60 protein-coding genes and 4 tRNA genes (2 of these 64 running past the window's edge) are annotated in these 55,430 nt (G+C 60.3%); 53 read left to right on the plus strand and 11 right to left on the minus strand.

The window, feature by feature from the left end; translation table 11 throughout:
• On the plus strand, positions 1-1,084 hold the 3' portion of the coding sequence (locus GFM02_RS12655; protein ID WP_028741374.1) for an acyl-CoA dehydrogenase family protein. It extends 575 nt beyond the left edge of the window; only the last 1,084 of its 1,659 coding nucleotides appear in the window; its start codon lies beyond the left edge, outside the window; its stop codon occupies positions 1,082-1,084.
• Between the two features lie 67 nt (positions 1,085-1,151).
• On the opposite strand, the gene GFM02_RS12660 is transcribed toward GFM02_RS12655, so the two are convergent.
• Both GFM02_RS12660 and GFM02_RS12665 read right to left on the minus strand, forming a co-directional pair.
• On the minus strand, positions 1,152-1,316 hold the full coding sequence (locus tag GFM02_RS12660) for a type II toxin-antitoxin system VapB family antitoxin (protein ID WP_432444447.1): 165 nt from the start codon (positions 1,314-1,316) through the stop codon (positions 1,152-1,154).
• Positions 1,317-1,504: 188 nt separating this feature from the next.
• On the minus strand, positions 1,505-4,378 hold the full coding sequence (locus tag GFM02_RS12665; RefSeq protein WP_168321818.1) for an Rne/Rng family ribonuclease: 2,874 nt from the start codon (positions 4,376-4,378) through the stop codon (positions 1,505-1,507).
• 622 nt (positions 4,379-5,000) lie between these two features.
• Between GFM02_RS12665 and GFM02_RS12670 the strand changes: the two genes are divergently transcribed.
• The 3 genes from GFM02_RS12670 to prfB all read left to right on the plus strand — a co-directional run bounded on the left by GFM02_RS12670 (position 5,001) and on the right by prfB (position 10,325).
• A complete protein-coding gene (locus GFM02_RS12670; RefSeq protein ID WP_168321819.1) occupies positions 5,001-6,257 on the plus strand; it encodes an N-acetylmuramoyl-L-alanine amidase in 1,257 nt (418 codons plus the stop codon).
• A gap of 374 nt (positions 6,258-6,631) precedes the next feature.
• Positions 6,632-9,091, plus strand: a complete 2,460-nt coding sequence (locus GFM02_RS12675) for a penicillin-binding protein 1A (RefSeq protein WP_168321820.1) — start codon at positions 6,632-6,634, stop codon at positions 9,089-9,091.
• Between the two features lie 102 nt (positions 9,092-9,193).
• Positions 9,194-10,325, plus strand: a protein-coding gene (gene prfB, locus GFM02_RS12680) for a peptide chain release factor 2 (protein ID WP_131664202.1) whose coding sequence is annotated in 2 segments (ribosomal slippage) — positions 9,194-9,262 and positions 9,264-10,325 — 1,131 coding nt in all. Because the reading frame shifts where the segments join, the coding sequence is not laid out codon by codon here.
• A gap of 84 nt (positions 10,326-10,409) precedes the next feature.
• On the opposite strand, the gene GFM02_RS12685 is transcribed toward prfB, so the two are convergent.
• The 3 genes from GFM02_RS12685 to GFM02_RS12695 are packed head-to-tail and all read right to left on the minus strand — an operon-like array spanning position 10,410 to position 12,780.
• Complete coding sequence (locus tag GFM02_RS12685; protein ID WP_168321821.1) at positions 10,410-11,453, minus strand: alpha/beta hydrolase family protein; 1,044 nt, start codon at positions 11,451-11,453, stop codon at positions 10,410-10,412.
• A gap of 33 nt (positions 11,454-11,486) precedes the next feature.
• The gene (locus GFM02_RS12690) at positions 11,487-12,002 is read right to left on the minus strand and encodes a hypothetical protein (RefSeq protein ID WP_168321822.1); all 516 of its coding nucleotides are present in this window, start codon (positions 12,000-12,002) and stop codon (positions 11,487-11,489) included.
• Positions 12,003-12,006: 4 nt separating this feature from the next.
• The gene (locus tag GFM02_RS12695) at positions 12,007-12,780 is read right to left on the minus strand and encodes an NAD kinase (RefSeq protein ID WP_017959976.1); all 774 of its coding nucleotides are present in this window, start codon (positions 12,778-12,780) and stop codon (positions 12,007-12,009) included.
• 159 nt (positions 12,781-12,939) lie between these two features.
• On the opposite strand from GFM02_RS12695, the gene GFM02_RS12700 reads away from it, so the two are divergent.
• Positions 12,940-13,015: transfer RNA gene (locus GFM02_RS12700), tRNA-Thr, on the plus strand.
• A 232-nt stretch (positions 13,016-13,247) separates the two neighbouring features.
• Positions 13,248-13,676, plus strand: a complete 429-nt coding sequence (locus tag GFM02_RS12705; RefSeq protein ID WP_020049528.1) for a hypothetical protein — start codon at positions 13,248-13,250, stop codon at positions 13,674-13,676.
• Between the two features lie 97 nt (positions 13,677-13,773).
• Here the strand turns inward: GFM02_RS12705 and GFM02_RS12710 are convergent, their stop codons facing one another.
• The 3 genes from GFM02_RS12710 to rlmB all read right to left on the minus strand — a co-directional run bounded on the left by GFM02_RS12710 (position 13,774) and on the right by rlmB (position 15,108).
• Positions 13,774-13,932 (minus strand): hypothetical protein, encoded by a 159-nt coding sequence (locus GFM02_RS12710; RefSeq protein ID WP_020049529.1) that lies wholly within the window; start codon positions 13,930-13,932, stop codon positions 13,774-13,776.
• Between the two features lie 46 nt (positions 13,933-13,978).
• Positions 13,979-14,125, minus strand: coding sequence for a hypothetical protein (locus GFM02_RS12715; RefSeq protein WP_168321823.1), 147 nt, complete (start codon positions 14,123-14,125; stop codon positions 13,979-13,981).
• Between the two features lie 92 nt (positions 14,126-14,217).
• A complete protein-coding gene (gene rlmB / locus GFM02_RS12720) occupies positions 14,218-15,108 on the minus strand; it encodes a 23S rRNA (guanosine(2251)-2'-O)-methyltransferase RlmB (RefSeq protein ID WP_168254907.1) in 891 nt (296 codons plus the stop codon).
• A 200-nt stretch (positions 15,109-15,308) separates the two neighbouring features.
• Here rlmB and GFM02_RS12725 point away from each other — a divergent pair.
• The 14 genes from GFM02_RS12725 to rpoC all read left to right on the plus strand — a co-directional run bounded on the left by GFM02_RS12725 (position 15,309) and on the right by rpoC (position 31,006).
• Positions 15,309-15,393: transfer RNA gene (locus GFM02_RS12725), tRNA-Tyr, on the plus strand.
• 24 nt (positions 15,394-15,417) lie between these two features.
• Positions 15,418-15,491: transfer RNA gene (locus GFM02_RS12730), tRNA-Gly, on the plus strand.
• A gap of 348 nt (positions 15,492-15,839) precedes the next feature.
• Positions 15,840-17,015, plus strand: coding sequence for an elongation factor Tu (gene tuf, locus GFM02_RS12735; protein ID WP_020049533.1), 1,176 nt, complete (start codon positions 15,840-15,842; stop codon positions 17,013-17,015).
• 202 nt (positions 17,016-17,217) lie between these two features.
• Positions 17,218-17,352 (plus strand): hypothetical protein, encoded by a 135-nt coding sequence (locus GFM02_RS35460; protein ID WP_003547509.1) that lies wholly within the window; start codon positions 17,218-17,220, stop codon positions 17,350-17,352.
• Positions 17,353-17,523: 171 nt separating this feature from the next.
• Positions 17,524-18,417, plus strand: coding sequence for an NAD-dependent epimerase/dehydratase family protein (locus tag GFM02_RS12740; RefSeq protein ID WP_168321824.1), 894 nt, complete (start codon positions 17,524-17,526; stop codon positions 18,415-18,417).
• A 169-nt stretch (positions 18,418-18,586) separates the two neighbouring features.
• Positions 18,587-18,662: transfer RNA gene (locus GFM02_RS12745), tRNA-Trp, on the plus strand.
• A gap of 195 nt (positions 18,663-18,857) precedes the next feature.
• The gene (secE, locus tag GFM02_RS12750) at positions 18,858-19,058 is read left to right on the plus strand and encodes a preprotein translocase subunit SecE (protein ID WP_003547514.1); all 201 of its coding nucleotides are present in this window, start codon (positions 18,858-18,860) and stop codon (positions 19,056-19,058) included.
• A gap of 17 nt (positions 19,059-19,075) precedes the next feature.
• Positions 19,076-19,606 (plus strand): transcription termination/antitermination protein NusG, encoded by a 531-nt coding sequence (nusG, locus tag GFM02_RS12755; protein WP_003547516.1) that lies wholly within the window; start codon positions 19,076-19,078, stop codon positions 19,604-19,606.
• A 176-nt stretch (positions 19,607-19,782) separates the two neighbouring features.
• The gene (gene rplK / locus GFM02_RS12760; RefSeq protein ID WP_003547518.1) at positions 19,783-20,214 is read left to right on the plus strand and encodes a 50S ribosomal protein L11; all 432 of its coding nucleotides are present in this window, start codon (positions 19,783-19,785) and stop codon (positions 20,212-20,214) included.
• A 4-nt stretch (positions 20,215-20,218) separates the two neighbouring features.
• The gene (gene rplA, locus GFM02_RS12765; RefSeq protein ID WP_003547520.1) at positions 20,219-20,920 is read left to right on the plus strand and encodes a 50S ribosomal protein L1; all 702 of its coding nucleotides are present in this window, start codon (positions 20,219-20,221) and stop codon (positions 20,918-20,920) included.
• A 329-nt stretch (positions 20,921-21,249) separates the two neighbouring features.
• On the plus strand, positions 21,250-21,768 hold the full coding sequence (gene rplJ / locus GFM02_RS12770) for a 50S ribosomal protein L10 (RefSeq protein ID WP_168321825.1): 519 nt from the start codon (positions 21,250-21,252) through the stop codon (positions 21,766-21,768).
• Positions 21,769-21,826: 58 nt separating this feature from the next.
• Positions 21,827-22,204, plus strand: a complete 378-nt coding sequence (gene rplL / locus GFM02_RS12775; RefSeq protein ID WP_003547523.1) for a 50S ribosomal protein L7/L12 — start codon at positions 21,827-21,829, stop codon at positions 22,202-22,204.
• 263 nt (positions 22,205-22,467) lie between these two features.
• Positions 22,468-26,607 (plus strand): DNA-directed RNA polymerase subunit beta, encoded by a 4,140-nt coding sequence (rpoB, locus tag GFM02_RS12780; protein ID WP_012757017.1) that lies wholly within the window; start codon positions 22,468-22,470, stop codon positions 26,605-26,607.
• A 190-nt stretch (positions 26,608-26,797) separates the two neighbouring features.
• A complete protein-coding gene (gene rpoC / locus GFM02_RS12785) occupies positions 26,798-31,006 on the plus strand; it encodes a DNA-directed RNA polymerase subunit beta' (RefSeq protein WP_026158635.1) in 4,209 nt (1,402 codons plus the stop codon).
• Positions 31,007-31,140: 134 nt separating this feature from the next.
• Here the strand turns inward: rpoC and GFM02_RS12790 are convergent, their stop codons facing one another.
• A complete protein-coding gene (locus GFM02_RS12790; protein ID WP_003547528.1) occupies positions 31,141-31,434 on the minus strand; it encodes a hypothetical protein in 294 nt (97 codons plus the stop codon).
• A 497-nt stretch (positions 31,435-31,931) separates the two neighbouring features.
• Between GFM02_RS12790 and rpsL the strand changes: the two genes are divergently transcribed.
• From rpsL to GFM02_RS12950, 32 genes are all read left to right on the plus strand, one after another.
• Positions 31,932-32,303, plus strand: coding sequence for a 30S ribosomal protein S12 (gene rpsL, locus GFM02_RS12795; RefSeq protein WP_003547537.1), 372 nt, complete (start codon positions 31,932-31,934; stop codon positions 32,301-32,303).
• A gap of 76 nt (positions 32,304-32,379) precedes the next feature.
• Complete coding sequence (gene rpsG / locus GFM02_RS12800) at positions 32,380-32,850, plus strand: 30S ribosomal protein S7 (RefSeq protein ID WP_011651422.1); 471 nt, start codon at positions 32,380-32,382, stop codon at positions 32,848-32,850.
• 29 nt (positions 32,851-32,879) lie between these two features.
• Positions 32,880-34,979: an elongation factor G gene (gene fusA, locus GFM02_RS12805; protein ID WP_018068032.1), complete on the plus strand. Its 2,100-nt coding sequence runs from the start codon at positions 32,880-32,882 to the stop codon at positions 34,977-34,979.
• Between the two features lie 68 nt (positions 34,980-35,047).
• Positions 35,048-36,223, plus strand: a complete 1,176-nt coding sequence (gene tuf, locus GFM02_RS12810) for an elongation factor Tu (RefSeq protein ID WP_020049533.1) — start codon at positions 35,048-35,050, stop codon at positions 36,221-36,223.
• A gap of 154 nt (positions 36,224-36,377) precedes the next feature.
• Positions 36,378-36,686: a 30S ribosomal protein S10 gene (rpsJ, locus tag GFM02_RS12815; protein WP_003547547.1), complete on the plus strand. Its 309-nt coding sequence runs from the start codon at positions 36,378-36,380 to the stop codon at positions 36,684-36,686.
• 39 nt (positions 36,687-36,725) lie between these two features.
• The gene (gene rplC / locus GFM02_RS12820; RefSeq protein ID WP_003547548.1) at positions 36,726-37,367 is read left to right on the plus strand and encodes a 50S ribosomal protein L3; all 642 of its coding nucleotides are present in this window, start codon (positions 36,726-36,728) and stop codon (positions 37,365-37,367) included.
• Between the two features lie 13 nt (positions 37,368-37,380).
• The gene (rplD, locus tag GFM02_RS12825; RefSeq protein ID WP_003547549.1) at positions 37,381-38,001 is read left to right on the plus strand and encodes a 50S ribosomal protein L4; all 621 of its coding nucleotides are present in this window, start codon (positions 37,381-37,383) and stop codon (positions 37,999-38,001) included.
• Positions 37,998-38,291, plus strand: coding sequence for a 50S ribosomal protein L23 (locus GFM02_RS12830; protein WP_003547550.1), 294 nt, complete (start codon positions 37,998-38,000; stop codon positions 38,289-38,291). Before rplD ends, GFM02_RS12830 begins: the two co-directional genes overlap by 4 nt.
• Positions 38,292-38,302: 11 nt before the next feature.
• Positions 38,303-39,139 (plus strand): 50S ribosomal protein L2, encoded by an 837-nt coding sequence (gene rplB / locus GFM02_RS12835; RefSeq protein WP_003547551.1) that lies wholly within the window; start codon positions 38,303-38,305, stop codon positions 39,137-39,139.
• Positions 39,140-39,154: 15 nt separating this feature from the next.
• Positions 39,155-39,433 carry a 30S ribosomal protein S19 gene (rpsS, locus tag GFM02_RS12840; protein ID WP_003547552.1) on the plus strand — a complete coding sequence of 93 codons (279 nt, stop codon included), beginning with the start codon at positions 39,155-39,157 and terminating at the stop codon, positions 39,431-39,433.
• A gap of 2 nt (positions 39,434-39,435) precedes the next feature.
• Entirely contained in the window at positions 39,436-39,825 is a 390-nt protein-coding gene (gene rplV / locus GFM02_RS12845; RefSeq protein ID WP_003547553.1) for a 50S ribosomal protein L22, read from the plus strand.
• Positions 39,825-40,556, plus strand: a complete 732-nt coding sequence (gene rpsC / locus GFM02_RS12850; RefSeq protein WP_003547554.1) for a 30S ribosomal protein S3 — start codon at positions 39,825-39,827, stop codon at positions 40,554-40,556. Before rplV ends, rpsC begins: the two co-directional genes overlap by 1 nt.
• A 36-nt stretch (positions 40,557-40,592) precedes the next feature.
• The gene (rplP, locus tag GFM02_RS12855) at positions 40,593-41,006 is read left to right on the plus strand and encodes a 50S ribosomal protein L16 (RefSeq protein WP_003547555.1); all 414 of its coding nucleotides are present in this window, start codon (positions 40,593-40,595) and stop codon (positions 41,004-41,006) included.
• 12 nt (positions 41,007-41,018) lie between these two features.
• Positions 41,019-41,219, plus strand: coding sequence for a 50S ribosomal protein L29 (gene rpmC / locus GFM02_RS12860; RefSeq protein WP_003547556.1), 201 nt, complete (start codon positions 41,019-41,021; stop codon positions 41,217-41,219).
• 12 nt (positions 41,220-41,231) lie between these two features.
• Positions 41,232-41,471, plus strand: a complete 240-nt coding sequence (gene rpsQ, locus GFM02_RS12865) for a 30S ribosomal protein S17 (RefSeq protein WP_003547557.1) — start codon at positions 41,232-41,234, stop codon at positions 41,469-41,471.
• A gap of 259 nt (positions 41,472-41,730) precedes the next feature.
• A complete protein-coding gene (gene rplN, locus GFM02_RS12870) occupies positions 41,731-42,099 on the plus strand; it encodes a 50S ribosomal protein L14 (protein WP_003547558.1) in 369 nt (122 codons plus the stop codon).
• An 11-nt stretch (positions 42,100-42,110) separates the two neighbouring features.
• Positions 42,111-42,419 (plus strand): 50S ribosomal protein L24, encoded by a 309-nt coding sequence (gene rplX, locus GFM02_RS12875; RefSeq protein ID WP_003547559.1) that lies wholly within the window; start codon positions 42,111-42,113, stop codon positions 42,417-42,419.
• Positions 42,412-42,969, plus strand: coding sequence for a 50S ribosomal protein L5 (gene rplE / locus GFM02_RS12880; protein ID WP_020049537.1), 558 nt, complete (start codon positions 42,412-42,414; stop codon positions 42,967-42,969). Before rplX ends, rplE begins: the two co-directional genes overlap by 8 nt.
• A 32-nt stretch (positions 42,970-43,001) precedes the next feature.
• A complete protein-coding gene (rpsN, locus tag GFM02_RS12885) occupies positions 43,002-43,307 on the plus strand; it encodes a 30S ribosomal protein S14 (protein ID WP_003547561.1) in 306 nt (101 codons plus the stop codon).
• Between the two features lie 12 nt (positions 43,308-43,319).
• Positions 43,320-43,718 carry a 30S ribosomal protein S8 gene (gene rpsH / locus GFM02_RS12890; RefSeq protein ID WP_003547562.1) on the plus strand — a complete coding sequence of 133 codons (399 nt, stop codon included), beginning with the start codon at positions 43,320-43,322 and terminating at the stop codon, positions 43,716-43,718.
• Between the two features lie 42 nt (positions 43,719-43,760).
• Positions 43,761-44,294: a 50S ribosomal protein L6 gene (gene rplF / locus GFM02_RS12895; protein WP_017963907.1), complete on the plus strand. Its 534-nt coding sequence runs from the start codon at positions 43,761-43,763 to the stop codon at positions 44,292-44,294.
• Positions 44,295-44,306: 12 nt separating this feature from the next.
• Positions 44,307-44,669, plus strand: coding sequence for a 50S ribosomal protein L18 (gene rplR / locus GFM02_RS12900; protein ID WP_003547564.1), 363 nt, complete (start codon positions 44,307-44,309; stop codon positions 44,667-44,669).
• Positions 44,670-44,800: 131 nt separating this feature from the next.
• Complete coding sequence (gene rpsE, locus GFM02_RS12905) at positions 44,801-45,370, plus strand: 30S ribosomal protein S5 (protein WP_003547565.1); 570 nt, start codon at positions 44,801-44,803, stop codon at positions 45,368-45,370.
• Between the two features lie 14 nt (positions 45,371-45,384).
• Positions 45,385-45,594, plus strand: coding sequence for a 50S ribosomal protein L30 (gene rpmD, locus GFM02_RS12910; RefSeq protein WP_003547566.1), 210 nt, complete (start codon positions 45,385-45,387; stop codon positions 45,592-45,594).
• A 16-nt stretch (positions 45,595-45,610) separates the two neighbouring features.
• Positions 45,611-46,087: a 50S ribosomal protein L15 gene (gene rplO / locus GFM02_RS12915; protein WP_003547567.1), complete on the plus strand. Its 477-nt coding sequence runs from the start codon at positions 45,611-45,613 to the stop codon at positions 46,085-46,087.
• 234 nt (positions 46,088-46,321) lie between these two features.
• A complete protein-coding gene (gene secY, locus GFM02_RS12920; RefSeq protein ID WP_131664196.1) occupies positions 46,322-47,662 on the plus strand; it encodes a preprotein translocase subunit SecY in 1,341 nt (446 codons plus the stop codon).
• Positions 47,659-48,309, plus strand: coding sequence for an adenylate kinase (locus tag GFM02_RS12925; protein WP_011651424.1), 651 nt, complete (start codon positions 47,659-47,661; stop codon positions 48,307-48,309). Before secY ends, GFM02_RS12925 begins: the two co-directional genes overlap by 4 nt.
• A gap of 222 nt (positions 48,310-48,531) precedes the next feature.
• Positions 48,532-48,900 (plus strand): 30S ribosomal protein S13, encoded by a 369-nt coding sequence (gene rpsM / locus GFM02_RS12930; RefSeq protein WP_003573772.1) that lies wholly within the window; start codon positions 48,532-48,534, stop codon positions 48,898-48,900.
• Positions 48,901-49,033: 133 nt separating this feature from the next.
• On the plus strand, positions 49,034-49,423 hold the full coding sequence (rpsK, locus tag GFM02_RS12935) for a 30S ribosomal protein S11 (protein ID WP_003547577.1): 390 nt from the start codon (positions 49,034-49,036) through the stop codon (positions 49,421-49,423).
• 97 nt (positions 49,424-49,520) lie between these two features.
• Complete coding sequence (locus GFM02_RS12940) at positions 49,521-50,531, plus strand: DNA-directed RNA polymerase subunit alpha (RefSeq protein WP_003547579.1); 1,011 nt, start codon at positions 49,521-49,523, stop codon at positions 50,529-50,531.
• Between the two features lie 177 nt (positions 50,532-50,708).
• Positions 50,709-51,131 (plus strand): 50S ribosomal protein L17, encoded by a 423-nt coding sequence (gene rplQ, locus GFM02_RS12945; protein WP_003558556.1) that lies wholly within the window; start codon positions 50,709-50,711, stop codon positions 51,129-51,131.
• Positions 51,132-51,216: 85 nt separating this feature from the next.
• Positions 51,217-51,651: a DUF2809 domain-containing protein gene (locus GFM02_RS12950; RefSeq protein WP_168321826.1), complete on the plus strand. Its 435-nt coding sequence runs from the start codon at positions 51,217-51,219 to the stop codon at positions 51,649-51,651.
• Between the two features lie 84 nt (positions 51,652-51,735).
• Here GFM02_RS12950 and msrQ read toward each other — a convergent pair whose 3' ends face one another.
• Both msrQ and msrP read right to left on the minus strand, forming a co-directional pair.
• Positions 51,736-52,392: a protein-methionine-sulfoxide reductase heme-binding subunit MsrQ gene (gene msrQ / locus GFM02_RS12955; RefSeq protein WP_168321827.1), complete on the minus strand. Its 657-nt coding sequence runs from the start codon at positions 52,390-52,392 to the stop codon at positions 51,736-51,738.
• On the minus strand, positions 52,392-53,339 hold the full coding sequence (msrP, locus tag GFM02_RS12960; protein WP_168321828.1) for a protein-methionine-sulfoxide reductase catalytic subunit MsrP: 948 nt from the start codon (positions 53,337-53,339) through the stop codon (positions 52,392-52,394). Before msrP ends, msrQ begins: the two co-directional genes overlap by 1 nt.
• Positions 53,340-53,669: 330 nt before the next feature.
• On the opposite strand from msrP, the gene ilvD reads away from it, so the two are divergent.
• Positions 53,670-55,430: the 5' portion of a dihydroxy-acid dehydratase gene (ilvD, locus tag GFM02_RS12965; RefSeq protein ID WP_168321829.1), read on the plus strand. 78 nt of this gene lie beyond the right edge of the window; 1,761 of the gene's 1,839 nt are visible here — the first part of the coding sequence; the start codon lies at positions 53,670-53,672; its stop codon lies off the right edge, out of view.

Below are 55,430 nucleotides of genomic sequence, written 5' to 3' on the forward strand. Positions count from 1 at the left end.
GGAAAAGCAGGGCGGCACGGATGTGCGCGCCAACAGGAGCGCTGCCGAAAAGGTCAGCGAGGGCATCTACCGGCTGTCCGGGCACAAATGGTTCATGTCGGCGCCGATGAGCGATGCCTTCATTATGTTGGCGCAGACGAAGGAGGGCATGGGCTGCTTTCTCGTGCCGCGCCTTCTGGAGGATGGTTCCGCCAACGGCCTGCAATTCCAGCGGCTGAAGGACAAGGTCGGCAACCGCTCCAACGCCTCTTCCGAGGTCGAGTTTACAGACACCTTCGGTTTCCTGCTCGGTGGTCCGGATGCCGGCATCCGCACCATCCTCGACATGGTGACGCTGACCCGGCTCGACTGCGCCCTGGCCTCGTCAGGCATGATGCGCGCCTCGCTCGCCGAAGCCGTGCACCACACCCGCGGCCGCAGCGTCTTCGGCAAGATGCTCGTCAACCAGCCGATCATGACGCGCGTGCTCGCCGACATGGCGCTCGATGTTGCCGCCGCGACGGCACTGTCCTTCCGTCTTGCCGACGCCTTCGACAAGGCGCGCGGCAATGCCGAGGAAGCGGCCTATGCCCGTGTCATGACGCCGGTCGCCAAATACTGGTGCTGCAAGATCGCGCCCGCGCTGATCTACGAGGCTATGGAATGCATCGGCGGCAATGGCTACATCGAAGAGCGCCCGATCGCCCGCCATTACCGCGAGGCTCCCGTCAACGCCATCTGGGAAGGCTCCGGCAACGTCATGGCGCTCGACGTGCTGCGCGTGCTCAACCGCGGCAAGGATCTGTTCGAAACGGTCTTTGCCGGCCTTGCCCGCGATCTCGGCCCGGCCGGCAAGAAGACGATCGACGTGCTGCGCGCCGCAATCGCGCTTTGCGAACAGGATGAGGGCGCCGCGCGCCTTCTCGTCGAGCAGCTGGCGCTCGCCGCCGGTGCCGCCGAGCTCTATCGGCTGGGGGCAGGGCGCATTGCCGATGCCTTCATCGAGACGCGTCTTGCCGGCGGCTGGCGCTCCACCTACGGCATGCTCGATTCCCGCTTCGACGCCAGCTACATCGTCGACCTGCTCTATCCCCCGGCCGCCTGATCGCAAGCAGGGTCAGGCGATCCCGAGGCCGAGACGCTCGGCCATCGGATCGAACTGTCGACGACGATCACCTTGTATCGTCCGACCGGTCATGACGTATCTCGTCGAGGTCGCCTTCCCAGCCGATCCCCGCGAGATCTGCGATCGCATTTTTCCGCCGGTGCTTCTCGACAAGGTTTCGCAAAGCCTGCTCGACAATGGCCTTTTTCGTCGCCAATCCCGTGGCGGTCATTGCCGCGTCGAGCAGGCGTCATCGATATCGATATTCGTCCGCATGATCGCACACCGTATGTGATTATCATGGAAGATACACATCCACGTCACGGCGGTTCAAGCTCGGCGACGATACCGTCACCATAAACAAAAATCCGGCCGCGTCGCCGCGGCCGGACTTCAGTGTTTACGTCCGAAAATTAGCGTTCAAAAGAAGCCACGGCGCTGCCACCAGCCGGCTTTCTTCGGCTTGCCGTCATCGCCTTCGCCATTCTCGACGCGGGTGGATTTCACCGTCGGCTCGGAGGAGGAGATGTTGGATTCGCGGTTGGCGCGAACCGGCTTTGCTTCTTCCTGAACTGATGTTTCGAGATCGGCGGAGGCTTCCACCAATTCCGGTTCGGCCTCGGCCACAGGGGCCGTCTCTGCAACCGGTTCCTCGACCGGCGCTGCGGCCGGTTTGCGGCGGCCGCGGGCGCGGGCGGGCTTTACATCTTCGGTTACAACAGGCGCGCTCTCGACGGCTGCCATCGCGGCCTGGCCTTCGTCGGCCTGTTCGGCAATCGCCTCGACCGCTGCGGCTTCGCTCGGAGTGCCGTCGTTCGAAACGTCGTCGCCTTCGTCCTCGTCGCCGCCATTGTCTTCACCGGCTTCGCCAGCTGCCAGTTCGGAACCATCCTCGGCGCGATTGCGGCGGCCGCCACGCTTGCCGCGACGGCGGCGCTTGCGGCGCTGCGATTCCTCGCTTTCGGCGCGGGTCTCAGGCGTGGCCTCGGTGTTTTCATCACCTTCGCCGCCCTCGTCGTCGCCGTCCTCATCCTCGTCGCCGGCTTCGCCTGCCGCCGATAGCGGCTGTTCGGCATTGCCGTTGCGGCCGCGGCGCCGCCTGCGGCGCTTGCGCTTGCGGTTGCCGTCAGCTTCGCCTTCCGCGCGGGCCGCGACGGGCCGCTCGGCAACGACCGGCTTTTCCTCGAGTTCCTCGTCTTCTTCCTCATCCACTTCGATGACGATATCGTCGTCATCATCCTCGGGAATGGCTGCGAAGTTGAAGAGGGTTTCGATCTTGACCGGGTTTTCCACCGGCTCGCCGCGATCGATCGCGAAATGTTGCGCACCGACCGAGCCATCCGCATCGATGATGATCGCGACGCCGAAGCGGCTCTCATAATCGACGATCGTCTGGCGCTTGTGGTTGAGCAGGTAGAGCGCGATGTCAGGCGTTGTGCGCACGGTGATGTTGTGCGTGGTGTTCTTCAGCAGATATTCCTCGATGCCGCGCAGGACATGCAGGGCGACGGAGGACTGCGAACGCACATGGCCGCTGCCGCCGCAATGCGAGCAGACCTGCGTGGTCGATTCGAGAACCGAAGCGCGGATGCGCTGGCGCGACATTTCGAGCAGGCCGAAATGCGAGATCCGGCCGACCTGGATGCGGGCGCGGTCGTTCTTCAGGCATTCCTTCAGCTTCTTCTCGACAGCGCGGTTGTTGCGCTTCTCTTCCATGTCGATGAAGTCGATGACGATCAGGCCGGCAAGGTCGCGAAGGCGAAGCTGGCGGGCGACTTCGTCTGCAGCCTCAAGGTTCGTCTGTAGCGCGGTGTCCTCGATCGAATGTTCGCGGGTCGAGCGGCCGGAGTTGACGTCGATCGAGACCAGCGCTTCGGTCTGGTTCATGATCAAGTAGCCGCCAGACTTCAGCGTCACCTGCGGCTGCAGCATGCGGTCGAGCTGAGCCTCGATGCCGGAACGCGAAAAGATCGGATGGATGTCGCGGTAGGGCTGAACCACCTTGGCATGGCTCGGCATCAGCATCTTCATGAAGTCTTTCGCTTCACGATAGCCTTCTTCGCCGGAAACGATGACTTCGCTGATATCCTTGTTGTAGAGGTCGCGGATCGAACGCTTGATCAGCGAGCCTTCCTCATAGACGAGGCAGGGAGCGGTGGACGCCAGCGTCAGCGTGCGCACATTCTCCCAGAGGCGCATCAGATATTCAAAGTCGCGCTTGACCTCGACCTTGGTGCGGTTGGCACCGGCGGTGCGAAGGATGACGCCCATGCCCTGCGGCACCTCGAGCAGGCGCGCAATTTCCTTCAGGCGCTTGCGGTCGGCAGGGTTGGTGATCTTGCGGGAAATGCCGCCGCCGCGCGCCGTGTTCGGCATCAGCACTGAATAGCGGCCGGCGAGCGAGAGATAGGTGGTAAGGGCTGCACCCTTGTTGCCGCGCTCTTCCTTGGCGACCTGCACGAGCAGGATCTGGCGGCGCTTGATGACTTCCTGAATGCGGTACTGCTTGCGCGGCTTGCGCTGCACGCGGTCCGGCACTTCTTCCATCGCGTCTTCGGCGCCGACGGATTCGATGACTTCCTCTTCGCCGTGATCGTCATCGTCGTCGTCGTCATCGTGGCGACGCTTGCTGGTATCGACGTCCTCGGAAATCGAGTCGGTTTCCACCATCGCAGCCATCGCGCCGCCGGTCGAACCGTCATCCTCATTGTCGACGCTCGAAGCGCCTTCGGCTTCGACGTCTGTGGGAACAGCATCCTCGGTCGCGGTCGTTTCGGCAACCGGTTCTACGACCTTCTTGCGGCTGCGGCGCGGCCTGGCTTTCTTGGCCGGCGCTTCCTCGGTGGCCTCGGGTGATGCCGCGGCCTCTACCACTGCGGTCTCTTCCGTTACCGCAGCCGTTTCCGGCGCCTCTGCCGGAACGATACCGACATCCGGCTGATCCTGCTTGGAAAGATCGACCATCGGTGCGGTTTCGACATGCTCGACATCTTCGTCGCGGCGATGCTCCTCGGCCTCGGCCCGAAGCAGTGCCTGACGGTCGGCAAGCGGTATCTGATAATAGTCGGGATGGATTTCGGCGAATGCCAGGAAGCCGTGCCGGTTGCCGCCGTAATCGACGAAGGCGGCCTGCAGCGAGGGTTCGACCCTCGTTACCTTTGCAAGATAGATGTTGCCGCGGATCTGCTTCTTGTGCTGGGACTCGAAGTCAAATTCTTCTATGCGGTTCCCGTGAACGACAACGACGCGCGTCTCTTCCTCGTGAGACGCATCGATAAGCATTTTGTCTGCCATGAAAGCTGTGCTCCTCGGCGTGGCCGCGAGAGCGCATTCCCGACTGCTGTTGAGACAGAAAGAATGCGGTCCACTGTAGCCGCGCCGGATAATGAAAGTCGCGCCTGATGCGAGGGGGAGGGCAGCAGCCAGACCGCAGCCGGAACCATTTCGGTCCGGGGCCTGTACACTTCAGATAAAACCTGCTGCGAAACCATCAACAACCAAGCGTGATCGACAAATACGAAGACCCGTTCGGGTCCGATGAGTTTGCTCCCTGAGAGCGTGGTGGCTGATCCACCAATGAATTCCGACAATAAGCCGGAAAATCAGGATCGAGTTCTAGGGATTAAGCGCATGAGACGGCGGACGATGACCGGTGTGGCGCCAGGTCCTGATCTGGCTGGCAGCCTTTGCGGCGACTCTATCCCGTCAACACTTTACCCTGAAATTCGTTGTATGTTTTCTGTGTCACAATAGCAAGGGGAAAGCCAAATGTGCCATAATATTGATGGATTTCGCAACGCATACAAGCTGGGATAAAGTGATCGCGATTCGGCAGGCTGCAGCGGGTGTTTCGTCACAGGACGTTGGCCGCAGCCGCGTCGGGTCCATCGCAATACAGATAGGGTGTGGCGGTTTATTGTTTAAGAGGGCTCGGATCGCGGCGAAATCCGCAGCGCGGCGATCGACATTCGCAAGGCGGGTTCTGGCGGCGCTTTTGACTGCTAGTCTCCTGCCGGCCGCTGCCAGCTCTGTCGAGGCCAGGGATCCGCTGCTTGCCTATGGCGCGCGCATCGTCGGTGACGACGCAAGGACCCGCATCGTCATCGATTTCGATCGCGAGCCGCGTTTCTCCGTCCACTATATCGCCAATCCGGAACGCATCGTCGTTGACTTGCCGGCGACCGCCTTCGGTTTTCCGGCGAAAGATCTTGCCGCCCGCGGCCTGTTCAAGGATATCCGCTACGGCAAGATGGACGAAGAGAGCGCCCGCATCGTGCTGACGACGGCAGGGCCGGTGAAGCTGGCGCTTGCCAAGGTGCAGGCCGATGAGACGGGCAACGGCCATCGCCTCGTGCTCGATGCGGAGATGATCGACAAGAAGGCCTTTGTCGAACTGGTGAAGACGCAATCCTGGAGCGATCGGTCTGAGGGGGCTCGGACGACAAGCGCTATTCCAGCACCGCAAAAGGCTGCTCCTGGCGATTTCATCATCGCCGTCGACGCCGGCCATGGCGGCATCGACACCGGCGCGATCGGCGTTGACACCAAGACCGAGGAAAAGCAGGTGACGCTTGCCTTCGCCAAGGCCTTGACCGACCGGCTGAACAAGGAACCGGGCATCAAGGCTTTCCTGACGCGCGAGGATGACGAGTTCCTGTCGCTCTCGCAACGTGTGCTGATCGCCCGCCAGAACCATGCCGGTCTGTTCATTTCGCTGCATGCCGATACGCTGAAGCAGAAGGATATCCGCGGCGCCACCGTCTACACGATCTCCGACAAGGCATCCGACAAGCTGGCCGCCGACCTTGCCGAACGTGAAAACCTCTCCGATCAGATCGCCGGCAAGGAGACGGTCGCCGAGCCGCCCGAGGTCGCCGACATCCTGCTCGATCTGACGCGGCGCGAGACCCAGGCTTTCTCCATCTCGCTGGCCGAGAGTGTGCTGAATTCTTTCAAGGATCAGGTCTCCACCATCAACAATCCGCACCGTCATGCCGGCTTCCGCGTGCTGCAGGCCCCTGACGTGCCGTCGATCCTTCTCGAGATAGGGTTCCTCTCGAATGCCGAGGACGAGAAACTGCTGCTCGACGAGGTCTGGCGCGGCAAGATCGCCGGTCTCTTGACCGACGCAGTCAAGCGATACCGCGCCGCCGTCATGGCGAATGGCGGCTGACGGCCGCCGTAAATCTGTAGCGGTTGCGGCACGGCGGCGCGGCCAGCAAAAATAAAAATTCATAAAAACAAAGATTTAAGTGCGCCGCATGAATCAAATTCTGAGCAAGATACCTCAGATTGGCGGCGGGAGCGGGCGTTGCTTGGATGTGACAGTTCTAATGAAACGCCGCCGCAGCGGTGAATGCGGCGCAGACAGCCCTATTTTGCTCACATTCGCGCCGTTACTCCGGCTTATGTTTCGCAGCCTGAGGCGCGGAATCGGCTTGTGGCGGTAGCGCTCATGGAGTAAGCCGCGCAACGTGCAAATTGCCTTGATCTTTGCAATCGTTGCGTCTGCGCCGATTGAAGATCGAAAAGACCGGTAGCTGAAATATGGTTAGACTTTTTGGATATTTCTTCGGAATGGCCTGCGTCCTGTTTCTGGTCGCGGCGGCGGGTATTGCCATCTATCTCGCCAATGTCGCGAAGGATCTTCCGGACTATGCCGTTCTGAACAGCTACGCACCGCCGGTGACCACCCGCGTCCATGCCGGCAACGGCGCTTTGATGGCCGAGTATGCCAAGGAAAAGCGTCTCTTCCTGCCGATCCAGGCGGTTCCCGACCGTGTGAAGGCGGCTTTCCTGTCGGCCGAAGACAAGAACTTCTACAACCATCCGGGCGTTGATCTCACCGGTCTCGGCCGTGCAATCCTGGTCAACCTGCAGAATTTCGGTTCCGGCCGCCGCCCGGTCGGCGCCTCCACAATCACCCAGCAGGTGGCCAAGAACTTCCTTTTGAGCTCGGACCAGACGATCGATCGCAAGATCAAGGAAGCAATCCTCTCCTTCCGTATCGAGCAGGCCTACAGTAAGGACAAGATTCTCGAACTCTACCTGAACGAGATCTTCTTCGGTCTGAATTCCTATGGCATCGCCGGCGCAGCACTCACCTATTTCAACAAATCCGTCACCGAACTAACCGTCGCCGAAGCCGCCTACCTGGCATCGCTGCCGAAGGGTCCTGCCAATTATCATCCGTTCCGCCATCCGGAAGCTGCACTCGAGCGTCGCAACTGGGTGATCGACCGGATGGTCGAGAACGGCTATGTCAGCCAGCCTGACGGCGAGGAAGCCAAGAAGCAGCCGCTTGGTGTCACCGCCCGCACCACCGGCCCCTCGCTCTTTGCTTCGGATTATTTCGCCGAAGCCGTGCGCCGCCAGCTGATCGACCAGTACGGCGAAAAAGTCCTCTATGAGGGCGGCCTTTCGGTGCGCACGTCACTTGATCCGCAGATGCAGGTCGCTGCCCGCAAGGCGCTGCAGGACGGTCTGGTCACTTACGACGAGCGCCGCGGTTTCCACGGCCCGATCAAGCAGATCGATGCAAGCGGTGATTGGGGCAAGGCGCTAGCCGATATCCCCGCATTGTCCGATGTGCCGGAATGGCGGCTTGCCGTGGTACTCGCCGTGTCAGACAGCACCGTCGACATCGGCCTGCAGCCGGCCAAGGATGGCAGCGGTAAGGTTACGGCCGATCGCCAGCGCGGCACGATCGACGCCAAGAACATGCAATGGGCCTTCCGTTCGGCCGACGGCGCCCGCAAGACCACGAAATCGCCGGTCGGCGCCGTATCCCCCGGTGACGTTGTCTACGTCGCAAAGCTCGGTGACGACGCGTCGACCTCCTATCGCCTGCAGCAGCCGCCGAAGGTGCAGGGTGGCCTGGTCGCCATGGATCCGAAGACCGGCCGCGTGCTCGCCATGGTCGGCGGCTTCTCCTATGCCCAGTCCGAATTCAACCGCGCCACCCAGGCGATGCGCCAGCCGGGCTCTTCGTTCAAGCCCTTCGTCTACGCCGCGGCGATGGACAATGGTTATACGCCGGCCTCGGTCATCATGGACGCGCCGATCGAAATCGTCTCGGGCGGCCAAGTCTGGAGGCCGGAAAACTACGGCGGCGAATCCGGCGGCCCGTCGACGCTGCGTTCGGGCATTGAGCATTCGCGCAATCTGATGACGGTGCGCCTCGCCAACGATCTCGGCATGAACATCGTCGCCGAATATGCCGAGCGCTTCGGCATCTACGATCACATGCTGCCGGTTCTTTCCATGTCGCTCGGCGCCGGCGACACGACAGTGCTGCGCATGGTCTCGGCCTACTCGGTCATCGCCAATGGCGGCAAGCAGATCAAGCCGACATTGATCGACCGCATCCAGGACCGCTACGGCAAGACGATCTTCAGGCATGAGGAGCGTCTCTGCGAGGGCTGTAACGCCGGCGACTGGCAGAACCAGGAAGAGCCGAATGTCGTCGACAATCGCGAAACCGTTCTCGATCCGATGACCGCGTACCAGATCACCTCGATGATGCAGGGCGTCATCCAGCGCGGCACCGCTGCCGGCAAGATCGATCTCGGCGGTCGCGACGTCGCCGGAAAGACCGGCACCACCAACGACGAGAAGGATGCCTGGTTCGTCGGCTTCACGCCGGATTTGGTCGCAGGCCTCTATATGGGCTTCGATACGCCAGGCCCGCTCGGCCGCGGCGGCACCGGCGGCGGTCTCTCCGCCCCGATCTTCAACGAATTTATGCAGGTGGCCGTCAAGGACACGCCGGAATCGAAATTCGTCATTCCATCAGGCATGAACCTGATCCCGATCGACCGCAAGACCGGCATGGCCGCCGTCGACGGCGATCCGAACACCATCATCGAGGCCTTCAAGCCCGGTACCGGCCCGGCCGACAGCTTCTCCGTCATCGGAATGGACAGCACCATGGCGCCGGAGGAAATCCTGAAAACGTCGCCGCAGGCGAACCAGGCCGTCCAGACCGGCACGCCCGGCCTGTTCTGACTGAGGCCTGAATTTCACACGTCCGCCGCGGCCCTTTACATCCGCGGTGGGCGTCTCTATGTCACCAGCACCTGAAGAAGACCGAGACAGAGAAGCAGGAAAATGCGAGCGGAAATCGAAAACGTGGTCGATGAAACCAAGCAGGCTATCACCCTGCTGAGGAGGCATCTTTGACTGGGACCAGGCGATAAGACGGCTGGACTGGTTGAACAACAAGGCAGAGGATCCGAACCTCTGGAACGACGCTTCCGAAGCGCAGAAGCTGATGCGCGAGCGCCAGCAGCTCGATGACGGCATCAACGGCGTCAAACAGCTCGAGCAGCAGCTGAACGACAATATCGAGTTGATCGAGCTTGGCGAGGAAGAGGGCGACGAGAGCGTCGTCAAGGAAGCCGAAGACGCGCTGAAGGCTTTGAAGGCCGAGGCCGCGCGGCGCCAGGTGGAAGCCATGCTCTCGGGCGAAGCCGATGGAAACGACACCTATCTCGAAGTCCATTCCGGCGCCGGCGGCACCGAAAGCCAGGACTGGGCGAACATGCTTTTGCGCATGTACACCCGCTGGGCCGAACGCCAGCGCTTCAAGGTCGAGCTTCTCGAAGTCCATGACGGCGAAGAGGCGGGCATCAAGTCCGCGACCCTGCTCGTCAAGGGCCACAATGCCTATGGCTGGCTGAAGACGGAATCGGGCGTGCACCGGCTGGTGCGCATCTCGCCCTACGACAGCAATGCGCGCCGGCACACCTCCTTCTCGTCGATCTGGGTCTATCCGGTTGTCGACGACTCGATCCAGATCGAGATCAACGAAAGCGACTGCCGCATCGATACCTATCGTTCGTCGGGCGCCGGCGGCCAGCACGTCAACACCACCGATTCGGCCGTGCGCATCACGCATATCCCAACCGGTATCGTCGTACAGTGCCAGCAGGAGCGCTCGCAGCATAAGAACCGCGCAAAGGCGTGGGACATGCTGCGTGCCCGCATGTATGAAGCCGAACTGAAGAAGCGCGAGGACGCCGCCAGCGCCGAAGCCGCTTCCAAGACGGAGATCGGCTGGGGTCACCAGATCCGCTCCTACGTGCTGCAGCCCTATCAGATGGTCAAGGACTTGCGCACCGGTGTCGCCAGCAGTGCGCCGGACGATGTGCTCGACGGCGATCTGAACGAGTTCATGGAAGCAGCACTTGCCCACCGCATCAGCGGCGCCGCCGACGCGGTCGTCGAGGATGTCGACTGAGCGGATTGACAATGGATTGAGTTGGAAAGCCCCGGAGACGGGGCTTTCCTTTTTGCTCAAACCATTATGCAGCAATTCAAAATGTTACAGCGTCCTTTGCGCGTCTGAAAAGACGCGCGGCGCTGTAATGCCGCTGTCTTGAAACAGCGCTGCCGACAGATCGGCAATCTCGTCATGAATGGCTGCGCGCTCGATGCCGGGGGGATCGGTAAAGAGTTCTGCCGCAAAGGCGAGGCCGAGCGCCGTGCCCTCTGGCACGAAGACATAATGTCCAAGGCCGCCGCCGAAGATTTTAAGAGCGCCGCGCGGCAGCCGCGCATGCAGCCACGATGAACATTCTTCGGCGGGTGCCGCCTGGTCGGCATCACCGACCAGGATAAGGGCAGGCGCATCGACGGCTTTCAGGCTTTCCTCGCTGAAGCCGAGAACGGACCGGCCCGGCGCGCAGATGAGCGCGGCCTTGATTCTGTCGTCTCGGTAGGACTTCGACATGCGGGACCACGAATCGCGAAACACATCGCTGGTGCGCAGCAATGCCGGGATATGGTCGGCAAGGTCGGGAAATTCCCTCGGTCCGCGCGCGCCACCCGGCTTCAACCTGGACGGTTCGAACTGCGAGAACTGGGCGACAGCCCCAAGAAGCAGCATCACACTAGAGGCTCCGGCTGAAAATCCGGCTGCAAAGACGTTGTTCGTATCGATATGGCCTGAGAGATCGCTGAGCCACGCATCGCAATGGTCGAGCATGTAGCTTAGATCCGGCGCCCGCTCCCAAAGGCAGGCAAAGCCTTCAGCGCGATAGGGCTCGATGCCGGTATTGCCGTGATGGCTGACGCCGAGCGCGACAAATCCGCGATCGACCAGGCGTCGCGCCAGCCACTCCAGTCCGGCCGCGGATCCGCCGGTGCCATGCGACAACAGGACGAGGGAATAGGGCCTGGCCTCCGGCCGGATGGGTGCATTGCGGGCGACGGCCGCCTTCTGGAACCAGCTTCTTTCCGGGACGTCGCTTTGCGCGTCGTCGGCGGCGGGGTACCAGAGGGACCAGTTGATGGGTCTGGGGCCGGCGGCGTCCCAGTTCGACCTTTTCTCGTCGTAGAGGACGCCGTCGCGAAAGCCCAGTTTCATCTCTTTGATGCCCCTTTGAACACGTCCCGGCCGTTAATTCGTCGCCTTCTCGACGGTGATGTCGCCGAATTCGTCGATCAGCACGGTCCAGCCATCCGGCTCCGCGGCAGGGTCTGTCTTCAGATAGACCGTGGCGAAGAGCCCCGGCTCCTTGATGATGCCGTTCGAATTCTCGGGGCGGATATCGGTCACGTAAGGCTTCAGGTCGCTGAACTCCTGCAGCTCGATGGTCGAGGCGATCGCCGGGCCGGTCTCGGTCTGGGCAATCTGCTGCAGATAGACCTTCGAGGTCCTGTCCGGCTGGCGCACGGCAAAGAGCTTGTAGTAGCCGTGGCGCTGCGTCCCTTCTCCTTCGGGGTTGACAACGCTCTCGGCGCCCGTCGGCGCCCGCTCTACATCAGGTGCGTTGCCGTCGTCCTCCCAGTAGCCGGTGCTGGTCGCGAAAATCACCGATGCGGGCAGGATGGCATCCTGCGCCGGAGCAGCCTCCGCAGCAATGCTCCATCCCGCAAGCAGGAGGCTGGTCATCAATATCCGTCGCATTGCCATCGTCTCAATCCTTGAACTGCTCGGCGAGGATACGGTCGGACCAGGAGCGGTCGGGATCAGACAGAATGCGCGCGGTGACATGCTCCGACTGGGCGATGCGGATATGCAGCACCGACTTGACCTCGGTATTGTCGGCCACCGCATTCACCGGCCGCTTCTCCGGCTCGAGAATGTCGATATCCACGGTCACCTTGTTCGGCAGCAGAGCGCCCCTCCAACGCCGCGGCCTGAAAGCGCTGACCGGCGTCATGGCGAGCAGCGGCGCCTCGAGCGGCAGGATCGGGCCATGGGCGGAAAGATTATAAGCCGTCGATCCGGCAGGTGTCGCGACCATCAGCCCGTCGCAGATCAGTTCTTCCAGACGGACGCGACCATCCACCATGACCCTCAGGTTAGCGGCCTGATAGGACTGGCGAAAAAGATAAACCTCGTTGATGGCGAGCGCCGTCGAGTTGGTGCCGTCGGCGTTGGCCGTCGTCATCTGCAATGGCCGAAAGACGTTTTCAACGGCGACGCAGATGCGCTCCTGAAGCTGGTCGGTCCGATAATCGTTCATCAGGAAACCGACCGAGCCGCGATTCATGCCGTAAACCAGCTTGCCGGAATTCATGGTGTTGTGCAGCGTCTGCAGCATGAAACCGTCGCCGCCGAGCGCGACGATGACGTCGGCTTCGTCAGCCGGGACGTCGCCATAGATGCCAATCAACTCCTCGCGCGCGGCAAGCGCCTCCGTCGTTGGTGAGGCGAGAAAGGAAAGCGTCTGAAATGAACGGCCCATGCAATGCCCTTTATGATGCTGCCCTAGCTAAAGGATAAAGACCTTGCGCGACAAGGACGTTTTCTATCGCGAAGCGTTTTGAGCTGCAGCCGACCAGGCCACGTAGATACGGATTTTCCCTTTACAGAATCACAGAATCTGTTAGTTGGGGCAATTATTGCCCTTGTAGCTCAGTTGGTAGAGCACCTGATTTGTAATCAGGGGGTCCCGGGTTCGAACCCTGGCGGGGGCACCAGCCTACGCTCTGTGAGCTTCGGCTCGGCGAGCCGAAGAGAGCAGCTAAGCGGAGGCTGTCGCGTCGTGGTTCTGTCAGGAACGAAGGCGGACTGGTTCCAGAATGATCCGGTCAGCTGCACCATCTTTCCCCACGATACCGCCTTTCTAAACCATAGCCTGGGTTCGACGCTGTTCCGATCTATCGCGCCAGCAGATCTTTCAGAAGGTTCATATCGTTCGATGAACCGCGCGTGAAGGGCTGCTTCACCGCCAATTCAGCCGCGCCCGCCTATCTTCGCCTCATCATCAATGAGGAAACAGCCATGAAGCTCGCTCATCTCTTTCTCGCCGCAACCATTTCCATCGGTGCGGCTTTCGCGTCCGTCGCACCGGCGGCCGCCATGCCGGCCGAGCGGCCGGCGGTGTCGACGCAGGGCGATATCGTTCAAATTCGTGATGGCTGGCGAGGTGATCGCGACCGTGACGATCGTGGCTGGCGACATGATCGCGACCGTGATGATCGTGACGACCGTGGCTGGCGCGATGAGCGCGATTGGCGCCGGTCCGACTGGCGCGATAATCGCCGTCACTGGCGGCGGTGGCGTGCCGAGCGTTGGCAGGAGCGCCGCGAGTGGCGCGATCGCGATCGCGGAATGCCGTTCTGGCTCTATCGCAGCTGACGATAACGGCCCGGATCATCCGGGCCGTTACTTTAATAAGTGACGGGCTCGTTGACGCTCGCCTCGATCCTGATCTCCGTCCGCGTTCCTGCCAGAATTATTGCACCGGTCCCGGCGTCGCGGGGCCGGGCACCATCGGTGACAGGGGATCGGGCTGGTGGACGGGGTGCGACGTGTCCACCCAGATGATGCTGAGGATAATCACGACGAAGACCGCGATGAAGAGGATACCGAAAATCAGCGGTCGAATGGCCATGATAGGGATCGTTCCTTCTTGCTTCTGAGCCGGTCGCTGTGACCAATCATTGGCCGATCATAGTGCGCCGGGGTGTCATTCCAAGGCAAAAGTGGATTTTTCTGGCATCGGAGCCGGACTGCGGCAGCGGCGGACGAGCGAAAGCGGCCTGCCGCTCTTCCAGAGCCGCGAGCGTGGGAATAAAACGGATCATGACAATTCCCCTTTGTCGCGACGACAGCGCCGCGCGTCTCTTCAGACGCGCAAGGACGCTGTAGTACTTTGAATGATTGCCTGCGGGTCAGCCTATGCCTTCAGGTGGAGCCGCGCCGCATAAAGCGCGATTGCCGCTGCATTCGAGACGTTGAGCGATTTGATCGAGCCCGGCATGTCGAGACGGGCAAGTGCGTTAACGGTTTCCCGCGTCTTCTGCCGAAGTCCCTTGCCCTCGGAGCCGAGCACGAGCGCCACTTTCTCGCCCGAGAAGGTGCCTTCGAGTGGCGCCGGCCCTTCCGAATCGAGGCCGATGGTGGAGAAACCGAGCTTGTGCAATTCACCGAGCGCGTCGGCGAGATTGGTGACCTGTATATAAGGTATCAGTTCCAGCGCGCCGGAGGCGGACTTGGCGAGCACGCCCGATTCGGTCGGGCTGTGTCGCTGCGTGGTGATCACCGCGCCGGCATTGAAGGCGACGGCCGAGCGCATGATCGCGCCGACATTGTGCGGATCGGTCACCTGATCGAGGACGAGCAGGAGCGGGCTTTCCTTCAGCGCTTCAAGCCGGCGTACCGGAAGCGGCCGTGTTTCCAGCATGACGCCCTGATGGATCGCCTCGGGGCCGAGCACCTTGTCGATCTCCTGCGGCGAAACGATCTCGAAGGGAATTCCGAGCGCTTCGACGTCGACTTCGAGGCGCGCCAGCGCGTTCTGCGTCACGAACAGCTTGATCTTCTTGCGCTCAGGATTGTCGAGCGCTGCACGCACCGTATGCAGGCCATAGAGATGCACCTGGTCGGGCGCAAGCGCCGGCGGCTTCCAGTCATCGCCGCCGCGCTTGCGCTTCTGCGGCTGAGGTGTCGGAATCTCCCCGCGTTCGCGCTTGGCGTCGCGGTGGGCGCGCCGCAGAGTGGCGTAATGCGTATCCTTGGCGGATGGGTCTGTCGCGGTCTTGCCGCCGGATTTGTTGTCTTTGCTCATGCAGCTTTATAGCCATGGCGCTCGCTGCCGCATAGGCTTTCTTTCATATGCCGGCTTTCGGTGGCGAATGAAATTTTTCGTGTTTTTTCCGTTGTCATCGTGTTGACAGACTGAAATGCTCCGGTCATATACGCGGCGCAGACGACGGGCGGCAACGCTTCGAAGTCTGATGAACTTGGTCTTGCGATCCGGACGAAACTGGAGAGATGCCCGAGTGGTTAAAGGGGACGGACTGTAAATCCGTTGGCTCAGCCTACGTTGGTTCAAATCCAACTCTCTCCACCATTCGTCATCGGATCGGACCACCCCGCGGGTATAGCTCAATGGTAGAGCAGCAGCCTTCCAAGCTGAATACGCGGGTTCGATTCCCGCTACCCGCTCCAGTTTCCGTTACGCTACTTTATTCGACCGCTGCTGTGATAGTCCCCGAGATATCTCCGGCGCTGGCGGAGAAGCTGACGATTGCGATTATCGACTGGTAGGGAAGGGCGCTCGACGCCGAACGTCTATAGCGCGTCTCTGGCGGTCAATGCGATTTTCTCTAAGATTTCAGCGATTTTCGAGGGGGCTTTGGCGAATCGCCTTGCAGGCGGCGAATTGTCTCCCATATGCGCTGTCAGGCCAAGTTTGGCGTCTGCAATTAAGTCTTGCGCAATGTCGCCGAAAGCCTTAAACGGCGGCACTAAACCGGTTCGCCGGGGCCACCATTTTCGTTCACAGGAAGCATTCAAATGGGAAAGAGTAAGTTTGAGCGCAACAAGCCGCACGTCAACATTGGCACGATTGGCCACGTTGACCACGGCAAGACGTCTCTGACGGCAGCGATCACGAAGTACTTCGGTGAGTACAAGGCGTACGATCAGATCGACGCGGCTCCGGAAGAAAAGGCGCGTGGCATCACGATTTCGACGGCCCACGTTGAGTACGAGACGCCGGCGCGCCACTACGCCCACGTCGACTGCCCCGGCCACGCCGACTACGTCAAGAACATGATCACCGGTGCTGCCCAGATGGACGGTGCGATCCTGGTGTGCTCGGCCGCTGACGGCCCGATGCCGCAGACGCGCGAACACATCCTGCTGGCTCGCCAGGTCGGCGTTCCGGCGATCGTGGTGTTCCTGAACAAGGTCGACCAGGTTGACGACGCCGAGCTTCTCGAACTGGTCGAGCTCGAAGTTCGCGAACTGCTGTCGTCCTACGACTTCCCGGGCGACGATATCCCGATCGTCAAGGGTTCGGCGCTTGCTGCTCTCGAAGATTCGGACAAGAAGATCGGCGAAGACGCGATCCGCGAACTGATGGCCGCTGTCGACGCCTACATCCCGACGCCTGAGCGTCCGATCAACCTGCCGTTCCTGCTGCCGATCGAAGACGTGTTCTCGATCTCTGGCCGCGGCACGGTTGTGACCGGCCGCGTCGAGCGTGGCATTGTCAAGGTTGGCGAAGAAGTCGAGATCGTCGGCATCCGCCCGACGACGAAGACGACGGTGACCGGCGTTGAAATGTTCCGCAAGCTGCTCGATCAGGGCCAGGCTGGCGACAACATCGGCGCGCTGATCCGCGGCGTCACCCGTGATGGCGTTGAGCGTGGCCAGATTCTGTGCAAGCCGGGTTCGGTCAAGCCGCACAAGAAGTTCATGGCAGAAGCCTACATCCTGACGAAGGAAGAGGGCGGCCGTCATACGCCGTTCTTCACCAACTACCGTCCGCAGTTCTACTTCCGCACGACCGACGTGACGGGCATTGTGACGCTGCCGGAAGGCACGGAGATGGTCATGCCGGGCGACAACGTCACGGTATCGGTCGAGCTGATCGTTCCGATCGCGATGGAAGAAAAGCTGCGCTTCGCCATCCGCGAAGGCGGCCGCACCGTCGGCGCCGGTATCGTCGCGTCGATCGTCGAGTAACTTTCGAGTTATCCGCAACTATGAAGACCCCGCTGGAAACAGCGGGGTTTTTCACTTTCATGGCTTCCTGTAGGTTTAACAGGTGTTGTAAAAATATCGTTAAATTGGCCTGTCACAGTATTTTGTTCATCTCACGTTCAGAAACCGGTTTGTGATCGGACCATTGTGGTCCAGACTCCTTCTTGCAAAGAGGAGAGCCCGGATGATTCCAAAGGCCACATTCGCTGCGACGATATTCGCGATGTATGTTTTCACGATGTTTTTCATCGCTGCAATTCCGCAAGAAGTTGTTCAGTCTGCCGTCGTGCAGATTGGCGAGGTAAGTGTCGTCAAGTGACGACCTTTGCCGAGCATCGCAGGCTTCTGCGATGTTCGGAAATGATCGGCCAGGTGCTCCCGGATAGGATGCTCCTGGCGACGCGGGGGTGAACCCTTGCAGGACGCTCGCTTGCTCTTCGCGCGGAAGCGTCTATCTATGCCTCCGATTTCATGACGCGGAGGATAATCCATGAAGAGACGTATTCTATTCACCGGCGGTTCGGGCAAGGCAGGTCGCCATGCGGTGCCGTGGCTCGTCAATGCCGGCTACGAGGTTCACAACCTCGATCTCGTGCCGCTGGATAGCCCCGGCGTCACCAATCTCATCGCCGACATCACCGATAGCGGTCAGGTCTTCAACGCGCTCTCGATGCATCGCGATTTTCCCGATCTCGACGCGGGCAGGGGCGTGCAGCCCTTCGACGCCGTCGTGCATTTCGCCGCCATCCCGCGCATCCTGATCAAGCCCGATAACGAAACCTTCCGCATCAACACGATGGGCACCTATAATGTCATCGAGGCGGCGGTGAAGCTCGGCATCCACAAGATCATCGTCGCATCGAGCGAGACGACTTATGGCGTCTGCTTTGCCGAAGGCCATCGCGATTTCCACCAGTTCCCGCTGGAGGAGGATTATGACGTCAATCCGATGGATTCCTACGGCCTTTCCAAGGTGGTCAACGAAAAGACGGCGCGCGCCTTTGCTGAACGTTCGGGCTTCGACATCTATGCGCTGCGCATCGGCAATGTCATCGAGCCGCACGAATACGAGAAGTTTCCGACCTTTTTCGCCAATCCCGAGATGCGCAAGCGCATCGCCTGGAGCTATATCGATGCCCGCGACCTCGGGCAGATCTGCCATCTCTGCATCGAGAAGGACGGTCTCGGCTACCAGGTCTTCAACGCCGCCAACGATACCGTCTCGGCCAATACGCCATCGAAGGAACTCGCGAAGCGATTCTTTCCGAACGTGCCCTTCACCCGCGAGGTCGGCGAATATGAGGGACTGCTCTCCAACCGCAAGATCCGCGAGGTGCTGGGCTTTAAGGAAGAACACGATTGGCGGAAATATGTGAAGGTCTGAACGGACCGTGGTTCCGCGATTGAAAGGCCAATCGCTCGCATATCAGGAGAATGGCTTTGAAAATCGAAAAATCGTGCTTGCCAATCCCGTGTCGTCGTCCTAAAGGGAGCGCCATGCTTTTCAGCAGCGATTTGCGGGCCTTGGCTCAGGCGCTGAATGATCGGTATGAAGGGGTATAGCTCAGTTGGTAGAGCGGCGGTCTCCAAAACCGCAGGTCGTAGGTTCGAGCCCTACTGCCCCTGCCATTTTCCTGGATGCGGGACAGCGCGGACATGCTCGCGGCATTTCCGGTCGGGGATTGATTGGTGGTAAGTAATTTCGTTAAACTTCGGTTTCCCCCTTGTGTATTCGGAAATCGGTGTTTATTTAGGGTTCAACAGACACGCGGTGCGTGGGGCTGATAGTTTCAGCTTTACGCGCCGTAATTGCGTGGGCAGTCGATGGCATCCAAATCCAATCCGTTTGCGTTTCTGCAGCAGGTTCGCTCCGAGACGTCGAAAGTTACATGGCCGTCGCGCCGCGAGACCATGATCTCGACGGTCATGGTGCTGGTGATGGTGGTTTTCGCCGCGCTGTTTTTCTTTGCCGCTGACCAGCTGATCGGCTGGGCTCTGAGCTTCGTGCTGAATACCGGCAACTGATACGGGTGGAGATGAAAATGGCGGCACGTTGGTACATCGTCCACGCATATTCAAATTTTGAAAAGAAGGTGGCTGAAGACATCGAGAACAAGGCTCGCCAGAAGGGGCTTGAGCACCTGTTCGAGAAGATCCTCGTGCCGACTGAAAAGGTGGTGGAAGTGCGTCGCGGCCGCAAGGTCGATTCCGAGCGCAAGTTTTTCCCGGGCTATGTCATGGTTCGTGCCAATCTGACCGACGAAGCCTACCACCTGATCAAGAATACGCCGAAGGTCACAGGTTTCCTCGGCTCCGACAATAAGCCCGTTCCGATTCCGGATTATGAAGCCGAGCGCATTCTCGGTCAGGTTCAGGAAGGTGTCGAGCGGCCGAAGGCCTCCATTACCTTCGAGATCGGCGAGCAGGTCCGCGTTTCCGACGGTCCGTTCGCGTCGTTCAACGGCACGGTTCAGGATGTGGACGAAGAACGTTCGCGCCTGAAGGTGGAAGTGTCGATCTTCGGCCGCGCAACGCCGGTCGAGCTGGAATACGCTCAGGTCGAGAAGGTCTGATTGCAGAAACTGGAAGCTGGCCCTTGCGGCCTGTTTCCTGCGGACCTCGTCCGCACTCGCGTGGAAGGTGAGGGGTCTTAGCCGGACCCTAAGGATCCGCACCACGCAACCGCAGCCGCCGGAGAGATCCGGCATCACGGGCCGGGCGACCGGCCGTTCATGAAAGGCAGAGAGATATGGCTAAGAAAGTTGCAGGCCAGCTCAAGCTTCAGGTCAAGGCAGGATCGGCAAACCCGTCCCCGCCGATTGGCCCGGCGCTTGGTCAGCGTGGCATTAACATCATGGAATTCTGCAAGGCGTTCAATGCCGCCACGCAGGAAATGGAAAAGGGCATGCCGATTCCGGTCGTCATCACCTATTACCAGGACAAGTCCTTCACCTTCGCGATGAAGCAGCCGCCGGTCAGCTACTGGCTGAAGAAGGAAGCGAAGATCACGTCCGGTTCGAAGACGCCCGGCAAGGGCGCCAAGGCCGGCTCCCTCACCAAGGCTCAGATCAAGTCGATCGCAGAAGCCAAGATGAAGGATCTGAACGCAGCGGATATCGAAGGTGCAATGGCGATGATCGAGGGCTCTGCCCGCGCCATGGGCCTGGAAGTGGTGGGTTAAGATCATGGCTGGTAAGCGCACGCAGAAGATCAACGAAGGTGTTGATCCCACCAAGCTCTACGCTCTGACCCTGGCCATCGGCATGGTCAAGGAACGGGCTGTCGCCAAGTTCGACGAAACCATCGAAGTCTCGATGAATCTCGGCGTCGACCCGCGCCATGCGGACCAGATGGTTCGCGGCGTCGTCAACCTGCCGAACGGCACGGGCCGCACGGTTCGCGTCGCCGTCTTCGCTCGTGGCGCCAAGGCTGACGAAGCCAAGGCCGCTGGTGCCGATATCGTCGGCGCCGAAGACCTCGTCGAAATCGTCCAGGGCGGCAAGATCGAATTCGATCGCTGCATCGCCACCCCCGACATGATGCCGCTCGTCGGCCGTCTCGGTAAGGTTCTCGGCCCGCGCGGCATGATGCCGAACCCGAAGGTCGGCACCGTCACCATGGATGTCGCCGGAGCCGTCAAGGCTTCCAAGGGCGGCGCTGTCGAGTTCCGCGTCGAGAAGGCTGGCATCGTCCATGCCGGCATCGGCAAGGCCTCGTTCGACGCCAAGGCTCTGGAAGAAAACATCCGCGCCTTTGCTGACGCCGTCATCAAGGCGAAGCCGGCTGGCGCCAAGGGCAACTACGTCAAGCGCGTGGCGATTTCCTCGACCATGGGTCCGGGCGTCAAGATCGAGCCCGGCTCGGTCACCGGTGCTCCGGCTGCGTAAGTTTATGGCCGGGCTTTAAGTCCGGCGACTGAATTTCCGGCCTCGCAAGGGGCCGGAATATTCCGGAGAAATCCGGAATCCTGTCCGAGATTGCAGGTGGTTTTCCCTTAATCACTGTGCCTGCATGAGACGGGTAAGACCCGAATTGCAAGAAGTTCGCTTCTAGGAACTCGGTTCGAGCCTTGGATGCCTTGTGCCTCTTTAGCCTTGATTGGCGCGAGAGCGCGGGGGGACAGGATCCTCAAGCGTCGCTTGGGATCTCGCATGATCCCAGGAGGCAAAAGGCAACCGGCGGGCCCATTTTCGGTCCCGCCAACTGGAGATAGGCAGTGGAAAGAGCGGAAAAACGCGAATTCGTCACGGAACTGAACGAAGTCTTCAAGGCTTCGGGCTCAGTTGTCGTGGCCCACTATGCTGGTGCCACAGTCGCGCAGATGAACGATTTTCGTTCGAAGATGCGCGCAGCTGGCGGCACCGTCAAAGTCGCGAAGAACCGCCTGGCCAAGATTGCCCTTCAGGGTACGGAAGCGGAAGGGATGTCCAATCTCTTCAAGGGTCAGACGCTGATTGCATACAGCACCGATCCGATCACCGCTCCGAAGGTCGTCATGGATTTCGCCAAGACCAATGACAAGATCATTGTTCTGGGCGGCGCCATGGGAACAACCGCGCTCAACGCCGATGCAGTCAAGTCGCTTGCGACCCTGCCTTCGCTCGATGAGCTGCGTGCGAAGCTGCTGGGCATGATCCAGACACCGGCTACCCGCATCGCAGGGGTTGTTGCAGCACCGGCAAGCCAGCTTGCCCGCGTGTTTGCGGCCTACGCCAAGAAGGACGAAGCCGCGTAAGGCGGTTTTTCGCTGTTTATAATCAACCGGTTCGAACCGAACAAAAGGAACTAGTAAAATGGCTGATCTCGCAAAGATCGTTGACGACCTCTCCTCGCTGACCGTTCTGGAAGCTGCAGAACTGTCGAAGCTTCTCGAAGAAAAGTGGGGCGTTTCCGCTGCTGCTCCGGTAGCTGTTGCTGCCGCTGCCGGCGGTGCTGCTGCTGCTGTCGTTGAAGAAGAAAAGACCGAATTCGACGTCATCCTCGTCGAAGCTGGTGCCAACAAGATCAACGTCATCAAGGAAGTCCGCGCCATCACTGGTCTCGGCCTCAAGGAAGCCAAGGATCTCGTTGAAGCCGCTCCGAAGGCTGTCAAGGAAGGCGTCAACAAGGCTGAAGCCGCTGACATCAAGAAGAAGCTTGAAGACGCTGGCGCCAAGGCCGACGTCAAGTAATCTTGAACTGCTTTTGGGAGGCAGTATCTCTACTGCCTCCCATTTGCCGTTTTTCTGAACGAATTACCCAAAAGCCGCGTCGAAACGGCTTTTGGGTAATGGGTTCTTCAAAAGGATGGTCTCGCACCGAGGGCAGCACAGCAATCCGAGCTGAGCGTTTTCTGGGGTCGGACGAGATTGAACTACTCATTGATTGACGGGATCGACTGGCCATCGGTTCCCGTCCGTTGCAGGCCCGGGTGCAAGATTTTGAAGGAGCGACGATGGCTCAGACCCTTTCGTTCAACGGTCGCAGGCGCGTACGCAAGTTTTTTGGTAAGATCCCCGAAGTCGCAGAAATGCCGAACCTCATCGAGGTTCAGAAGGCGTCCTACGACCAGTTTCTGATGGTTGAAGAGCCGAAGGGCGGCCGACCCGACGAGGGTCTTCAGGCCGTTTTCAAATCGGTTTTCCCGATCACCGATTTCTCCGGCGCATCCATGCTGGAATTCGTGTCCTACGAGTTCGAACCGCCGAAGTTCGACGTTGACGAATGCCGTCAACGCGACCTGACCTATGCAGCGCCGCTGAAGGTGACGCTGCGCCTCATCGTGTTCGATATCGACGAGGATACCGGCGCGAAGTCGATCAAGGACATCAAGGAACAGTCCGTTTACATGGGCGACATGCCGCTCATGACTAACAACGGCACGTTCATCGTCAACGGCACCGAGCGCGTCATCGTTTCCCAGATGCACCGTTCGCCGGGCGTCTTCTTCGACCATGACAAGGGCAAGAGCCATTCGTCCGGCAAGCTGCTCTTTGCTGCGCGCGTCATCCCTTATCGCGGTTCCTGGCTCGATATCGAATTTGACGCCAAGGACATCGTCTACGCCCGTATCGACCGCCGCCGCAAGATCCCTGTCACGTCGCTGCTGATGGCGCTCGGCATGGACGGCGAGGAAATTCTCGACACCTTCTACACGAAGTCGCTCTACAAGCGCGACGGCGAAGGCTGGCGTATCCCCTTCAAGCCGGAAACGCTGAAGGGTGCCAAGGCGATCACCGAGATGGTCGACGCCGATACCGGCGAAGTCGTCGTGGAAGCCGGCAAGAAGCTGACCCCGCGCCTGCTGCGCACGCTGTCCGACAAGGGTCTGAAGGCCCTCAAGGCCGCCGACGACGATCTTTATGGCAACTACCTTGCCGGCGACATCGTCAACTATTCGACGGGTGAGATCTACCTCGAGGCCGGCGACGAAATCGACGAGAAGACGCTTGGCATCATCCTGGCGAACGGCTTTGACGAGATCCCAGTTCTCGGCATCGACCACATCAATGTCGGCGCCTATATCCGCAACACCCTGACAGCCGACAAGAACGAGAACCGTCAGGACGCTCTGTTCGACATCTACCGCGTCATGCGTCCGGGTGAACCGCCGACCATGGAATCGGCCGAAGCCATGTTCAACTCGCTGTTCTTCGATGCGGAGCGTTACGACCTCTCCGCCGTCGGCCGCGTCAAGATGAACATGCGCCTCGACCTGACCGTCGAAGACACCGTCCGCATCCTGCGCAAGGACGACATCCTGGCCGTGGTCAGGATGCTGGTCGAACTGCGCGACGGCAAGGGCGAGATCGACGACATCGACAACCTCGGCAACCGTCGTGTCCGTTCGGTCGGCGAGCTGATGGAAAACCAGTACCGCCTCGGCCTGCTGCGCATGGAGCGCGCGATCAAGGAACGCATGTCCTCGATCGAGATCGACACGGTGATGCCGCAGGATCTGATCAATGCCAAGCCGGCAGCTGCTGCCGTGCGCGAATTCTTCGGTTCCTCGCAGCTCTCGCAGTTCATGGACCAGGTCAACCCGCTCTCGGAAATCACCCACAAGCGCCGTCTTTCGGCTCTTGGCCCGGGCGGTCTGACCCGTGAGCGCGCCGGCTTCGAAGTCCGCGACGTGCATCCGACCCACTATGGCCGCATTTGCCCGATCGAAACGCCGGAAGGCCCGAACATCGGTCTCATCAACTCGCTTGCGACCTTTGCCCGCGTCAACAAGTATGGCTTCATCGAAAGCCCGTACCGCCGCATCGTCGACGGCAAGGTGACGAGCGACGTGCTCTACCTCTCCGCCATGGAAGAGGCGAAGTACTACGTCGCCCAGGCCAATGCCGAGATGAACGCTGACGGTTCCTTCGTCGACGAATTCGTCGTCTGCCGTCATGCCGGCGAAGTCATGCTTGCCCCGCGCGACAGCATGAACCTGATGGACGTCTCGCCGAAGCAGGTCGTTTCGGTCGCAGCCGCACTCATCCCGTTCCTGGAAAACGACGACGCCAACCGCGCGCTCATGGGCTCGAACATGCAGCGTCAGGCAGTGCCGCTGCTGCGTGCTGAAGCTCCGTTCGTCGGGACCGGTATGGAGCCGGTCGTTGCCCGTGACTCGGGCGCTGCCATCGGCGCCCGCCGCGGCGGCGTGGTCGACCAGGTCGACGCGACGCGTATCGTTATCCGCGCCACGGAAGACCTCGAAGCCGGCAAGTCCGGCGTCGATATCTACCGCCTGCAGAAGTTCCAGCGTTCGAACCAGAACACCTGCGTCAACCAGCGCCCGCTGGTCACCGTCGGTGACGAGGTCAACCGCGGCGACATCCTCGCCGACGGTCCGTCGACCGATCTCGGCGACCTGGCGCTCGGCCGCAACGCGCTCGTCGCGTTCATGCCCTGGAACGGCTACAACTACGAAGATTCGATCCTGCTCTCCGAGCGTATCGTTGCCGACGACGTGTTCACCTCCATCCACATCGAGGAATTCGAAGTGATGGCGCGCGACACCAAGCTTGGTCCTGAGGAAATCACCCGCGATATTCCGAACGTTTCGGAAGAAGCGCTGAAGAACCTCGACGAAGCCGGCATCGTCTATATCGGCGCCGAAGTTCAGCCGGGCGATATCCTCGTCGGCAAGATCACGCCGAAGGGCGAAAGCCCGATGACGCCGGAAGAAAAGCTTCTGCGCGCCATCTTCGGCGAAAAGGCCTCCGACGTGCGCGACACCTCCATGCGCATGCCGCCCGGCACCTACGGCACCATCGTCGAAGTTCGCGTCTTCAACCGCCACGGCGTTGAAAAGGACGAGCGCGCGATGGCGATCGAGCGCGAAGAGATCGAGCGTCTGGCAAAGGACCGTGACGACGAGCAGGCGATCCTCGACCGTAACGTCTACGGCCGTCTGATTGAGATGCTGCGCGGCCAGGCCTCTATTGCCGGCCCGAAGGGCTTCAAGAAGGGAGCCGAGCTTTCGAACGCCGTCGTCTCGGAATATCCCCGCTCGCAGTGGTGGATGTTCGCGGTCGAAGACGAAAAGGTCCAGAGCGAGCTCGAAGCGCTCCGCGGTCAGTACGACGAATCCAAGTCGCGCCTCGAACAGCGCTTCATGGACAAGGTCGAAAAGGTCCAGCGCGGCGATGAAATGCCTCCTGGCGTCATGAAGATGGTCAAGGTCTTCGTCGCCGTAAAGCGCAAGATCCAGCCGGGCGACAAGATGGCCGGCCGTCACGGGAACAAGGGCGTCGTCTCGCGCATTGTTCCGGTGGAGGACATGCCGTTCCTCGAAGACGGCACGCATGTCGACGTGGTTCTGAACCCGCTCGGCGTGCCTTCGCGCATGAATGTCGGCCAGATCCTGGAAACCCATCTGGGTTGGGCTTGCGCCGGCATGGGCCGCCAGATCGGCGAACTGATCGACGCCTACAAGGCCAATGGCAACATTGAGCCGCTGCGCAAGACCATCGGCGATGTCGTCGGGGACGGCCCGAAGGCCGAACAGGTCCACGAGTTCGACGATGACTCGGTTCTGCGTCTCGCCGACCAGTGGAAGCGCGGCGTTTCGATTGCGACGCCTGTTTTCGACGGCGCGAACGAAGCCGACGTCAACGACATGCTGCGTCTGGCAGGTCTCAAGGATAGCGGTCAGTCGACGCTCTATGACGGCCGTACCGGCGAGCAGTTCGACCGCCAGGTGACCGTGGGCTACATCTACATGCTGAAGCTCAACCACCTGGTCGACGACAAGATCCATGCTCGTTCGATCGGTCCTTACTCGCTCGTGACCCAGCAGCCGCTGGGCGGCAAGGCGCAGTTCGGCGGCCAGCGCTTCGGCGAAATGGAAGTCTGGGCGCTCGAAGCATACGGCGCGGCCTACACGCTGCAGGAAATGCTGACGGTGAAGTCGGACGACGTCGCCGGCCGCACCAAGGTCTACGAAGCCATTGTCCGAGGAGACGACACGTTCGAAGCCGGTATTCCGGAAAGCTTCAACGTTCTCGTCAAGGAAATGCGCTCGCTGGGCCTCAGCGTCGAGCTCGAGAACACCAAGCTTGACGAGGCGCAGGCAGCTCAGCTGCCCGACGCGGCCGAGTAAGCGCTTGATAGGGCGTGCGCTGCCAATGCGGCGCACGCCGGTCCCACCGGGCGCCGTATCCGTGTCGGCCCGGAAGGGAAGTTTCGCCGCATCCAGCGGTTATTCTCGTTTAAGCGAGGGAGGCGGCTCCCGGGAATTTGCCGCCGACCATCGCATTTTGAGGGCGCTTTAGCCCATGAAGGAGACAGGCATGAACCAAGAGGTCATGAATCTTTTCAATCCGCAGGTGCCTGCACAGAATTTCGATTCCATTCGGATTTCGATCGCGTCTCCGGAGAAGATCCTCTCCTGGTCTTACGGTGAGATCAAGAAGCCGGAAACCATCAACTACCGTACGTTCAAGCCGGAACGCGACGGTCTGTTCTGCGCGCGCATCTTCGGGCCGATCAAGGACTACGAATGCCTGTGCGGCAAGTACAAGCGCATGAAGTACAAGGGCATCATCTGCGAAAAGTGCGGCGTCGAAGTCACGCTGTCGCGCGTTCGCCGTGAGCGCATGGGCCATATCGAGCTCGCCGCTCCCGTTGCCCACATCTGGTTCCTGAAGTCGCTGCCATCACGCATTTCGACGCTGCTCGACATGACGCTGAAGGATGTCGAGCGCGTCCTCTACTTCGAAAACTACATCGTCACCGAGCCGGGCCTGACCGCCCTGAAGGAGCACCAGCTCCTCTCGGAAGAAGAGTACATGCTTGCCGTCGACGAATACGGCGAAGACCAGTTCACCGCGATGATCGGCGCCGAGGCGATCTACGAGATGCTGGCCTCGATGAACCTCGAAAAGATCGCTGGCGACCTTCGCGCCGAGCTTGCCGACACCACGTCGGATCTCAAGCAGAAGAAGCTGATGAAGCGCCTAAAGATCGTTGAGAACTTCATGGAGTCGGGCAACCGTCCGGAATGGATGATCATGAAGGTCGTTCCGGTCATCCCGCCGGATCTGCGTCCGCTGGTGCCGCTCGACGGCGGCCGTTTCGCGACGTCGGATCTGAACGATCTCTACCGCCGCGTCATCAACCGTAACAACCGTCTGAAGCGCCTGATCGAGCTTCGTGCGCCTGGCATCATCATCCGCAACGAAAAGCGCATGCTGCAGGAATCCGTTGACGCGCTGTTCGACAACGGCCGTCGCGGCCGCGTCATCACCGGCGCCAACAAGCGTCCGCTGAAGTCGCTCTCCGACATGCTGAAGGGCAAGCAGGGCCGCTTCCGCCAGAACCTGCTCGGCAAGCGCGTCGACTATTCCGGCCGTTCGGTCATCGTCACCGGTCCGGAACTGAAGCTGCATCAGTGCGGCCTTCCGAAGAAGATGGCGCTCGAGCTCTTCAAGCCGTTCATCTATGCCCGCCTCGACGCCAAGGGTTACTCCTCGACCGTCAAGCAGGCCAAGAAGCTGGTCGAAAAGGAAAAGCCGGAAGTCTGGGATATCCTCGACGAGGTCATCCGCGAGCATCCGGTTCTCTTGAACCGCGCACCGACGTTGCACCGCCTGGGCATCCAGGCCTTCGAACCTATCCTGGTCGAAGGCAAGGCGATCCAGCTGCATCCGCTCGTCTGCACGGCCTTCAACGCCGACTTCGACGGCGACCAGATGGCCGTCCACGTGCCGCTGTCGCTCGAAGCCCAGCTCGAAGCCCGCGTGCTGATGATGTCGACCAACAACATCCTGCATCCGGCCAACGGCGCGCCGATCATCGTTCCCTCGCAGGACATGGTTCTCGGCCTCTACTATCTGTCGATCCTCAACCAGAACGAGCCGGGCGAAGGCATGGCCTTCTCCGATCTCGGCGAGCTGCATCACGCCCTCGAAAGCAAGGTCGTGACGCTGCACACCAAGATCCGCGGCCGCTTCAAGTCGGTCGACGAGGATGGCAAGCCTTACTCGAAGATCTATGAGACGACGCCTGGCCGTCTGCTCATCGGCGAACTGCTGCCGAAGAACGGCAAGGTGCCCTTCGATATCTGCAACCAGGAAATGACCAAGAAGAACATCTCGAAGATGATCGACACGGTCTATCGCCATTGCGGCCAGAAGGACACGGTCATTTTCTGCGACCGCATCATGCAGCTCGGCTTCGCCCACGCCTGCCGCGCCGGCATTTCATTCGGCAAGGACGACATGGTCATTCCGGATGCCAAGGCCAAGATCGTTGCCGACACTGAAAACCTGGTGAAGGAATACGAGCAGCAGTACAATGACGGCCTCATCACCCAGGGCGAAAAGTACAACAAGGTTGTCGACGCCTGGGGCAAGGCGACCGAAAAGGTCGCCGAAGAGATGATGGCACGCATCAAGGCGGTCGAATTCGACGAGAAGACCGGTCGCCAGAAGCCGATGAACTCGATCTACATGATGAGCCACTCCGGTGCCCGCGGTTCTCCGAACCAGATGCGCCAGCTGGGCGGCATGCGTGGCCTCATGGCCAAGCCGTCGGGCGAAATCATCGAGACCCCGATCATCTCGAACTTCAAGGAAGGCCTGACCGTCAACGAGTACTTCAACTCGACGCACGGCGCCCGCAAGGGTCTGGCAGACACCGCCCTGAAGACCGCCAACTCCGGCTACCTGACCCGCCGTCTCGTCGACGTCGCGCAGGATTGCATCGTCACGCATGTCGATTGCGGAACGCAGACGGGCCTCACCATGACCGCCATCGTCGATGCCGGCCAGGTGGTTGCCTCGATCGGCGCCCGTATCCTCGGCCGCACGGCGCTCGACGACATCGATCATCCGGTCACGGGTGAGCGCATCGTCGATGCCGGCAGGATGATCCTCGAGCCCGACGTCGTCGAAATCGAGAAGGCCGGCATCCAGTCGATCCGCATCCGCTCGGCACTGACCTGCGAAATCCAGACGGGCGTTTGCTCGGTCTGCTACGGCCGCGACCTCGCGCGCGGTACGCCGGTCAATATGGGCGAAGCCGTCGGCGTCATCGCTGCTCAGTCGATCGGCGAGCCGGGCACCCAGCTCACCATGCGTACCTTCCACCTTGGCGGTACGGCAACCGTGGTCGACCAGTCGTTCCTCGAAGCCTCGTACGAAGGTACGGTGCAGATCAAGAACCGCAACATCCTGCGCAACTCCGATGGCAACCTCGTTGCCATGGGCCGCAACATGACCGTCCAGATCCTGGACGAACGTGGTGTCGAGCGGTCGTCGCAGCGCGTGGCCTACGGTTCGAAGCTGCATGTCGACGAAGGCGACAAGGTCAAGCGCGGCCAGCGCCTGGCAGAGTGGGACCCCTACACCCGTCCGATGATGACGGAAGTGGCCGGTACCGTTCAGTTTGAAGATCTGGTCGACGGTCTCTCCGTTCTGGAAGCGACAGACGAATCGACCGGCATCACCAAGCGTCAGGTCATCGACTGGCGTTCGACCCCGCGCGGCTCGGACCTCAAGCCGGCGATCGTCATCAAGGATGCCAGCGGCAATATCGCGAAGCTGTCTCGTGGCGGTGACGCCCGCTTCTTCCTCTCGGTCGACGCGATCCTGTCGGTCGAGCCGGGCACGAAGGTCTCCCAGGGTGACGTTCTCGCCCGTTCGCCGCTCGAAAGCGCCAAGACCAAGGACATCACCGGCGGTCTGCCACGTGTTGCCGAGCTGTTCGAAGCCCGCCGTCCGAAGGACCATGCCATCATCGCAGAGATCGATGGTACGATCCGCCTCGGCCGTGACTACAAGAACAAGCGTCGCGTCATCATCGAGCCGGCGGAAGACGGTGTCGAGCCTGTCGAATACCTGATCCCGAAGGGCAAGCCCTTCCACCTTCAGGAAGGCGACTATATCGAAAAGGGTGACTACATCCTCGACGGTAACCCGGCTCCGCACGACATCCTGGCGATCAAGGGCGTGGAGGCTCTGGCCTCCTACCTCGTCAACGAGATCCAGGAGGTCTACCGCCTGCAGGGCGTCGTCATCAACGACAAGCACATCGAGGTGATTGTCCGTCAGATGCTGCAGAAGGTTGAGATCACCGATGCAGGCGACTCGACCTATATCGTCGGCGACAATGTCGACCGGATCGAGCTCGAAGACGTCAACGATCACCTGATCGAGCAGGGCAAGAAGCCAGCCTACGGCGATCCGGTTCTTCTCGGCATCACCAAGGCATCGCTGCAGACCCCGTCCTTCATCTCGGCCGCGTCCTTCCAGGAAACGACGAAGGTGCTGACGGAAGCTGCGATCGCCGGCAAGACCGATGGCCTGCAGGGTCTGAAGGAAAACGTCATCGTCGGCCGCCTTATCCCGGCCGGTACCGGCGGCACCATGACCCAGATCCGCCGCATCGCCACGTCGCGCGACGAGATGATCCTCGAAGAGCGCCGCAAGGGCACGGGTGCTGCCGTCGCCACGCCGATGCTGCAGGACATGGCCGAAAAGGCTCCGGCTGCGGAATAATCCGCGGCTGAAGTCGATGAATTGAAAAACCGCCCGGAGCGATCCGGGCGGTTTTTCATATTTAGGTTGCTCTGATTGGACGGGCGGGGAGGGAGGCTGCTTCCGCTTATGCTGCCTTTGAGCGGCGGCTCCCTTCAGTTGAAGCGGATGATCGCGACTTCGCCTTCGACGGCGCCCTGGTAGGCAGATGCGTGCGGCTCTTCGGCCGGGACCTCGGTCAGCATGCCGATCTGGTCGAGATCGGCCTCGATGAAGCCTTCCTCGGCAAGCGCGTTCAAGGCCTCGCGTACGGCAGTGTCGTCGTCAGGCGCCTTCAGCATGATGTGCAGGTCGATGCCTTCGCTGGCGTCGGACTCGTAACCCTTGCCGATGATGATGAAGATCATCGGGCCGTCGAAATTATTGTCGTTATCAGGTGTCGTGATCATCGCCTGTCCTTCGGCTCTTTGACGATTCGGTCGCTCGAATCCTGCTGTGAGGGCCGAACGCCGCAATTGCTGATTCCTTAACTGTTTTTGCTGCAATGCCCAAGTTTTTATCTTGGTGCACGCCCGTCAATTCGTCTAGAAGGATGAAACAGGGCGTTCGGCCGGCATATCAAGGCGATACGGCGAGTTTATTTCTTAACCGGCCTTGACGAGACGGGTGGAAACCAGTAGTACCCCGGCCATCAGATCCCATGTGAGGCTTGGCTGTTCGGGGCGACTCGCCCTGAAGTTCACCTCAAACAAGGTTCTAAACGCACGTTGAAGTCATGATGCTGCACGCACGACGCATATTCTATGCGTCCTCTGCTCCTTGTGGTCCATCTGCGGAAGCGGATCGGGCCATATTTTGCGCATTGACGGAAAGCATGCGTCACTGCCGGAGACGGCGCGAGTTCAAGCCCGCAAGGGTACTGAGATAAAACGTAAGGGATGGTTGAATGCCTACCGTAAACCAGCTGATCCGCAAGCCTCGCCAGGCGAACGTAAAGCGTAACAAGGTTCCCGCACTCCAGGAGAACCCGCAGAAGCGCGGCGTTTGCACGCGCGTCTACACGACCACGCCGAAGAAGCCGAACTCGGCTCTGCGTAAGGTCGCAAAGATCCGCCTGACCAACGGCTTCGAAGTCATTGGTTACATCCCCGGCGAAGGTCACAACCTTCAGGAACACTCCGTCGTCATGATCCGTGGCGGCCGCGTCAAGGACCTTCCGGGTGTCCGTTATCACATCATCCGCGGCGTTCTCGATACTCAGGGTGTCAAGAACCGCAAGCAGCGCCGCTCCAAGTACGGCGCGAAGCGTCCGAAGTAATTCGGTTTTTGAATAATCCGGCGCTGCGCGAGGTCCTCCGCGTCATGAAGCGCCTTAACGGTTGAAGAGACAAAATATGTCCAGACGTCATAAAGCAGAAAAGCGCGAGATCAATCCGGACCCGAAGTTCGGCGATCTCGTCGTCACCAAGTTCATGAATGCCATCATGCTCGACGGCAAGAAGTCCGTTGCTGAAAACATCGTCTACGGTGCGTTCGACGTTGTCCAGGGCAAGGCCAAGCAGGAGCCGCTCACGGTTTTCCATTCTGCGCTTGAGAACATTGCCCCGCACGTTGAAGTTCGCTCGCGTCGTGTCGGTGGTGCGACCTATCAGGTCCCCGTCGATGTTCGTCCGGAGCGCCGCCAGGCTCTTGCTATTCGCTGGCTGATCGCTGCTGCCCGCAAGCGCAATGAAACGACTATGGTTGACCGCCTTTCCGGCGAACTGCTCGATGCGTCCAACAACCGCGGCTCCGCCGTCAAGAAGCGCGAAGACACGCACAAGATGGCTGACGCCAACCGCGCGTTCTCGCACTATCGCTGGTAATTCCGAACGGTATCGAAAGGCAGTCCACAATGGCTCGCGAATATAAGATCGAAGACTACCGCAATTTCGGTATCATGGCGCATATCGACGCCGGCAAGACCACGACCACCGAGCGTATTCTTTATTACACCGGCAAGTCGCACAAGATCGGCGAAGTCCACGACGGCGCAGCCACCATGGACTGGATGGAGCAGGAGCAGGAGCGTGGCATCACGATCACCTCTGCTGCCACCACGACCTATTGGAAGGGCCGTGACGGCAAAATGCGCCGTTTCAACATCATCGACACTCCCGGCCACGTCGACTTCACCATTGAAGTCGAGCGTTCGCTGCGCGTTCTCGACGGCGCCATCGCGCTGCTCGACGCCAACGCCGGTGTTGAGCCGCAGACGGAAACCGTCTGGCGTCAGGCCGAGAAGTACAATGTCCCGCGGATGATCTTCTGCAACAAGATGGACAAGACCGGTGCGGACTTCTACCGCTCCGTCGAGATGATCAAGACCCGTCTCGGTGCAACGGCTGTCGTCATGCAGCTGCCGATCGGTGCGGAGACCGAATTCAAGGGCGTCATCGACCTGGTCGAGATGAACGCACTCATCTGGCGCGACGAGTCGCTCGGCGCCCAGTGGGATGTCGTCGAGATCCCCGAGGACATGAAGGCCAAGGCTGAAGAATATCGCGAAAAGCTGATCGAGACGGTCGTCGACATCGACGAAGCCGCCACCGAAGCTTACCTCGAAGGTATTCTGCCCGACAACGATCAGATCCGTGCGCTGGTTCGCCGCGGCACGATCGACGTCAAGTTCCACCCGATGTTCTGCGGCACCGCCTTCAAGAACAAGGGCGTGCAGCCGCTGCTCGACGCCGTCGTCGACTACCTGCCGTCGCCGATGGACATCCCGGCGATCAAGGGCATCGACTTTAAGACGGAAGCCGAAATCGAGCGTCATGCCGACGACAGCGAGCCGCTTTCCATGCTCGCCTTCAAGATCATGAATGACCCCTTCGTCGGTTCGCTGACCTTCGCCCGCATCTACTCCGGCAAGCTCGAAAAGGGCGCGTCGGTCATCAACACGGTCAAGGACAAGCGCGAGCGCGTCGGCCGTATGCTGCAGATGCACTCCAACTCGCGTGAAGACATCGAAGAAGCCTTCGCAGGCGACATCGTGGCTCTCGCCGGCCTCAAGGAAACCACGACCGGCGACACGCTCTGCGATCCGCTGAAGCCGGTTATCCTCGAGCGCATGGAATTCCCGGAACCGGTCATCCAGATCGCCATCGAGCCGAAGACCAAGGGCGACCAGGAAAAGATGGGCCTCGCGCTCAACCGCCTGGCTGCTGAAGATCCGTCCTTCCGCGTCAAGACCGACCAGGAATCAGGCCAGACCATCATCGCCGGCATGGGCGAACTGCATCTCGACATCATCGTCGACCGCATGCGTCGTGAATTCAAGGTCGAAGCAACCGTCGGCGCGCCGCAGGTTGCCTACCGTGAAACCATCACCCGGACGCATGAAGAAGACTACACGCACAAGAAGCAGTCCGGTGGTACCGGCCAGTTCGCGCGCGTCAAGATCGTCTTCGAACCGAACCCGGAAGGCGACGAATTCAAGTTCGAATCGAAGATCGTCGGCGGTTCCGTTCCGAAGGAATACATCCCCGGCGTCCAGAAGGGCATCGAAAGCGTTCTGTCTTCGGGTCCGCTCGCAGGCTTCCCGATGCTCGGCGTCAAGGCAACCCTCATCGACGGCGCCTTCCACGACGTAGACTCCTCGGTTCTCGCCTTCGAAATCGCATCGCGTGCCTGCTTCCGTGAAGCAGCCAAGAAGGCCGGCGCTCAGCTGCTTGAGCCGATGATGAAGGTCGAAGTCGTCACCCCGGAAGATTACGTCGGCGACGTTATCGGCGACCTGAACTCCCGTCGCGGTCAGATCCAGGGCCAGGAAAGCCGTGGTATCGCCGTCGTCATCAACGCGAACGTCCCGCTCGCGAACATGTTCAAGTACGTCGACAACCTGCGCTCCATGTCCCAGGGCCGCGCCCAGTACACGATGACCTTCGATCACTATTCGCCGGTCCCGTCGAACGTCGCAACTGAAATCCAGGCAAAGTATTCCGGTCAGAAGTGACCGGAATACCAATTGACCGATAACAAGAATTAGATCCCTTCGGGGACTAGCAAAACGGAGACCCGAAAATGGGAAAGAGTAAGTTTGAGCGCAACAAGCCGCACGTCAACATTGGCACGATTGGCCACGTTGACCACGGCAAGACGTCTCTGACGGCAGCGATCACGAAGTACTTCGGTGAGTACAAGGCGTACGATCAGATCGACGCGGCTCCGGAAGAAAAGGCGCGTGGCATCACGATTTCGACGGCCCACGTTGAGTACGAGACGCCGGCGCGCCACTACGCCCACGTCGACTGCCCCGGCCACGCCGACTACGTCAAGAACATGATCACCGGTGCTGCCCAGATGGACGGTGCGATCCTGGTGTGCTCGGCCGCTGACGGCCCGATGCCGCAGACGCGCGAACACATCCTGCTGGCTCGCCAGGTCGGCGTTCCGGCGATCGTGGTGTTCCTGAACAAGGTCGACCAGGTTGACGACGCCGAGCTTCTCGAACTGGTCGAGCTCGAAGTTCGCGAACTGCTGTCGTCCTACGACTTCCCGGGCGACGATATCCCGATCGTCAAGGGTTCGGCGCTTGCTGCTCTCGAAGATTCGGACAAGAAGATCGGCGAAGACGCGATCCGCGAACTGATGGCCGCTGTCGACGCCTACATCCCGACGCCTGAGCGTCCGATCAACCTGCCGTTCCTGCTGCCGATCGAAGACGTGTTCTCGATCTCTGGCCGCGGCACGGTTGTGACCGGCCGCGTCGAGCGTGGCATTGTCAAGGTTGGCGAAGAAGTCGAGATCGTCGGCATCCGCCCGACGACGAAGACGACGGTGACCGGCGTTGAAATGTTCCGCAAGCTGCTCGATCAGGGCCAGGCTGGCGACAACATCGGCGCGCTGATCCGCGGCGTCACCCGTGATGGCGTTGAGCGTGGCCAGATTCTGTGCAAGCCGGGTTCGGTCAAGCCGCACAAGAAGTTCATGGCAGAAGCCTACATCCTGACGAAGGAAGAGGGCGGCCGTCATACGCCGTTCTTCACCAACTACCGTCCGCAGTTCTACTTCCGCACGACCGACGTGACGGGCATTGTGACGCTGCCGGAAGGCACGGAGATGGTCATGCCGGGCGACAACGTCACGGTATCGGTCGAGCTGATCGTTCCGATCGCGATGGAAGAAAAGCTGCGCTTCGCCATCCGCGAAGGCGGCCGCACCGTCGGCGCCGGTATCGTCGCGTCGATCGTCGAGTAACTAGCGGCTGGGCCACCTGGCCCAAGGAAAGGATAGGGACGCCGATCTCGGTGTCCCTCTCGATCTTTGAAACCGGTGGCCCGCTAACGTAACTGAAGGTAAGTCGTGTCCCTAAGCGGTGACACGCGGATAACAGACACAAGGATAAAGTCGAATGAACGGCCAGAATATCCGCATCCGCCTGAAGGCGTTCGATCACCGGATTCTCGACGCTTCAACGCGTGAGATCGTATCGACGGCTAAGCGCACCGGTGCAAGCGTCCGGGGCCCCGTTCCGCTTCCGACCCGCATCGAGAAGTTTACGGTCAACCGGTCCCCGCACATCGACAAGAAGAGCCGCGAACAGTTCGAGATGCGCACGCATAAGCGCCTTCTCGATATCGTTGACCCGACCCCGCAGACGGTAGACGCGCTGATGAAGCTCGATCTCGCCGCCGGTGTCGATGTTGAGATCAAGCTCTGAGACCTCGGGTCTTCGGGCTGAGTGAGAAGGATTGAACCGATGCGTTCAGGTGTGATTGCACAGAAGGTGGGAATGACCCGCGTCTATAACGACGCCGGCGAGCATGTCCCGGTAACGGTACTGCGTATGGAAGGCTGCCAGGTCGTAGCCACGCGCACTGTCGAAAAGAATGGCTATACCGCAGTTCAGCTCGGTGCCGGCCAGGCGAAGGTGAAGAACACGTCGAAGGCGATGCGCGGCAACTTTGCCATTGCCAACGTCGAGCCGAAGGCCAAGCTGACGGAATTCCGCGTGTCGGAAGATCAACTGCTTGAGGTCGGCACTGAGATCAAGGCGGGTCACTTTGCAGCCGGTCAGCTCGTCGACGTGACGGGCACGACGATCGGTAAGGGTTTTGCCGGCGCCATGAAGCGTCACGGTTTCGGCGGTCTGCGTGCCACGCACGGTGTGTCGGTGTCTCACCGTTCGCACGGTTCGACCGGCTCGCGCCAGGATCCGGGCAAGGTTTTCAAGAACAAGAAGATGGCTGGTCACATGGGCCAGACGCGCGTCACGACGCAGAACCTGGAAGTAGTTTCGACCGACGAAGATCGTGGTCTGATCCTGATCAAGGGTGCTGTTCCTGGTTCCAAGGGTGCTTGGATCATCGTGCGCGACGCCGTCAAGTCGGCCGCGAAGTAAGGGAGCCAGATCAATGGAATTCAACGTCAAGACCCTCGAGGGAAAAGACGCCGGGAAGGTTTCCCTTTCGGACGCTATTTTCGGCCTCGAGCCCCGCGAAGACATTCTCGCCCGCGTCATCCGCTGGCAGCTTGCCAAGAAGCAGCAGGGCACGCACAAGGCTAAGGGCCGCGCGGAAGTTTCGCGCACCGGCGCCAAGATGTACAAGCAGAAGGGTACGGGCCGCGCCCGCCACCATTCGGCTCGCGCTCCGCAGTTCCGCGGCGGCGGCAAGGCTCACGGCCCGGTTGTCCGCAGCCACGAGCACGATCTTCCGAAGAAGGTTCGCGCACTCGGCCTTCGCCACGCCCTTTCGGCCAAGATCAAGGCCGATGACGTCATCGTCATCGACAACCTGGTTGCCGCTGAAGCCAAGACCAAGTCGCTCGCGTCCGTTTTCGAGACGCTCGGCCTGACCAACGCCCTCTTCATCGGCGGCGCAGAGCTTGACGGCAACTTCAAGCTCGCAGCTCAGAACATCCCGAACATCGATGTTCTGCCGATCCAGGGCATCAACGTTTACGACATCGTGCGCCGCGGCAAGCTCGTGCTTTCCAAGGCTGCGGTTGAAGCGCTAGAGGAGCGATTCAAGTGACCGATCTTCGCCACTACGATGTGATCGTCTCTCCGGCGATCACCGAAAAGTCCACGCTGGTATCCGAAAACAACCAGGTTGTTTTCAATGTCGCCAAGCAGGCGACGAAGCCGGAAATCAAGGCTGCGGTCGAGGCGCTGTTCGGCGTCAAGGTCACGGCTGTCAACACTCTGCTGCGCAAAGGCAAGACCAAGCGGTTCCGCGGTTTCGTCGGCAAGCAGAAGGACGTGAAGAAGGCTGTTGTGACGCTGGCTGAAGGCCAGACGATCGACGTCTCCACCGGTCTCTGAGGTATAAGAAAATGGCATTGAAAACTTTCAATCCGATCACCCCGAGCCAGCGCCAGCTGGTCATCGTCGACCGTTCGGCCCTCTACAAGGGCAAGCCGGTCAAGGCGCTGACGGAAGGTCTGACCAAGAGCGGCGGTCGTAACAACCTCGGCCGCATCACCGCCCGCTTCATCGGCGGCGGTCACAAGCGCACCTATCGTCTGATCGACTTCAAGCGTCGCAAGTTCGACGTCGAAGGCACGGTCGAGCGTATCGAATACGATCCGAACCGCACGGCTTTCATCGCGCTGGTGAACTATGCTGACGGCGAGAAGGCTTATATCCTCGCTCCTCAGCGCCTCGCTGCCGGTGACAAGGTCATCGCTTCCGAGAAGGCTGTCGACGTCAAGCCCGGCAACACCATGCCGCTGCAGTTCATCCCGGTCGGCTCCATCATCCACAATGTGGAAATGAAGCCGGGCAAGGGTGGTCAGATCGCTCGCTCCGCCGGTGGCTACGCACAGCTCGTCGGCCGCGACCAGGGCATGGCGATCCTTCGCCTGAACTCCGGTGAACAGCGTCTCGTCCATGGCTCCTGCCTTGCTTCGATCGGCGCCGTCTCCAACCCTGATCACGCCAACATCAACGACGGCAAGGCCGGTCGTACCGTTTGGCGCGGCAAGCGTCCGCATAACCGCGGTGTCGTCATGAACCCGGTCGACCATCCGCACGGCGGTGGTGAAGGCCGCACCTCCGGTGGTCGCCATCCGGTGACACCGTGGGGCAAGCCGACCAAGGGCAAGCGCACCCGGTCGAACAAGTCGACCGACAAGATGATCATGCGCTCGCGTCATCAGCGTAAGAAGTAAGAGAGGAAGTCTCCAATGGCTCGTTCAGTATGGAAAGGTCCGTTCGTTGACGGCTATCTTCTCAAGAAGGCTGAGAAGGTTCGTGAAGGCGGTCGTAGTGAAGTGATCAAGATCTGGAGCCGTCGCTCCACGATCCTGCCGCAGTTCGTCGGTCTCACCTTCGGCGTCTACAACGGCAGCAAGCATATCCCGGTCAGTGTCAATGAAGACATGGTCGGTCACAAATTCGGTGAATTCTCTCCGACCCGCACCTACTACGGTCACGGCGCGGACAAGAAGGCGAAGAGGAAGTAACAATGGGCAAGGCAAAAGCCGAACGCCGGCTGAAGGACAACGAGGCGCAAGCAGTCGCCCGCACGCTCCGCGTCAGCCCCCAGAAGCTCAACCTGGTTGCTGCGGCTATCCGCGGCAAGAAGGTCGAGCGCGCACTCGCTGAGCTGGAGTTCTCCCGCAAGCGCATCGCAGGCGCCGTCAAGAAGACGCTCGAATCTGCGATCGCCAACGCCGAGAACAACCACGATCTCGACGTCGACTCGCTGGTTGTCGCCGAGGCCTATGTCGGCAAGTCGATCGTCATGAAGCGTTTCCACGCTCGTGGCCGCGGTCGCGCGTCGCGCATCGAAAAGCCCTTCGCGCACCTGACGATCGTCGTTCGTGAAGTGCAGGCAGCAGAGGAGGCCGCATAATGGGTCAGAAAATCAATCCAATCGGTTTCCGTCTCGGAATCAACCGTACATGGGATAGCCGCTGGTTTGCGGACAATGCCGAGTACGGCCAGTTGCTGCACGAAGACCTGAAGATGCGCAAGTTCGTCATGAGCGAACTGAAGCAGGCCGGGATCTCCAAGGTGGTTATCGAGCGTCCGCACAAGAAGTGCCGCGTTACGATCCACTCGGCACGTCCGGGCCTGATCATCGGCCGCAAGGGCGCTGACATCGACAAGCTCCGCAAGAAGCTGTCGGAGATGACGAATTCGGAAACGCACCTCAACATCGTCGAAGTGCGCAAGCCCGAAGTCGATGCGACGCTGGTCGCTCAGTCGATCGCCCAGCAGCTCGAGCGTCGTGTGGCTTTCCGTCGCGCCATGAAGCGCGCCGTTCAGTCCGCGATGCGTCTTGGCGCCGAAGGCATCAAGATCACCTGCGCTGGCCGTCTCGGCGGCGCTGAAATCGCCCGTACGGAATGGTACCGCGAAGGTCGTGTGCCGTTGCACACGCTGCGCGCCGACATCGACTACGGCACGGCTGAAGCAGAAACCGCGTTCGGCATCTGCGGCATCAAGGTCTGGATCTTCAAGGGCGAAATCCTTGAGCATGATCCGATGGCTTCCGAGCGCCGCGCGATGGAAGGTGACGCCCAGGGTCCGGCAAGCCGTGATCGTGACCGCGACAGAGACCGTCGCCGCGACAACGCTTGATAGCGCGCGTGGCAGAGAAGTTCGGAGAATAAGAAAATGTTGCAGCCAAAGCGTACCAAGTACCGCAAGCAGTTCAAGGGCCGCATCAAGGGCGTCGCCAAGGGCGGTTCTGACCTGGCATTCGGCGAATTCGGCCTGAAGGCACAGGAACCAAACCGCGTCAACGCGCGCGAGATCGAAGCGGCCCGCCGCGCGATCACGCGTTATATGAAGCGCGCCGGCCGTGTATGGATCCGCGTGTTCCCGGACGTTCCGGTAACCAAAAAGCCGACCGAAGTCCGTATGGGTAAGGGTAAGGGCTCCGTTGAATACTGGGCATGCAAGGTCAAGCCTGGCCGTATGATGTTCGAGATCGACGGTGTCAGCGAAGAAATCGCCCGTGAGGCGCTTCGCCTCGGCTCTGCCAAGCTCTCGGTCAAGACGCGCTTCGTTCAGCGCATTGCAGAGTAAGGGATTGAGCTCATGAAAGCCTCAGACGTTCGCGGGTTCACCGCCGACCAACTCAAGGACGAGCTTGCCAAGCTGAAGAAGGAGCAGTTCAACCTGCGCTTCCAGAAGGCGACCGGCCAGCTCGAAAAGTCCTCGCGCATCAACGAAGTCCGCAAGGACATCGCCCGCGTGAAAACCATTGCCCGCCAGAAGGCGGCAGAAGTTAAGGCCTAAAGGAAGAAAAATATGCCGAAGCGCATCCTGCAGGGCGTCGTCGTTGGCGACAAGAACGAGAAGACGGTAGTGGTTCGTGTCGAGCGTCGTTTCGCTCACCCGCTGCTCCAGAAGACCGTTCGTCGTTCCAAGAAGTACAAGGCCCACGACGAGAACAATCAGTACAAGATTGGCGATACCGTATCCATCGAGGAATGCGCGCCGATCTCCAAGGACAAGCGCTGGACGGTGATTTCCGCCCAGGGCAAGTAACAGAATTTTGCGCGAGGCCTTGCGTCTCGCCGAAATATCTGTATGAAGCAGCGTCAGAACGCTCGAATGCCGGGCGTTCTTTTGCTTTGAGCGCACGGAAGGTCCCGTTCGGGAAACCACCCTGGCACGATCGATCCCGCGCTATTCAGCTATTGCCGCGTCTGTGCTGCCGTCATGGCAGCTCGGCCGGCGAAAATTTTCATAAGCCGGAGTAGGGGGCTAGCCCAACCATTCCGGTAAACCAAGAAGGCGACCTGATATGATTCAGATGCAAACAAACCTCGACGTCGCGGATAATTCCGGCGCACGTCGTGTCATGTGCATCAAGGTGCTGGGCGGCTCGAAGCGCAAGTATGCCTCGATCGGCGACGTCATCGTCGTTTCGATCAAGGAAGCGATCCCGCGCGGCCGTGTGAAGAAGGGTGACGTGATGAAGGCGGTTGTCGTTCGCACCGCCAAGGACATCCGTCGTGCGGATGGCTCCGTCATCCGCTTCGACACCAACGCAGCAGTCCTCATCGACAACAAGAAAGAGCCGATCGGCACCCGTATCTTCGGACCGGTTCCGCGCGAACTTCGCGCCAAGAACCACATGAAGATCATCTCGCTGGCTCCCGAAGTACTGTAAGGAGCGAAGCGATGCAAAAGATTCGTAAGGGCGACAAGGTCGTCATGCTCGCTGGCAAGGACAAGGGCCGTACCGGCGAAGTTGTCCAGGTCATGCCGAAGGAAGATCGTGCCGTTGTTCGTGGCGTCAACGTCGTCAAGCGCCACCAGCGCCAGACGCAGACCCAGGAAGCCGGCATCATCAACAAAGAAGCCCCGGTTCACCTCTCCAACGTTGCAATCATCGACAAGGACGGCAAGCCGACCCGCGTCGGTTTCAAGGTTGTTGACGGCAAGAAGGTCCGTGTGGCCAAGCGTTCTGGAGAAGTGATCGATGGCTGAGGCAAAATATGAGCCGCGGCTCAAGAAGGAATATGTCGAGCGCATCCGCAAGGCGATGCAGGAGCAGTTCTCCTACGCCAACGAGATGATGATTCCGAAGCTCGACAAGATCGTGATCAACATGGGTGTCGGCGAAGCGACCGCTGACTCGAAGAAGCCGACGGTAGCTGCCGCCGACCTCGCAGCGATTGCCGGCCAGAAGCCGGTCATCACCCGCGCACGTAACTCTATCGCAGGCTTCAAGCTCCGCGAACAGATGCCGATCGGCGCGAAGGTCACCCTGCGCGGCGCCCGCATGTACGAGTTCATGGACCGTCTCGTGAACATCGCGCTCCCGCGCGTTCGCGACTTCCGCGGCCTGAACCCGAAAAGCTTTGACGGCCGTGGCAACTTCGCCATGGGCATCAAGGAGCACATTGTGTTCCCTGAGATCAACTACGACAAGGTTGATCAGATGTGGGGCATGGACATCATCGTTTGCACGACGGCGACGACCGACGACGAAGCACGGGCTCTTCTGAAAGAGTTCAGCTTCCCGTTCCGTCAATAACCGTAACGACGAGCGTAGAAAAGGAACCTGACATGGCGAAGACAAGCGCAGTTGAAAAGAACAAGCGCCGCCGTACTACGGTCGCTAACCAGGCCGCTAAGCGGGCTGGGTTGAAGGCGATCATCATGAACCAGGCTCTTCCGATCGAAGAGCGGTTCAAGGCCTCGATCAAGCTAGCATCCCTGCCGCGTGATGGATCGAAGACCCGTATTCGCAACCGTTGCGAAGTTTCGGGGCGTCCGCGCGCATATTACCGCAAACTGCGCATGTCGCGTATTGCGCTGCGTGAACTCGGCAATCTCGGCAAGGTGCCGGGTATCGTCAAGTCGAGCTGGTAAGGAGCAGGTTACATGACAATGACTGATCCGTTGGGCGATATGCTCACTCGCATCCGTAACGGCGCTTCCCGCCGCAAGTCGTCGGTTTCGACGCCTGCTTCGAAGCTCCGTGCACGTGTTCTCGATGTTCTGCAGTCCGAAGGCTACATCCGTGGCTATTCCGTTGTCGATTTCGGCAATGGCAAGTCGGAACTCAGCATCGAGCTGAAATATTATGAAGGCGCATCGGTGATCCGTGAGATCGGCCGTGTGTCCAAGCCGGGCCGCCGGGTTTATGTCTCGGTCAAGTCCATTCCGCAGGTCGCGAACGGTCTCGGCATCACCATCCTTTCGACTCCGAAGGGTGTGATGGCCGATCACCAGGCTCGCGAACAGAACGTTGGTGGCGAGGTTCTTTGCTCGGTCTTCTAAGATCGGGCAGGGATCTCCATAGCGAACAGACAGGATTGAAACATGTCTCGTATCGGTAAGAAGCCCGTTCAGGTGCCTGCTGGGATCACGGCTACGGTCGATGGCCAGAAGGTGACTGCAAAGGGCCCGAAGGGCGAGCTGTTTTTCGTTGCTAACGACGAAATCAGCCTCAAGCTTGAAAATAACGCCGTCGTCGTGACGCCGGTGAACCAGACCAAGGATGCGCGCGCAAAGTGGGGCATGTCCCGCACGATGATTGAAGGCATCTTCAAAGGCGTCAAGGACGGTTTCGAGCGCAAGCTTGAAATCAACGGCGTCGGTTACCGCGCCGCCATGCAGGGCAAGAACCTGCAGCTGGCCCTCGGTTTCAGCCACGACGTGATCTACGAGCCGCCGGTCGGTATCTCGATCGTTGTTCCGAAGCCGACGGAAATCGTCGTCAGCGGCATCAACAAGCAGCAGGTCGGTCAGGTTGCCGCCGAAATCCGCGAATATCGCGGTCCCGAGCCCTACAAGGGCAAGGGCGTCAAGTACGCTGACGAGCGGATCGTCCGCAAAGAAGGCAAGAAGAAGTAAGGATCACGCGAAATGGCTAGCAGGAAAGAAGCACTTGCACGTCGTGCCAACCGCGTGCGCCGTCATCTCAAGTCGGTGGCCAATGGCCGTCCACGCCTGTCGGTTCATCGCTCCTCGAAGAACATCTACGCCCAGGTCATCGATGACGTGGCCGGCAAGACGCTTGCGTCTGCCTCCACCCTCGAGAAGGATCTGCGCGGTTCTCTGAAGACCGGTGCCGATACCGCCGCCGCTACCGTTGTGGGCAAGCTCCTCGCAGAGCGCGCCTCGAAGGCCGGTGTTACGGAAGTCGTGTTCGACCGTGGCGCCTTCATCTATCACGGCCGCATCAAGGCTCTCGCCGAAGCGGCCCGCGAAGGCGGTCTCACCTTCTGATCAGTTTCCGGCCGGACGCCTCAAGCGCCGGCCGGATTTTCGCCGGACCGCAGGCCCTCTCCGAAAGGGGAGGCTGATGCGGTCCACATTTGTTTGCCGATTGCACCCGGAAAAGAAAAAGGAAGAGGACAATGGCACAGGAAAGAAGGCCGCAGCGGGACGACCGCCAGAGCCGTGAAGAGCGCGATAGCGAATTCGTCGACAAGCTTGTCGCGATCAACCGCGTCGCCAAGGTCGTCAAGGGCGGCCGTCGTTTCGGTTTCGCAGCACTCGTCGTCGTCGGCGACCAGAAGGGCCGCGTCGGCTTCGGTCATGGCAAGGCGCGTGAAGTGCCGGAAGCCATCCGCAAGGCAACCGAAGCCGCCAAGCGCGAACTGATCTTCGTACCGCTGCGTGACGGCCGTACGCTGCATCACGACGTTCATGGCCGCCACGGCGCCGGCAAGGTTCTGCTGCGTTCGGCCAAGGTCGGTACCGGCATCATTGCCGGCGGCCCGATGCGCGCCGTGTTCGAAACGCTCGGCATGCACGACGTCGTCGCCAAGTCGACCGGTTCGTCGAACCCCTACAACATGGTTCGCGCCACCTTCGACGCTCTGAAGCACCAGGTTCACCCGAAGGACATCGCAGCTCAGCGCGGCATCAAGTATGCAACGCTGCAGGCTCGTCGTAGCGCCTCCGGCAACGCCTCTGAAGAATAAGAGGAGTTTGACAGATGGCCAAGGCTACCAAGAAGGCTGAAGCGAAGACTGTCACGATCGAACAGATCGGCAGCCCGATTCGCCGTCCGGATGTCCAGCAGCGCACGCTGATCGGTCTCGGACTGAACAAGATGCACCGTCGCCGCACGCTGGAGGATACCCCTTCCGTTCGTGGCATGATCCGTGCTGTCCAGCATCTCGTTCGCGTCGTCGACGAGAAGTGAGACGGAGGAAACGCTCATGAAACTCAATGAAATTAAAGACAACGAAGGCTCGACCCACAGCCGCAAGCGCCTCGGCCGCGGTATCGGCTCGGGCTCGGGCAAGACTGGTGGTCGCGGCGTGAAGGGTCAGAAGTCCCGTTCGGGCGTCGCCATCAACGGCTTCGAGGGCGGCCAGATGCCGATCTATCGTCGCCTGCCGAAGCGCGGCTTCAACAACATTTTCGCTTCCGATTTTGTTGTCGTATCGCTGGCCCGTATCCAGACGGCGATCGACGCCGGCAAGCTCGATGCCAAGACGACCGTTGACGCAGCTGCCCTCAAGGCTGCTGGTGTCATCCGCCGCGTCAAGGATGGCGTTCGCGTTCTCGCCGATGGCGAGATCAAGGCCAAGATCACCATCGTCGTTGCAGGCGCCTCCAAGCCTGCCGTCGAGAAGATCGAAAAGGCCGGCGGCACCGTGACGCTGCTTTCGGCTCCGGCTGCAGCCGAATAATAATCTGATGATATATCGCCCGGGGTGCTTCACACCGGGCGATTTTGCTCCCATATGTGGGCCTCACAAAAACTTGGCTGGCGCGCCCGCGTCATGCCGGTAAGACTCGAAAACAAGGGTGAGGCATGGGGTTGCGTTGCAATCCGTCCTAAGCCCGGTTTTGAATAATTTCATACTGATTCCGGGTCCGCTCTGTCCCCCAGAGACGCCGGAATTGGTAGCGCGGAGAAATGCATGGCTTCTGCAGCGGAACAATTGGCATCCAACCTCAATTTTTCGACCTTCGCCAAAGCCGAGGATTTGAAGAAGCGCTTGTGGTTCACACTGGCAGCTCTCCTCGTCTACCGACTCGGCACGCATATTCCGCTTCCAGGCCTCAATCCCGAAGCCTATGCCCAGGCTTTCCGCGGCCAGGCAGGCGGCATTCTCGGCCTTTTCAACATGTTTTCGGGCGGCGCCGTTGAGCGCATGGCAATCTTCGCGCTCGGCATCATGCCTTATATCTCTGCCTCGATCATCGTGCAGCTGATGACTTCGGTCGTGCCGGCGCTCGAAAACCTCAAGAAGGAAGGCGAGCAGGGCCGTAAGATCATCAACCAGTATACCCGCTACGGTACCGTTATCCTCGGTGCGCTGCAGGCCTATGGCATTGCCGCCGGCCTTGAAAGCGGCCAAGGCTTGGTCGTCGACCCGGGCTGGTTCTTCCGCGTCTCCACCGTTCTGACGCTGCTCGGCGGCACGATGTTCCTGATGTGGCTCGGCGAGCAGATCACCTCGCGCGGCATTGGCAACGGCATCTCGCTGATCATCTTCGCCGGCATCGCCGCCGGCCTTCCCACTGCTCTTGCCGGCACGCTCGAACTCGGCCGCACCGGCGCGCTGTCGACCCCGCTGATCCTACTCGTGATCATCGTCGCGATCGCCGTCATCGCCATCATCGTCTTCGTCGAGCGCGCCCAGCGCCGACTGCTGATCCAGTATCCGAAGCGCCAGGTCGGCAACCGGATGTTCCAGGGCGATACGTCCCACCTGCCGTTGAAACTCAACACATCAGGTGTCATTCCGGCAATCTTCGCATCGTCGCTGCTGCTTCTGCCGGCAACGATTGCGGGCTTTGCCAGCACCACGGCAATGCCCTCCTGGGCGACATCGATCGTCGCGGCCCTCGGTCATGGCCAGCCACTCTATATGGTGCTCTATGCGGCGCTGATCGCCTTCTTCGCCTTCTTCTATACGGCCATCGTCTTCAATCCGAAGGACACGGCTGATAATCTGAAGAAGCATGGCGGCTTCATTCCCGGCATCCGTCCGGGCGAGCGCACCGCCGAATATATCGACTACGTGCTGACCCGAATCACGGTGATCGGCGCGCTCTATCTCGTCTTCGTCTGCATCCTTCCGGAGATATTGGTGTCGCAAACCGGCATTCCATTAGCCCTTGGTGGGACTTCGCTTTTGATCGTGGTTAGCGTAACTCTTGATACGGTTGCACAGATCCAGGGTCACCTGATCGCGCAGCAATACGAAGGCCTGATCAAGAAATCGAAGTTGCGTGGAGGAAAGAGGGGGCGATGAGACTTATCCTTTTGGGGCCGCCGGGCGCGGGTAAAGGAACCCAGGCCCAGCGGATCGTGGAAAAGCACGGCATTCCGCAGCTTTCCACGGGGGACATGCTGCGTGCAGCGGTTAACGCCGGCACCGATGTCGGCAAGCGCGCGAAGGCGGTCATGGACGCCGGCAAGCTCGTCTCGGATGAGATTGTCATTGCCATCGTTTCCGAGCGTATCGATCAACCCGATTGCGCCAACGGCTTCATCCTCGACGGCTTCCCCAGGACGCTTGTCCAGGCGGATGCCACCGAGGCGATGCTGAAGGCAAAAGGCCTCGACCTTTCGGTCGTCATCGAATTCCGTGTCAATGACGACGAGTTGGTTCGTCGCGTTGCCGGTCGCTACTCCTGTGCACAGTGCGGCAGCGTCTATCACGATACCGATAAGGTTCCGGCTGCCGAGGGTGTGTGCGACAAGTGCGGTTCCACGCACTTCAAGCGCCGTCCTGATGACACTCCGGAGACCATGACGGCTCGTCTGCAGGTCTACTACAAGGAAACCTCACCGCTGATCGGCTATTACCATGCCAAGGGCAAGCTCAAGTCCGTGGACGGGATGGCAGAGATCGATCAGGTGACGGCCGAAGTTGAAAGCATTCTTTCCAAGCTTTAAGGCTTTGAAAATAAACTTGGCGGAACGGTTGCTTTTCAGCAGTGATTCCGCTAAACACCGCGCCAACTCGCGACATTCCATGCGATCGGCGCGGATTTCCCAGGGAAGTCCGGGTGCGGTCGTTTTGACATGTTACGGACGTAAATCTGAACGGGCGGTTCTCAAGAGCCGCATAACGAAGCCCACTTGCCGGATGGCAACTGGAATGCAAGGAGAACAGGCGTGGCACGTATCGCTGGCGTCAACATCCCGACTGCGAAGCGCGTTGTTATTGCGCTGACCTACATTCACGGGATCGGTCCGAAATTCGCACAGGAAATCGTCGAAAAGGTCGGTATCCCGGCCGAACGTCGTGTGCATCAGCTGACGGACGCAGAAGTCCTTCAGATCCGCGAAGCCATCGACCGCGACTATCAGGTCGAAGGCGATCTTCGTCGCGATACCGCGATGAACATCAAGCGCCTGATGGACCTCGGCTGCTACCGCGGCCTGCGTCATCGCCGCGGCCTTCCTGTCCGCGGTCAGCGCACGCATACCAATGCCCGCACCCGCAAGGGACCGGCAAAGGCAATCGCTGGTAAGAAGAAGTAATTTCCGGGAAACCGGGGTGGGGAGGCTGGCGGTCTGCGCCGGCCTCTTTTGAGTTTGGAGCGGGACCATATAGGCGCCGTTCCGGTGTAGCCGCTGGCATTACGGCGGTGAAGAGATCAACGAAAGGAATACCATGGCTAAGGAAGCCGTCCGCGTTCGCCGTCGCGAGCGCAAGAACATCTCGTCGGGTGTCGCTCACGTCAACTCGACCTTCAACAACACGATGATCACCATCACCGATGCGCAGGGCAATGCGATCGCCTGGTCGTCGGCTGGCGCCAAGGGCTTCAAGGGCTCGCGCAAGTCGACCCCGTTCGCTGCCCAGATCGCTGCCGAAGACTGCGCCAAGAAGGCCCAGGAGCACGGCATGAAGTCGCTGGAAGTCGAAGTCTGCGGTCCGGGTTCGGGTCGTGAATCGGCTCTGCGCGCGCTCCAGGCTGCAGGTTTCATGATCACGTCCATCCGCGACGTGACCCCGATCCCGCACAATGGCTGCCGTCCGCGCAAGAAGCGCCGCGTCTGATCATCGCTCTCGTCATCGGTGAGCGCCCGTGCGCTCCCGGTGGTTTTCAAGCTCGGTTGCCACGATTGGATGGTGGCAACGAACGGAAGGCAAACTCATGATTCAGAAGAACTGGCAGGAACTGATCAAGCCGAACAAGGTGGAGTTCTCTTCGAGCTCGCGCACCAGGGCGACGCTTGTTGCCGAACCGCTGGAGCGCGGCTTCGGCCTCACCCTCGGCAACGCGCTTCGCCGCGTTCTGCTCTCCTCGCTGCGCGGTGCTGCCGTCACGGCGGTGCAGATCGATGGCGTGCTGCACGAATTCTCTTCGATTCCGGGCGTCCGCGAAGACGTCACGGACATCGTGCTCAACATCAAGGAAATCGCCATCAAGATGGATGGCGATGATGCAAAACGCATGGTCGTGCGTAAGCAGGGGCCGGGCGTTGTCACGGCTGGCGACATTCAGACGGTCGGCGATATCGAAATCCTCAACCCCGAGCATGTCATCTGCACGCTCGACGAGGGCGCCGAGATCCGCATGGAGTTCACCGTCAACAACGGTAAGGGCTACGTTCCGGCCGAACGCAATCGTGCGGAAGATGCTCCGATCGGTCTCATCCCGGTCGACAGCCTCTATTCGCCGGTCAAGAAGGTGTCCTACAAGGTTGAAAATACCCGCGAAGGACAGGTTCTCGACTACGACAAGCTGAACATGACCATCGAAACCGATGGCTCGATCACCGGCGAAGACGCCGTCGCTTTTGCGGCGCGCATTCTCCAGGATCAGCTTGGCGTCTTCGTCAACTTCGACGAACCGCAGAAGGAAACCGAAGAGGAAGCAGTCACCGAACTCGCTTTCAACCCGGCTCTCCTGAAGAAGGTGGACGAACTCGAACTGTCGGTCCGTTCGGCAAACTGCCTGAAGAACGACAACATCGTCTACATCGGCGACCTCATTCAGAAGACCGAAGCAGAAATGCTCCGCACGCCGAATTTTGGTCGCAAGTCGCTGAACGAAATCAAGGAAGTTCTCGCTTCCATGGGCCTGCACCTCGGCATGGAAGTGCCGGCATGGCCGCCCGAGAACATCGAAGATCTCGCCAAGCGTTACGAAGACCAGTACTGAGCGGCGTGAGGAAAAGTGTAAAGCGGTTTTCCGCCCGCACGCCGATCGCAAGAACATAACAAAAGGCAGGCTCTTTCGGCTGCCTTTCCCCGTCAAACAGCAGGCCGATCGCCTGCATGTGCCAGGAAACGGCAGGCCCACTTAGCGTAAGGGCACCTGCATTAAAGGAGAATAGCAATGCGCCATGGTAAAGCCGGCCGCAAGCTGAATAGAACTGCAAGCCACCGCAAGGCGATGTTCGCCAACATGGCGGCTTCGCTGATTACCCACGAGCAGATCGTCACGACCCTGCCGAAGGCCAAGGAAATCCGTCCGATCGTCGAGAAGCTCGTCACGCTCGGCAAGCGCGGCGACCTGCATGCTCGCCGTCAGGCGATCTCGCAGATCCGCGATGCTGCCGTCGTTTCGAAGCTGTTCGACACGATCGCAACGCGCTACGCCACCCGCAATGGCGGCTACCTGCGCATCATGAAGGCCGGCTTCCGCCAGGGCGACAATGCCGCCATGGCCGTGATCGAATTCGTTGACCGCGATGCCTATGCCAAGGGCGCTGCCGACAAGGCCCGCGTCGCTGCCGAAGAGCAGGCCGTCGCCGCTTAAGTCTTCCGCTTCGGCGGAAACAGAACAGCCGGGCTCACAAAGCCCGGCTGTTTTTGTTTCTGATATGGTGACGGGACCGGCTCCATTGCGCAAAATCATTCTGGCTCGCTCTCCGCAGTTCCTTCGACTGGCCGCGCTGTTTCTTGTCATCGTTCTCGGGCTGACGCTCAGACGGCTTGGCTATGCGGCCGATCTGCCTTTCATCGTCGTCAAATATGGTGGATCGGCACTCTGGGGAGCGATGGTCTATCTGCTCGTGGCGCTTTTTGTCGCCAGGTCACAGCCGGTAGCAATAGCTGTCACAGCGCTGTTCATAGCGATCTCATTGGAATTGTTCCGGCTTTATCACACGCCCTGGCTCGACGCGTTTCGGCTGACAACGGCAGGCGCCCTGCTGCTTGGGCGCGTATTTTCGCTTTGGAATATGCTGGCTTACGCAATCGGCATAGCTGCGGCCTGCGCCTTCGATCCGGCACGCCGGACTGCGTTGCAGCGCCGCGCGTCTTTTCAGACGCGCTAAGGACGCTCTATCACTTTGAATCTGCGCATAATCCTTTCCGAAAATCGATTCCGATTTTCGGGGTTATGCACTAAACCTGCCGTCTCACGAAGCCGACGCCATTGCGCGATTGCGCGTCCGCCCTTTGCCCTTCTGTCTGTTGCGTGCGATCGGTCGGTAGGAGCGGTAGAGGATCAGCGCGATGATCAGCCCGACATAGATATATTGCTCGAGGTCGAGGATCTTGGTTGAGAGCGCGAAGTGCAGCGCCCCGCAGGCGGCGATGATGTAGACGAGGCGATGCAGCCAGATCCAGTTCTTGCCGAGCCGGCGGATCGAGAGATTGTTGGATGTCAGCGCCAGCGGAATGAGCATCGCAAGCCCGGCCATGCCGAACATGATGAAGGGGCGCTTCAGCACGTCGTTGATGACGGCTGCAATATCCATCGCCTGGTCGAGCACCATGTAGACGGTGAAATGCATCAGCGCGTAATAAAAGGTCAGCAGGCCAAGCGCGCGGCGGTAACGCAGATAGTTCCAGCCGAAGAGCTCACGGGCAGGGGAAACGGCAAGTGTTGCGATCAGGAAACGGATCGTCCAGATGCCGAGGAAAAGCTCGAAGGTCTTGACCGGATCGGCGCCGAGCTGATCGGTCGCGCCGAGATAGAAAGTCCAGGCTGCAGGCACGAGCCCGACGACATAAAGCAGCCAGACGGAGGCGGGCTGCCAGCGCTTCGGGATGGCGAGCGACAGTTCCGCCATCAGAAATTCGCCTTCAGGTCCATGCCGGCATAAAGGCTTGCGACTTCGTCGGCATAGCCGTTGAAGGGCAGGGTGGGGTGGCGGCTCGCGCCGAAGAAGCCGCTCTCGCCGATGCGCCGTTCGCTGGCCTGGCTCCAGCGCGGATGGTCGACCTCAGGGTTGACGTTGGCGTAGAAGCCATACTCCTGCGGATTGGTGACCTGCCATGTATTCTTCGGCTGCTGGTCGGTGAGCGTGATCCTGACGATCGACTTGATGCCCTTGAAGCCGTATTTCCACGGCACGACGAGGCGGATCGGCGCGCCGTTCTGGTTCGGCAGCGTTTCGCCATAGAGCCCGACGGCCAGCAGCGTCAGCGGGTGGCGCGCCTCGTCGAGGCGCAGACCTTCGACATAGGGCCAGTCGAGCGACTGGAAGAAGCCCTTCTGACCCGGCATCTCGTCTGGCCGCACCACGGTTTCGAAGGCGACGTACTTGGCGCTGCCGAGCGGCTCCACCTTGTCGAGCAGCGATGCCAGCGGAAAGCCGTCCCACGGGATGACCATCGACCAGGCTTCGACGCAGCGCATTCGGTAGGTGCGCTCCTCGATCGGGAATTCCTTGATCAGCGCCTCGAGGTCGAAGGTGCCTGGCTTGTTGACCATGCCGTCGACCTTGACCGTCCAGGGCAGCGGCTTGAAATCGCCGGAAAGAGCTGCGGGATCGCCCTTGTCGAGGCCAAACTCATAGAAATTATTGTAGGTCGTGACGTCCTTGATCGGCGTCGCCTTCTCGCCGACCTTGTACTTGCTCTCAATGGCGGAGAGGGCCGCAGCACTCGCCTTGCCAGCGCTGTAGAGCCCCATGGCGCCAAGCGCTGCCGCGCCGAGGAATTCGCGACGGCGCAGATAGATCTGGCGCGGCGTGATCTCTGATGAGGCGATCTTCGTTGGGCGATAGGTTGGCATGTCGAAATCTCCTGGGCGGATTTCTACAATATAGCCTTTAAACGACCCGCCCGCATGTCCGGATCAGTGTCTAAGCCTTGAATATTACGGACGTGAAGCCAATTTTTTGTGTTCGGTCGTGATGGAATAGGCTGTAACGAAAAGTCGCGTCGAACCGTATATGATCGATGGGCCTCGTGGCGCTTCTCCCGGCGTACCGGATTTGGGCTTCCCGGTAGTGACAGCCCCCGTCGATTGGATTAGGACAATTCCAAAAAGCAGCGTTTGCCCGGCCCGCAGGCTCCATGCCGCCCGGCTTCGCCTGATTCCGACACGTTGAGGAAGACACCGATGCCAGTTTACCGCTCCAGAACCACGACCCATGGCCGCAACATGGCGGGCGCCCGCGGCCTTTGGCGCGCAACGGGCATGAAGGATTCGGATTTCGGCAAGCCGATCATCGCGGTGGTGAATTCCTTCACCCAGTTCGTCCCCGGCCACGTGCACCTGAAGGACCTCGGCCAGCTCGTTGCCCGCGAGATCGAGGCGGCCGGCGGTGTCGCCAAGGAATTCAACACGATCGCCGTCGATGACGGCATCGCCATGGGCCATGACGGCATGCTTTATTCGCTGCCCTCGCGTGAGCTCATCGCCGACAGCGTCGAATACATGGTCAATGCCCATTGCGCCGACGCCATGGTCTGCATCTCCAACTGCGACAAGATCACCCCCGGAATGCTGATGGCGTCGCTGCGCCTCAATATCCCGACCGTCTTCGTCTCGGGCGGCCCGATGGAAGCCGGCAAGGTCGTGCTCCACGGCAAGACGCATGCGCTCGACCTCGTCGACGCCATGGTCGCCGCAGCCGACGACAAGATCAGCGACGAGGACGTTCAGACCATCGAACGCTCCGCCTGTCCGACCTGCGGCTCCTGCTCCGGCATGTTCACCGCCAACTCGATGAACTGCCTGACGGAAGCGCTCGGCCTGTCGCTGCCCGGCAACGGCTCGACGCTCGCCACCCATCTCGACCGCAAGCGACTCTTCGTCGAGGCCGGTCATCTGATTGTCGATCTCGCCCGCCGTTATTACGAGCAGGACGACGTCAAGGCGCTGCCGCGCACCATCGCCTCCAAGCAGGCCTTCGAGAATGCCATGGCGCTCGACATCGCCATGGGCGGCTCGACCAATACGGTTCTGCACATCCTTGCTGCCGCTCACGAAGGCGAGATCGATTTCACCATGACCGATATCGATGCGCTATCGCGTCGGGTGCCGTGCCTGTCGAAGGTCGCACCCGCCAAGAGCGATGTGCATATGGAAGACGTCCATCGCGCCGGCGGCATCATGTCGATCCTCGGCGAACTCGACAAGGGTGGCCTGCTGAACCGCGATTGTCCGACAGTCCATGCCGAGACGCTGGGCGATGCGATCGATCGTTGGGATATCACCCGCACCAACAGCGAAACCGTGCGCAACTTCTATCGTGCCGCACCCGGCGGCATCCCGACCCAGGTCGCCTTCAGCCAGGAAGCCCGTTGGGATGATCTCGACACCGACCGCGAGAACGGCGTCATCCGCTCGGTCGAGCATCCCTTCTCCAAGGATGGCGGCCTTGCCGTGCTCAAGGGCAACCTTGCGATTGACGGCTGTATCGTCAAGACCGCAGGCGTCGATGAATCGATCCTGAAATTCTCCGGCCCCGCCCGCGTCTTCGAAAGCCAGGATGCGTCGGTCAAGGCGATCCTTGCAAACGAGGTGAAGGCCGGCGACGTCGTCGTCATCCGCTACGAAGGCCCGAAGGGCGGCCCGGGCATGCAGGAAATGCTCTATCCGACGAGCTATCTGAAGTCGAAGGGCCTCGGCAAGGCCTGCGCGCTGATCACCGACGGCCGCTTCTCCGGCGGCACCTCCGGCCTCTCGATCGGCCACGCCTCGCCGGAAGCGGCAAATGGCGGCACGATCGGCCTGGTGCGCGAAGGTGACATGATCGACATCGACATCCCCAACCGCACGATCAGCCTGCGTGTCAGCGAGACCGAACTTGCCGCCCGCCGCGGCGAACAGGACGCCAAGGGCTGGTATCCCACAGAAGTCCGCAGGCGCAACGTC

This window comes from Rhizobium leguminosarum bv. viciae, assembly GCF_012276115.1.
GTDB lineage: Bacteria > Pseudomonadota > Alphaproteobacteria > Rhizobiales > Rhizobiaceae > Rhizobium > Rhizobium leguminosarum_T.

Bases quoted from the DNA above. Each gene is read 5' to 3' on its own strand.
- nusG (WP_003547516.1), top strand. From the start codon at position 19,076: ATGGCGGCACGTTGGTACATCGTCCACGCATATTCAAATTTTGAAAAG.
- rplN (WP_003547558.1), top strand. From the start codon at position 41,731: ATGATTCAGATGCAAACAAACCTCGACGTCGCGGATAATTCCGGCGCA.
- GFM02_RS35460 (WP_003547509.1), top strand. From the start codon at position 17,218: ATGATTCCAAAGGCCACATTCGCTGCGACGATATTCGCGATGTATGTT.
- rplF (WP_017963907.1), top strand. From the start codon at position 43,761: ATGTCTCGTATCGGTAAGAAGCCCGTTCAGGTGCCTGCTGGGATCACG.
- rpsJ (WP_003547547.1), top strand. From the start codon at position 36,378: ATGAACGGCCAGAATATCCGCATCCGCCTGAAGGCGTTCGATCACCGG.
- rpsK (WP_003547577.1), top strand. From the start codon at position 49,034: ATGGCTAAGGAAGCCGTCCGCGTTCGCCGTCGCGAGCGCAAGAACATC.
- rpoC (WP_026158635.1), top strand. From the start codon at position 26,798: ATGAACCAAGAGGTCATGAATCTTTTCAATCCGCAGGTGCCTGCACAG.
- tuf (WP_020049533.1), top strand. From the start codon at position 15,840: ATGGGAAAGAGTAAGTTTGAGCGCAACAAGCCGCACGTCAACATTGGC.
- tuf (WP_020049533.1), top strand. From the start codon at position 35,048: ATGGGAAAGAGTAAGTTTGAGCGCAACAAGCCGCACGTCAACATTGGC.
- GFM02_RS12690 (WP_168321822.1), bottom strand. From the start codon at position 12,002: ATGGCAATGCGACGGATATTGATGACCAGCCTCCTGCTTGCGGGATGG.
- secY (WP_131664196.1), top strand. From the start codon at position 46,322: ATGGCTTCTGCAGCGGAACAATTGGCATCCAACCTCAATTTTTCGACC.
- rpsL (WP_003547537.1), top strand. From the start codon at position 31,932: ATGCCTACCGTAAACCAGCTGATCCGCAAGCCTCGCCAGGCGAACGTA.
- GFM02_RS12710 (WP_020049529.1), bottom strand. From the start codon at position 13,932: ATGGCCATTCGACCGCTGATTTTCGGTATCCTCTTCATCGCGGTCTTC.
- rpmD (WP_003547566.1), top strand. From the start codon at position 45,385: ATGGCCAAGGCTACCAAGAAGGCTGAAGCGAAGACTGTCACGATCGAA.
- rpsS (WP_003547552.1), top strand. From the start codon at position 39,155: ATGGCTCGTTCAGTATGGAAAGGTCCGTTCGTTGACGGCTATCTTCTC.
- rplQ (WP_003558556.1), top strand. From the start codon at position 50,709: ATGCGCCATGGTAAAGCCGGCCGCAAGCTGAATAGAACTGCAAGCCAC.
- GFM02_RS12665 (WP_168321818.1), bottom strand. From the start codon at position 4,378: ATGGCAGACAAAATGCTTATCGATGCGTCTCACGAGGAAGAGACGCGC.
- rplX (WP_003547559.1), top strand. From the start codon at position 42,111: ATGCAAAAGATTCGTAAGGGCGACAAGGTCGTCATGCTCGCTGGCAAG.
- rplA (WP_003547520.1), top strand. From the start codon at position 20,219: ATGGCTGGTAAGCGCACGCAGAAGATCAACGAAGGTGTTGATCCCACC.
- GFM02_RS12940 (WP_003547579.1), top strand. From the start codon at position 49,521: ATGATTCAGAAGAACTGGCAGGAACTGATCAAGCCGAACAAGGTGGAG.
- rlmB (WP_168254907.1), bottom strand. From the start codon at position 15,108: ATGAGCAAAGACAACAAATCCGGCGGCAAGACCGCGACAGACCCATCC.
- rpsH (WP_003547562.1), top strand. From the start codon at position 43,320: ATGACAATGACTGATCCGTTGGGCGATATGCTCACTCGCATCCGTAAC.
- GFM02_RS12675 (WP_168321820.1), top strand. From the start codon at position 6,632: ATGGTTAGACTTTTTGGATATTTCTTCGGAATGGCCTGCGTCCTGTTT.
- rpsE (WP_003547565.1), top strand. From the start codon at position 44,801: ATGGCACAGGAAAGAAGGCCGCAGCGGGACGACCGCCAGAGCCGTGAA.
- rplO (WP_003547567.1), top strand. From the start codon at position 45,611: ATGAAACTCAATGAAATTAAAGACAACGAAGGCTCGACCCACAGCCGC.
- rplR (WP_003547564.1), top strand. From the start codon at position 44,307: ATGGCTAGCAGGAAAGAAGCACTTGCACGTCGTGCCAACCGCGTGCGC.
- GFM02_RS12685 (WP_168321821.1), bottom strand. From the start codon at position 11,453: ATGAAACTGGGCTTTCGCGACGGCGTCCTCTACGACGAGAAAAGGTCG.
- rpmC (WP_003547556.1), top strand. From the start codon at position 41,019: ATGAAAGCCTCAGACGTTCGCGGGTTCACCGCCGACCAACTCAAGGAC.
- GFM02_RS12790 (WP_003547528.1), bottom strand. From the start codon at position 31,434: ATGATCACGACACCTGATAACGACAATAATTTCGACGGCCCGATGATC.
- rpoB (WP_012757017.1), top strand. From the start codon at position 22,468: ATGGCTCAGACCCTTTCGTTCAACGGTCGCAGGCGCGTACGCAAGTTT.
- rplB (WP_003547551.1), top strand. From the start codon at position 38,303: ATGGCATTGAAAACTTTCAATCCGATCACCCCGAGCCAGCGCCAGCTG.
- msrQ (WP_168321827.1), bottom strand. From the start codon at position 52,392: ATGGCGGAACTGTCGCTCGCCATCCCGAAGCGCTGGCAGCCCGCCTCC.
- rplE (WP_020049537.1), top strand. From the start codon at position 42,412: ATGGCTGAGGCAAAATATGAGCCGCGGCTCAAGAAGGAATATGTCGAG.
- rpsN (WP_003547561.1), top strand. From the start codon at position 43,002: ATGGCGAAGACAAGCGCAGTTGAAAAGAACAAGCGCCGCCGTACTACG.
- GFM02_RS12740 (WP_168321824.1), top strand. From the start codon at position 17,524: ATGAAGAGACGTATTCTATTCACCGGCGGTTCGGGCAAGGCAGGTCGC.
- rpsG (WP_011651422.1), top strand. From the start codon at position 32,380: ATGTCCAGACGTCATAAAGCAGAAAAGCGCGAGATCAATCCGGACCCG.
- rplP (WP_003547555.1), top strand. From the start codon at position 40,593: ATGTTGCAGCCAAAGCGTACCAAGTACCGCAAGCAGTTCAAGGGCCGC.
- GFM02_RS12925 (WP_011651424.1), top strand. From the start codon at position 47,659: ATGAGACTTATCCTTTTGGGGCCGCCGGGCGCGGGTAAAGGAACCCAG.
- rplD (WP_003547549.1), top strand. From the start codon at position 37,381: ATGGAATTCAACGTCAAGACCCTCGAGGGAAAAGACGCCGGGAAGGTT.
- rplK (WP_003547518.1), top strand. From the start codon at position 19,783: ATGGCTAAGAAAGTTGCAGGCCAGCTCAAGCTTCAGGTCAAGGCAGGA.
- msrP (WP_168321828.1), bottom strand. From the start codon at position 53,339: ATGCCAACCTATCGCCCAACGAAGATCGCCTCATCAGAGATCACGCCG.
- GFM02_RS12660 (WP_432444447.1), bottom strand. From the start codon at position 1,316: ATGACCGCCACGGGATTGGCGACGAAAAAGGCCATTGTCGAGCAGGCT.
- fusA (WP_018068032.1), top strand. From the start codon at position 32,880: ATGGCTCGCGAATATAAGATCGAAGACTACCGCAATTTCGGTATCATG.
- rplL (WP_003547523.1), top strand. From the start codon at position 21,827: ATGGCTGATCTCGCAAAGATCGTTGACGACCTCTCCTCGCTGACCGTT.
- rplV (WP_003547553.1), top strand. From the start codon at position 39,436: ATGGGCAAGGCAAAAGCCGAACGCCGGCTGAAGGACAACGAGGCGCAA.
- GFM02_RS12715 (WP_168321823.1), bottom strand. From the start codon at position 14,125: ATGATCCGTTTTATTCCCACGCTCGCGGCTCTGGAAGAGCGGCAGGCC.
- rpsC (WP_003547554.1), top strand. From the start codon at position 39,825: ATGGGTCAGAAAATCAATCCAATCGGTTTCCGTCTCGGAATCAACCGT.
- rpsQ (WP_003547557.1), top strand. From the start codon at position 41,232: ATGCCGAAGCGCATCCTGCAGGGCGTCGTCGTTGGCGACAAGAACGAG.
- secE (WP_003547514.1), top strand. From the start codon at position 18,858: ATGGCATCCAAATCCAATCCGTTTGCGTTTCTGCAGCAGGTTCGCTCC.
- rplC (WP_003547548.1), top strand. From the start codon at position 36,726: ATGCGTTCAGGTGTGATTGCACAGAAGGTGGGAATGACCCGCGTCTAT.
- GFM02_RS12695 (WP_017959976.1), bottom strand. From the start codon at position 12,780: ATGGGCCGTTCATTTCAGACGCTTTCCTTTCTCGCCTCACCAACGACG.